The organism is Myxococcota bacterium (assembly GCA_041389495.1).
GTDB lineage: Bacteria > Myxococcota_A > UBA9160 > UBA9160 > UBA4427 > JAWKRT01.
The window spans coordinates 57,672-115,342 of record JAWKRT010000006.1 but is presented as its reverse complement, the minus strand read 5'-3'; the positions used below and the strand labels follow the sequence as shown (position 1 = coordinate 115,342).

Genomic DNA, 57,671 nt, shown 5'->3' with positions numbered 1-57,671 from the left:
GCGCGAGATGCTGAAGCTGCCGGACGACCCGCGCGGCGTCTCGCTCGACGACGTGATGAAGAGCAAGGGCCTCGAGGCGCTCGCGGCGACGATCCAGAAGCTCGCGTCCGAGGCGGGCGGGCGCTTCGAGGACGCGGAGCTGCGCGTCGGCGACGGCGCGCGGCGGCTGCGCATCACGCTCGAGACGCTCGGCCAGCGCGACGGCGAGCCGATCGGCCGCGTCATCCTGTTCAAGGAGGTGTCGCACGAGCCGCTGCGGCGGCGCTTCGACGAGATCGTGATCGACACCGGGCAGCACGAGGGCGAGCTGCGGCCGCGGCTCGACGAGGCGCTGCGCGAGCTGCGCGCGCTCGCGGACGACGTGCGCGGCTCGGGCATCGCTTCGCCCGGAATGGCCGAGCTCGGCGAGCGCGTGTCGCGCGCGCAGACGGCCATCCAGAACTGGCTCGACGTCGACGACCTGCTCGTGCGCGAGGACTATCCCGACGCGCAGCTGCTGCGCGATCGCATGAACGTCGCGGCGCAGCGCTGGCCGTCGGGCGAGGCGCTGCCCGCGCGCGTCGCCGAGCTCGCGCGGCGCGTCGAGGGCTACTACGAGTCGGGCGAGAACCCCAGGCAGCGAGTGCTCTGACGTGAGCGCGGCGGCGCGCCCCGGCGAGGCGCACGGCGGCGGTGCGCGCGGGCTCGACCGGCTCGAGCTGCGCGTCGAGCGGCTGCGCGCGGTGTTCCGCTTCACGTTCGCGTTCCACGCGCGCGAGGTGCGCTTCGAGTGCGACCAGGGCGAGGGCTTCGAGCGCGTCTTCCCCGAGACGTTCTCGTTCCGCGCCGCGCGCCACGACCCGGCCGAGCTCTTCCTGCAGCTCGACGACCTGTTGCAGAAGGCGCGGCTGCTCTCGCCGCGCGCGCACCGGCGCGACGCGCGCGAGCTCGTGATGCGCCTGCTCTCGGAGGCGCCGCGCTACCTCGACCAGATGCGCGTGCGGCTCGGCGCCGAGGGCGCCCTCGGCGGGGACGTGCGCGTGCGCATGCACCAGGACATGGCGCTGCTCGCGCAGATCCTGCTGCGCTTCCTCGAGACGCGCGACCTCGGCGACCGCCGCTCGCTGCGCGTCGCGGGCTTCGCGCTGCGCAAGCTCGCCTACGAGTGCCTGCGCGTCGTGATGGCCGAGCGCGTCGACGCCGACTACCTCGAGCGCTACGTGCGCGGCGAGGCCGACCCCGTCGACCCGGGCGACGACCCGAGCGAGAGCGGCTTCTTCTACGCGCTCGAGGGCGACGACCGCGCGCTCGTCGACCGGCTCGTCGTGCGCATGACCGAACGCGCGTTCTACATGTGGCTCGAGCAGGTGTGCCTCGACGAGACGAACCAGGCCTTCGAGAAGGAGGACTCGCCGTTCCGCGACCGCGAGGCCGAGCTGCTGGCCGCGATCGCCGCGAGCCCCGAGAGGCCCGTGATCGCGCGCGGCTGCGACCTCGTGCCCTTCCTGCGCCGCGCCGACCGCGACAGCCGCCGCGCGCACGCGAAGCTCGAGACGTGGTTCCTGCGCCGCTACGACATCCGCCACTCGGCGGCCATCATCCACCACGCGGCGCGGCTCGAGCGCGGCGAGGTGGCGGACGGCAAGCGCGCGCTCGGCTGGCACAGCCCGCGCATGCACTCGCTCGAGCTCGCCGTGCTCGTCGCGCCGTTCGCGCTCGCGGCCTTCTTCTACGAGCGCGCGCCGCGCGTGTTCGACTGGTGGTGCGCGGGCGAGGTCGCCGTCGTGAACGCGACGGCCTTCTGGTTCCTGATCTGGAAGTTCTGCGTGCGGCGCGACCTGACGTTCTTCAACTCGTCGGTGCCGCGCATCTTCGCGGGCGTGATCGTCGGCTACCTGCCCGTGTTCCTGATCGACGAGGTGTGGGACCTCGCGAGCCGCGACGTCGTCGCCGTCGGCGGGCTCACGCTGTTCCTCGCGCTCGCGACGCTCCTGTACATCTACATCGAGGTCCGCCGGCGGCTCGGGTCGACGCAGGTCGCCTTCGACCGCGCGCGCGCGATCTTCCAGCTCGGCGTGCTGCAGGCGCTCACGGCCGGGCTCGTGATGACGACGATCGTCGGGCCGTTCATGGTGTCGCGGAACTGGGCGCCCGACGGCGGCGGCGCGCTGCCGATCGCGGCGTTACGCTCCGCGCTCGATCCGATCGCCGGGCAGCTGCCGCGCATCATCGGGGTCGAGCCGTTCCTCGTCTTCCCGGCCGTGGTGCTGCTGATGACGTTCCTGTCGTTCTTCATCGGCGTCTTCCTGCAGCTCATGTGGGAGGACCTGCCGATCACGGAGCCGCTCTAGCGCATGCCGTTCGTCGAGTTCGCGGGACAGCGCGTCGAGTGTCCGCTCGGGTCGAACCTGCGGCTCGTGCTCGTGCGCGCGCGCCTTCCCCTCTACACGACCGCCGCGCGCGCGCTGCACTGCCGCGGCCGCGGCTCGTGCGGCACGTGCGCGGTGCGCATCGAGGGCCGCGCGTCCGAGATGACGCCCACCGAGCAGAAGCGCCTCGGGCGCTGGCCGCACGACCCGGCGTCGGGCGTGCGGCTCGCCTGCCAGGTGCGCGTGAACGGCGACCTCGTCGTCACGAAGCCGCCCGGCTTCTTCGGCACCGGCGAGGAGGCCGCGTCGTAGCGCGCGCGCGAGCGCTTCCGCGCGCGCGGGCCGCGCGTCGCTCGCGGCGCGCGCTCGCGGCGGCGGTGGCCCTGCTCGCAGCGGCGTGCGGGCCCGCGGAGGGCGCGGGCGACGCGCGCTCCGCGGAAGGAGCGGACGTGCTCGCCGGCTACGACCTCTCGCGCGCCGTCGCCTCCTTCGAGCTGCCCAGGGCGCTGCGCGAGGTGTCGAGCATCGCCGCCGTCGCGCCCGGGCTGCTCGCCTGCGTGCAGGACGAGAAGGGCGCGCTCTACTACTTCGACCTCGCGCTCGGCGACGTCGTGCGCCGCGACAAGTTCGCCAAGAAGGGCGACTACGAAGGCCTCGCCTTCGACGGCGAGGCCTTCTTCGCGCTGCGCAGCGACGGCCGCGTGCTGCGCATCGAGCCGAAGGACGGCGAGCTCGACGACGACGAGCCGCCCGACGACGAGAACTTCCACGTCGTCGACCGCGGCGAGCTCGACACCGAGCAGCGCGACCTCGAGGGCCTCGCCTTCGACCCGGTGACCGGCGCGCTGCTCGTCGCGCCGAAGACGCGCCCCGACGGCAAGCGCCGCAAGGATCTCCGCCCGCTCTACCGCGTGAGCCGCGCGACGCTCGAGCGCGACGCGCGGCCCTTCGTCGTGCTCGACCTCGACCGCGTGCGCGAGGCCGCCGAACGCGCGGGCGCCTCGCGCAAGCAGCTCCGCCACCGCCTGAAGCTCCGGTTCGCCGAGATCGCCGTCCACCCCGCGACGGGCGACCTCTGGCTGCTCTCGGGCGTCGACCGCCTCGTGCTCGTCGCCGCGCGCGACGGCGCGATCCGCGGACTCCACTTCTTCGACAAGGACGAGCAGCCGCAGCCCGAGGCGCTCGCCTTCCTGTCGGACGGACGCCTCGCCATCGCGAGCGAGGGCCGCGACGGGCCGGCCGTGCTGCGGCTCTACGACGCGGCCGCGCGCCCTCGTTAGGCGCTCGCCACCGCCGCGCGGCTGGCCTACCGTGCGCGCACCCCGCGTCCCGCGCCGGTGCCTCGATGGCCCCCGACGCCCCCCGGCCGCCCCCGCCGCGCCTGCTCGACCGCGTGCGCGCGACGATGCGCCTGCGCCACATGAGCCGGCGCACCGAGGACGCCTACGTCGCGTGGATCCGCCGCTTCATCTTCTTCCACGGCAAGCGCCACCCCGCCGAGATGGGCGCGCCCGAGGTCGTCGCCTTCCTGACCGATCTCGCCGTCGCGCGCAGCGTCTCGGCGTCGACGCAGAACCAGGCGCTCGCCGCACTCCTGTTCCTGTACCGCGACGTGCTCGAGATCGCCCTCGAGGGCCTCGACGCCGCCGTGCGCGCCAAGCGGCCGGTGCGGCTGCCCGTCGTGCTCTCGCGCGACGAGGTGCGCGCCATGCTCGCCGAGCTCGACGGCGTGCCGCGGCTCGTCGCCGTCCTGCTCTACGGCGGCGGCCTGCGCCTCCTCGAGGCGCTGCGCCTGCGCATCAAGGACGTCGACTTCGATCGCCAGCAGCTCGTCATCCGCGACCCCAAGGGCAAGCGCGACCGCGTCGCGCCGCTGCCGCGCTCGAGCCTGCCCGCGCTCGAGCACCACCTCGCGCACGTGCGCCGCACCTTCGAGAGCGACCGCGAGCACCGCGTCGCCGGCCCGCCGCTGCCGGACGCGCTCGCGCGCAAGGCTCCCCACGCCGCCACCGAGTGGCGCTGGCAGTGGCTCTTCCCCGCCACGCGCCTCGGCACCGACCCGCACACCCGCCGCCGCTTCCGTCACCACCTCCACGAGACCGCCGTCCAGCGCGCCGTCCGCCAGGCCGCCGAGCGCGCCGGCCTCCACAAGCGCATCACCTGCCACACCTTCCGCCACTCCTTCGCCACCCACCTCCTCGAGGACGGCGCCGACATCCGCACCGTCCAGGAGCTGCTCGGCCACCGCGAAGTGCGCACCACCATGATCTACACCCACGTCCTCCAGAACGGCCCCCTCGGCGTCCGCAGCCCCGCCGACCGCCTCTGACGCCCCGAGCCGCACCCCCGCCCCCGCCCCGCCACTACGAAGCCGCCCCGCGCCGCCCAACGCCAACCGCCCCCGCCCCCGACGCCCACGCAACACCGCGCCCCACAACCAGGATTGCGAGCCGAGCGATCCAAATAACGAGGTACTATGAGGCGACGCGGCGCCGGCCGAAGGGATTGGCCGGCGCTGGCGAATATGAGTTAGGCAGCGACCCTCCTTCTCTGATCTCCCGTCTAAGGTTCCTTTTGGATGCGGGTGCAGTTCTCGCTGCGCATCCAGGTGGGTCGCTCGCGAGTAGTGGCGTCGCGGCGCTCACTCGTCCCTGGGCGACGGCTCGAGCCTGGGCTCTCGCCCTCCAGCCACACCGAGCTCGTGGTCGGCGGCGGGTCGGGGCGTCGGTCAGGCACTGCCTTCGCTCGGGGCTCGGTGCAGAGCAGTCACGGCGTCTGGTCGTGGCGCAGCGGGCTCGCGGCGCCGTGTGTTGGGCCAGGGGTGGAGCGCGGTCCGGGGCACAGAGGGCGCGTGCCGCCGGGGCCTGGCCGGGGCGCGGCCGAGGCAGATGTCTCGGGAGGCGAGCCGGTGGCTGCACGCTCGGCCGGGGCCGGGTGCTCGCAGCGGGGCGCCCCGCCAGCCGACCGGTCCCCGCGCGGGCGTGGCCGCGCGTGATAGTCTCGGGCGGCGATGTTGGGCGCTTCGGTCGCGCAGGCGCGGGGCCGGCGGCTGAAGCACGTATCCGTTATACGGCCGCGAGCCGCTTCGCCGCACTACCGGTACTTCACGAGATTCCGGGCCGCCCCGCGCCATCAGGCAGACATCATCCGCCAACGCCACCCTTGGAGCCGATCGCGACAAGCGAGATCACCGGGCTTGCGGCGCTACCTTCAACACGTCCGCCCCCAATCCTCGAGGAAATTGCGCGCGCCGAGGCGATCGCAGCTCTTCGGGCCGCTCAGCTCTGCCGGCAAACTTTCCGCGTCAGGACCGCACCTGGCCGCCTCCAGCTTGACGTCGCGGTAGAATCGGGCCCCTCGTCGAAGGGATTGGCCGGCGAAGTGGATCGATCGGCGAAGCCGAGTCCTCTCCCCTCGCTTGAGCCCTTCGGCTCGCCACCCTGGGCCCCGCGGCGTTGGGTTGCGAGGCGGGTCGCGCGTAGTGATCGTCTCGGGCTAAGGAAACTTTTGGCGAAGTCATCTGGGCGTGGCGCTCGTGCGGCGGCATCGGCCATTCAGAGGGCGCGTGCCGCCGGGGCCTGGCCGGGGCGCGGCCGACTAGGCGAGCCAGGATCCGAGCCTGGGTTGGTCTCGTGGTGGGCAGCGGGACGACAGTGCTTGCAGCGACGGTCGAGCTGTCTCGCGTAGCGATTGGGCGCTTCGGTCCGGGCGCTGTCCGGTAGCGAAGCAATCCGTTAGGCAGCGTTCCTCCCGTCTAAGGTCCCTTCTGGATGCGGGTGCAGTTCTCGCTGCGCATCCAGGTGGGTCGCTCGCGAGTAGTGGCGTCGCGGCGCTCACTCGTCCCTGGGCGACGGCTCGCTCGCCCTCCAGCCACACCAACCGGCTCTCGGGGTTCATCAACCGCCGACTCTGGCGGGCCTCAGGGCCGGGCTCGGTGGGCCGCCTTGCGCCGCTCGACGCGAGGCATCCAGCCGCTCATCCCAGGCATCGAGTGCCGCTGCCTAACAAGCCGCTGCAGCTGACCCCCAACAGCTTGGTCGAACCGGCCGTGGTAGTCTCGGGCGTAAACAAGGTCGTCTCACCGGGCCCCGGCGGCGCTGCTTGGGGTCAGCTGAGCGGCAAGCCGTTAGGTGGCGGCGTCATGCCGGAGCTCGAAATCCGCTCTAACTCGAGCGATGCGGTGCTCCGCCTTTCGGAGTGCGAAGTCAGCCCGCGTGGCCCACACGACGATCTTGATTTTCGTGCAGAGCGTCGTTGACGGCAGTCTCCACGCGAGCGCGTACGTTCCTGACATCTACTCAACAACCTGGGTCGACTTCTTCGAAAGCCTGGCCACCATGCGCACCGGCTGGCTCGGCGTTCGCGAACTGGCGTCGGTCGCACCTCGGCCTTCGCGCGACGTGCGATCGGCTTGGGCACGTAACCTTTCGCGTGTGCCTCGAGAATCAGCCTCTTTCCGGTGGCTGGCGAGTCGAAGTGCCGCTCCATGTCTCGCTCGGTCAACTTGACCTTTTGGCAAAGCGCGCACGGAAGTTCTTCTATAAGGCCGAACACGCCACCTAACAAGCCGCTGCAGCTGACCCCCAAACAGCTGGGCGTGATCGGGTCTGGTAGTCTCGGGCGTCAACCAAGGTCGTCTCACCGGGCCCCGGCGGCGCTGTCTGGGGTCAGCTGAGCGGCAAGCCGTTATGCGGCGGAGGCCAAGCCGTGCCGGTTCGACCTGCAGGCGCGACGGTACTCGCGACACTCTTTCTCCTGTACGGCGCGCTGACCTTGCTCGCGTTTCCGATCGGGCTTCTCCGTGCGGATGCGGAGCCGCAAGTCTCGTACGCGGCCTTGGCAGCATTGGTCGGTGTGCTCGCAATCACTACCGGTGTGCAACTCTGGAAGCTCGCGCCGAATACGCGCTTGGCATTGCTTGGCTGGGCTTCGGCTCTCACGCTGTTCAACGCAAACCTATTCCTCGAATTTCAGGGCGATGCACGCCTCGGCATGGCAATCGGTATTCCAGGCGTTCTTCTCGTCGTCTTCCTGCTCTACCGGTACGTAAAGAGGGTGTGCGTTGCCGCCGCATAACAAGTCGTTGCAGCGGACCAGCAACAGCTCGGTTCAATTGACCTTGGTCGCCGACTGGCGGCATACTCTTGAGGCAGGGTCGGGGCTGGTCAGCGCTGTTGCTGGCCGCTGAACGCCGATCCGTTAGGCGGCGTGGGCGGAGCGTGCAGGTTCGACTAGCTACCCATGAGGCTCGGCATGCCCAGCCGATCTATGAAGCGGTGAGGGAGTCTATCTCCGAAGTTTCACCGTGGATGCCGTGGTGTCACGCTGAGTATGGCCTCTCGGATGCTAAAGCCTGGGTCCAGGCCGCGAGCGAGGCCTTTCAGGACAGGACGAGCTTCGAGTTTGTCATCGAGTCTTCCGATTCCCGCGTTCTTGGCTCCGGCGGGCTCTGAAACCAGATCGATTCCCTCAATCACCGCTGCAACCTCGGGTACTGGGTTCGAACCTCCGAGACCCGAAGGGGCGTGGCAACCTCCGCCGTGCGGGCTCTAGCTGCTTGGGCGTTTCGGGAGACCGAGCTCGTCCGACTCGAACTCACCATCGCCAGCGAGAACGGCGGTAGCAGGCGCGTCGCGGAGAAGGCGGGGGCTCGGCAGGAGGGGAGCCTCCGTTCCCGACTTCTCCTCCGCGGTCGGTATCATGACGCCGCCCTCTACTCGATCGTCCGGGGCGATACGCACGCCGCCTAACAAGCGCATGCAGCTGACCGCCCGTACGCCCGGCCGTGGCGCGCCGCGTGTCGCCTCCCTTCGGTCGGCCACGCGGCTTGAGTCCTGGGCGTCCACCGGGTAGGCTCGCTCCACCTCAAGCGGCGGGCGGCAGCTGATGCGCCAGTCCGTTAGGCGGCGCGATAGTTTATGGTCGCGGTTCGCGCTCAGATCGTCCGCACCTCGATTCGTCATTTCCGGGCTTCGTCGAGCTGAAGCTTGTGGATGCTCGCGGTCGTTGGACGTTCCACGAAAGGTTCCGGTTGTCTCCACTGAGCACCTCGACGAGTCAAGTCGATATCCGCGTCCTGCTGCCATCGCGCGAAATCCTCGAGCGCCTCGACGACAACATTCGTATCAGCACTGCTCGACCTTGGGGCCTCGAGTCCTTGGAGGGAGAGTGTGAATTCGAGATCCACGAAAACGATCTTCTCCCCGATTGAGACATTTGCGCGCCGCCTAACAAGCCGCTGCAGCTGACCCCCAACAGCCGGGCGTAATCGGATCTGGTAGTCTCGGGCGTCAACCAAGGTCGTCTCACCAGGCCCCGGCGGCGCTGTTTGGGGTCAGCTGAGCGGCAAGCCGTTAGGCGCCCCCGAAGCGAGTCCTCTCCTCTCGCTTGCCTTCCCGCTTTCCCCTTCGTGCTCGCCACCCTTCAGTACCGAGTCCGCGGCGTTGGGTTGCGAGGCGGGCCGCGCGTCGTGCTCGTCTCGGAGCTGAGCCCAGGGCGTGCTCGTGCTCGGCTCGTGGTCGGCGGCGGGTCGGGGCGTCGGTCAGGGCACTGCCTTCGCTCGAGGCTCGGTGCAGAGCAGTCACGGCGTCTGGTCGTGGCGCTCGTGCGGGCTCGCGGCGCCGTGTGTTGGGCCAGGGGTGGAGCGCGGCCCGGGGCACAGAGGGCGCGTGCCGCCGGGGCCTGGCCGGGGCGCGGCCGAGGCAGAGTCGAGCTCGGGAGGCGAGCCGGTGGGCTGCAGGGCTCGGCCGGGGCAGGGTGCTCGGGGTGGTGGGCAGCGGGGCGCCTAACAGGTGCTTGCAGCCGACCGGTCCCCGCGCGGGCGTGGCCGCGCGTGATAGTCTCGGGCGGCGATGTTGGGCGCTTCGGTCGGGGCTTCCGCAGGCGCGGGGCCCGGCGGCTGAAGCACGTATCCGTTAGGCCGCTGGAGCGCCACCCGGAGAAACGCGATGGGATTGTTCTCTCGCCGCAAGCCAGACAAGAACGACGGGCTGCGTACTCAGGCCGAGAATCTCGTCACGGCGGCTCAGATCCAAGCGACCGCCGCGTACACCTCGGTAGGCGACCGCTTCGACCTCGTCTACTCGATCCCAACCGACAGATGGGACTCGGTACTCACCGTCGCGGGTGTCTTCATCGCGGCAACCCGCGCCAACCAGATCGGCCTGCCGGATACGCAGATCGACTCGCTCATGGAGATCGTCGCTCGCAATCTCAACTCATGGCGTCCGGAGGGGATCGCCGCGTTTGAGGATTGCAAGGCCTTCTTTGATCGAACCTTCGATGCTCTAGAGAAGGATCCCTCCTACGGAAGCCAGCCGGAACTCATCGGCTCCGACGCGCTCGGGGGCTGGATCGTCTGGAATCTGGTCGAGCATGCACCCGAGTCCGAACAGGAGCGAGGCCTGGTCCGCGCGCTTGGAATCCTCGTCACGCACTCATTCTTCAGCTGGTGGTCCCGATGAGCCAGCGGCCTAACAAGCGGTTGCAGCTGACGCCCAACAGCTCGTTTCAATCGGTCCGTGGTCCCGTTCTGGCGGCGGGCGCCGTGCCCCAGCGTTGGCGGTCAGCGCTGTCGGGCGCAGCTGAACCGCATGTCCGTTAGGCAGCGGAGCTGTGCCCATCTCGAAGTTGCTCGGCTCGGCTCTTGTCGGCGCGCTCATTGCCGGCATGTTCTTCGGTGCCAAAGCGTTGCTTTCCCGAGACCGCGCACCGGTTCCGCCAAATCGTCTTGGCCTTGTCGGGCTTTGGCAGTCAGGCCCGAGCTGTTTCCGGCTTTCGTCGTCGGGCGAAGTCAGCTTCGTCCTGCAAAGTGACGGTGGCCTCCATGCGCTGCGCGGCGGTGTCGTTTACGGCTTTCCTCCCGGTGCGATCGAGGTCGGTCTTCCGAACGCGATCTGGCCAGACTCCCTCAAGATCTCGGACGCTCCCTATGAATCCGACTCTCGGCTCGCGCTTCGGGTCCAGGGCATCGAACTCTTCCGCGACACGAGCGGCAGGAGCTGCGATTTCTAGGTAGGCGTCCGCTGCCTAACAAGCCGTTGCAGCGGACGTGGCAACGCTGTGCCGATATCGAACGTGGTAGGATGGCGGAGTTCCAGGCGTCCAGTACCGCGGTGCAGGGTTGTGCCACGCCGCTGAACGCCGATCCGTTGGGCGGCAGGACGAACGTGAAGCTCGATCGTGAGGCCCTCCGAGCTGCTTGCTTCGCGGCAGCCCGAAACACCATGTGGGAGCGACGCCCCGTCGATGTCTCATCCATCGAGGACGTCGCCAACCGCTTCTTCTCCATCGCCGAAAACCACGAGGAGTTCGTCGCCGGCCAGGAGCGCGACCCCAACCTCATCGTGCGGGCCGTCCAGTACCTTGCCCACACCCACGCGATACCGCCGATGCGATCGGACACGTCGTGGTTCCAGGACATGCTCGCTGTCTTGGTCGAGCTGGCCTGCCCGAACTGCGGCGCTACGCCCGATCTTGAAACATTCTTCCGCGATATCGAGGAAGGAATCGCGGTATCCCGATCTGACTACGAGCAGTAGAGGCCTGCCGCCCAACAAGGCGCTGCAGCTGACGAGCCACAGTGTGCTCCAATCGACCTCTGGTAGAGTCTGGCATTAGACTTGAGCGCTTCGAGCGGGCCGCAGAGGCGCTGTGGCTCGCAGCTGAGCGCCGATCCGTTAGGCAGCGGCTCCATGCGAGATGCGCGGCGACGAAATCGCAACATTGGGACCGAGAAGTCCGGGCACGGTCAGGACAATCGAATGGTTGTTCCCGAACCGTGGGCCGATGCGCGGTGCTACTGGGAGCGTCTGCACGACCCGGTTGTGGTTCAGCGCAGCGTTGCAGGGCGGACGCTCCTTCGTCGTGGAGCCGCCGCGCTCCCCGTGTCTGCACCCGTGTACCGTCGATGACCTCTCAGAGCTATTTGACCTACTCCCCAGCGAAGACGTAGCAGGCATCGCGTTCGTCGCGCTTCGGCAGCCGACCCGGAAGCAGGCCCTTCTCTCTCTTGTCTGGGGGCGTCTCATCTACCACGCGGATGTCGCGGGCTTTTCAGGGGCCCGCCTCTTGGGATCCTGGAGGCGCAACCGTCTCCCAGCGTCGTGAAATGGCCGAAATCCCTTCAACCCTGGGCCGCGGCTGAGCTCGATCTCCTTCGGTCCGATGGCCATGAGGTTGCCGCCGAGCCTCGCTCCTATCGTGTGTCCAGTGGTCCGGAGGCAATGCGTTCAACTCAGCTCTTCCGCACCGTCCCTCACGAGGTTGGTCACTACGTCGACTATTGCCGGCGAGTCCTCACGCCCAGCTCGAACGAGGCGGAGTTCAACCTCAATCTCGATCTATTTTGGTCTCGGCGGCACGCGAGCGCGAGGAGTTTGCAGATCGCTACGGCCGCGAGTTTCGCGCTCGGATGGCATCGCGGCTTCCATTCCCGCATCGATTCGAGGTGTCATCCCTCAAGCGCGACGGCCTCGATCCAGCGTGGTTCCGAGCAGCGCGGGCCGCTGCCTAACAAGCCGCTGCAGCTGACCCCCAACAGCCGGGCGCAATCGACCTCTGGTAGTCTTGGGCGCCAACCAAGGTCGTCTCACCGGGCCCCGGCAGCGCTGTTGGGGTCAGCTGAGCGGCAAGCCGTTAGACAGCGAACGCGGTGGCTCGTGACTGACGCTCCTCGTCCCCATCGTTTGCCCGCGCTGCTCTTCTCCGCCTCGGTCTTTCTGAACGTCACTCTGTGGGCGTTCATCGCGGCCATGTCGATCTCGACCTTCGTCTATTCGAACGAAGGCGAATCTGCCGAGGGGTTCGGCCTGCTCTGGTACTTCTCGGTGCCCGTCTGGGCCGTCGCTTCATTCGTACTCATGCTTGCTTATCCTTGGTTTCGGGCCGCTGAGAGTGCCGTATCTGCCGCCTTGCGATACGCGGTGGTACTTGTCGCCGCCTTCGCAGTCGCGCCCGTTGTCTGGGTGGTTTGGGGCTGGGTGCGGTAGTTCGAGCATGTTCGCTGTCTAACAAGCCGTTGCAGCGGACGTGGCAACGCTGTGCCGATATCGAACGTGGTAAGCTGGCGAAGTCCCAGGCGTCCCGTGCCGCGGTGCAAGGTCGTGCCACGCCGCTGAACGCCGATCCGTTAGGCGGCGAGGGCCGAAGCGTCCGGTCTCGCCACGTGCGCTACCTTGACCGTATGTCCCAGCAGTGCTCTGAAATCCATGTCGATCCCGAAGTCCTAGGCGGTGTCCCGGTCTTCCGCGGTACTCGAGTGCCCGTGAAGGCCTTGCTCGATTACCTGGAAGGTGGGCATCCGCTGTCCGAGTTCATCGAGGACTTTCCCGGGGTCACGCGCGAGCAGGCAGTTGCTGTGCTCGAGCATGCGCGCTCGCTTCTGGACTCCAGTGCGTCTGCTGCTTGACGAGTGCGTTCCCAGGCGGCTGGCTCGGCTGCTCGCGTCCTATGAGGTACGCACCGTCCCCCAGGAGGGTTGGAGCAGTCTCAAGAACGGAGAGCTTCTCGCCCGAGCCGCTGCCTCCTTCGATGTCTTCATCACCGTCGACCAAGGCATTCCCCACCAGCAGAACCTCGTGACGCTCGAGATCTGTGTCGTGGCTCTCGCGGCCCGGAGCAACGACATCCGCGACCTTGAGCCGCTGGTCCCCGAGCTATTGGCCCGACTCCCCCTGGCGCGTCCGGGGTCCTACATCCGCATCGCCGCCTAACAAGCCGCTGCAGCTGACCCCCAACAGCTGGGGGCAATCGCCTCTGTTAGTCTCGGTACGGGCGTCAGCCGGTCGTCTCGCCGGGCCTCCGTGCGGCGCTGTCATCAGCGGCCTCTGGCAGCCGTTAGGCAGCGCGGCGTCCTCGCAATCATACCGAAGCTGGGCTCGCGCGCGAGCGCTTGGTTGCTGGCTGGGCTTCTCTCACGCTCTTCCTCGCAAGTGATTCCGGAATCGACCGTTCGGGCAGCAGATCAAGGTCCACGTACAGCGAGCGCTTCCATCGTCGAGGGTGAGGCGAGCCGGCGCCTACCAAGACCTCCTGACCTTGGTCGGGCGCTGGTCTTCGAGGCCATGGGACTGGCCAAGGCCGCTGGCATTCGATTTAGGCACCGGAGCGTTTCGATGAAGTTCCGTGCTCGAACGTCGCGAGTAGTGGCGGCAGCGACAATCCTCGAGATTCTGGAGGCACCTGAACCTCCGGCGATCGTTCTGGCGTCTGCGAGGGGACGAGTACGATCCTCAGACAACGTTCGGCTCACCTTCGAAGTGGGCCTTCGTTCATTCGGCCGCGCGCTGACTCTAGGACGATTGGTGTCCGTCCGCTCCTACCGATCGAGGCGCGCTGCCTAACAAGCCGCTGCAGCTGACCCCCAACAGCTTGGTCGAATCGGCCGTGGTAGTCTCGGGCGTCAACCAAGGCCGTCTCACCGGGCCCCGGCGGCGCTGCTTCGGGGTCAGCTGAGCGGCAAGCCGTTAGGCACACAGGTCGAAGGCCAGTGTGGAACCCCACTTCGTTGGAGTAGACATCGCCGGTGCCGAGAACACTTGGGCTTGCGGCCTGGCACCATCACACCGTGGCCTTCAAGTGACGTTCGGCCCCAAGCTCGTAACCCCGAGATCCTGATGAACGTTGTCACGGCTCAGGGCGCGACGGCGATCGCGATCGACGGCCAACTGTCGCTGGCTCTGAGCGATGCAAACGGGTTTCGGTCCTCAGACATGGAGCTCCGAGCTCTCCTACCTGCGGACTGCCGAACCTGGGTGGCCTCGGCGAACTCGCTGATGGCAGTGCCCCTGAGAGCCAGGCTGCTGGCGGACGCCGTAGCTCCATCAGTCGGCACGATCCTTGAAACCCACCCAAGGGCTTGCCTAGCCCTTCGCCTGGGCGCCGCGCATCTCGATGATGTCCGGCAGTACAAGCGTTCGCCGGAGGCGGTCGGGCGGCTGTTAGACCGATGGGTGGAAGAATTCAGCCTGCACGGCGGCATAGCGGCATCCACGGACGGCGCGCTGGACGCCCTAGTGTGTGCGACGGTTGCCTTCTCGTATCATGCGGCCCCAACTCGGCTCCGCCTACTACGGCATAACGCTCTAGATCGCCAGGGTCGCGGCCCCTTCGTGGTGCTCGACGGCAGATCATCTGGTGCCTAACCAGCGCATGCGAAGTTTATCATCGTGGCCGACGGCGGTTTATCATCAGGTGGCGTCATTGGGCACCGAGGCGCCGTCCGGCTCTACGAAGATGCGGCGGTCGTTGGGCGGCTTGGCTTCAGAAGCGATCTGGCGCCGCTTCCAATCGGGTCGGCGCTACAACGTGAGCATCACCTCTCGCCCTACGCTGCAGCTGTGGGCCCCGAGGCGGTGAGGTCGTCTCACCGGGCCCCGGCGGCGCTGTTTGGGGTCAGCTGAGCGGCAAGCCGTTGGGCGGCGGCATGCGAATCGAGGTCGGCGAGTATCACCTCTCGCCCTACCGCCCCGATGACGCGGGCGCGCTCGTCGCGGCGCTATCCGACGGCCTCGTCGCCCAGACGATCCCGGTGATTCCTCTCCCGTACGGTCCCAGCGAAGCCGCCGCGTATCTGAGCTTCCGGCTGCGCCAACAAGACCAGGGGTTCCGCCACGCCCTGGCGATCCGGAAACCAAACGGAACATTGTGCGGGGCCATCGATCTCGCGCCCGATGCAGCTGCTCAAAGCGCCGAGCTCGGGTACTGGCTCGCGCCCGATCTCTGGGGCCGAGGTATCACAGGTGCCGCTGTCGCTGCCTTTCTCCCCACCGCCCCTCAGCTTGGCATCGCGCTCATCACGGCTCGCGCACTCAGGTCGAACCTTGCGTCGCTCAAGATCCTGCGGCGCAACGGTTTCCGCCTTGTTGGCGTCCAGCACGTCGAGCTCCGGGCCCCTCTAGGGGCGGCAGAAGCAGAGGTGTTCGAGCGCGAAGCCCGCTTGGCCGCCGCCTAACAAGCCTCTGCAGCTGGCCCCCAAAAACAGCCGCGCGCAAACGAATCTGGTAGTCGAAGGCGTCAACCAATGCCGGCTCACCGAGCCCCGGCGGCGCCGTCTGGGGTCAGCCGAGCGCCCGATCCGTTAGGCCGCCAACGGCCTGCGCACCGTCTCCGATACCCAGGGCCTCCCATCGCCCGAGCGATCGAGGCCGACACCTCACCTCGCAGCCACCACCCCTTGGCAAGACCCCGGCGCTACCGAAAGTCGCGAGCCGACGACAGTGCGCCGGGGGCGCCGAGGCCTCGGATTCCGAGCGCTCCCTAGCGCGCGCTCGATCACCTCGTCCCGAAGCGCGCACCGCGCGGCGCGGAGACCCGATCGTCGTCGTCGTGCTCGTCGTGCCCGGGGCGTGCGTCGGAGAACGGCACGCACTGGAATCGACGACTGCGCTTCGAGGGCTCGCAGTCGCGCGGGCTCGAGCGTGTCTCCTCGTCGTTGCGCCAGTCCGCGTGCCGGCAGCTGTCCCTGCTTGTGAAGCTCGCGCAGAACTGCTCCTGCGAGCAGCCACCGTCGTCCACCGGGGCTCCGAGCGGCGTGAACGCGCAGCGGTCCGTGGCGTCGTGCTCGCCGTCGCCATCGGAGTCGACGTACCCGGGCGTCGCCAGACATTCCTCGAGCTCGCTCGTCACTTCGTCGAGATCCAGTGCGCACTGGGCGAGCTCGTTGTTCGGGTCGTCGGGGAAGAGGTCGCAGACGTCACCCTCGCCGTCGCCATCCCGATCCGACTGGTCCGGGTTCGGCGTCGAGGGGCAGTTGTCGGCGTTGTCCCCTACGCCGTCCGCGTCCTCGTCCGGCGGGTTCACGTCCACCAGCACGATGCTTCCCGCGTTGATGAAGGCGAGAGAGCCCGGCCCGTACTGGACGAGACCGCGCTCGCCGCCCGAGAGCGGAACCGTCTCGAGGAGGACGAAGGTGGTCATGTCGAAGACCAGCAGGCTGTTCGTCGTGAGGAAGTAGACGAGCCCGGCATTCGAATCGGCCACGACGCCCCGGGAGAACGACACGCCCGGGTAGGTTCCCACCGCGACCCGCGCCGCCGGATCGATGCTGCGGCCTGTCGTGGAATAGATCAGTCCGTCATGGAACTCGATGTCGACTCCGAAGCCGGTGATCAGGTCGCGGGTGACGGTGCCCTGCGTCGCACCGGCCCCGTCGACCGTGACGTCCCGGAAACCGAACTCGGTGCTCTCGTTGTTGTAGCCGTAGAGCACGCCGGGCGATTCGGAGAACTCGATCCGGTTCGAGCCGGTGTGCCGAGGCGTCGCGTTCGGGCGTTGGACGCCATCGTCGTAGATCGCAACCCCTGCGTGCCGAGGGCTGACTCCGAGGTTCTTGCGCGACACGGCGATGACTCGCGGGTTGCCGGGCTGCACCTCGATGTCCTCGGCCAGGAACGGACCGAAGAACGGATCCGAGCCGAGACCGAACTGGATGCCTGCCGCCATCGTGTGCAGGTCGACCCGGCGGATCTGGAATGCGCCGTCGAGCGAAACGTAGAGGAACGATGCGTCGTCGGAGATGGCGAGAGGCCCCGGCTCGCTGCCGACGAAGATCGGCGATCCGACCGATCCGTCGACGGGATCGATCGGAACGACACTGTTGCCCATGGCGCCGGCACTGCCCGGTACGCTCGCCCAGATCCACCCGGAAGCCGGATCGAACACGAGATCGTTCGCCGCGAGCGGCACCTCGCGCACGTCGGCGGCCTGCGCACCCGCTGCCACTACCACGAGCGCCAGCATCCCAACGATGGTCGAGCGGCCGGTCGCCCGCACGCAGCGCCGAGCCGAGCGCGCGGAAATCAAGATGGGCATCGCGCCTCCAGGATCGAGCGCGCGCATCGCGCCCGCTCGAGCCGCAATGCGTCGGCACCGGCCTATCGAAGACATCCGGTCAGCACGAGCACGAGCACGAGGACGGCGGTCGTCGCACACCACTGCGCTGCTTCCCGACGGCGATTAGGGACCAGCCGGCCCGCCCAGTCAACGTGCAAATCACGGGATCGTGCGGGGCTCGATCCCGGTGGCAGGTTCGCTCGGCCCGCGGCGACGCGCAGATCCGCCTAGCACTTCCTCGAAGATCGCGTGGCACAGCGGGCTTCGATCGACCTCGGTGGCGGGTCCGAGCGGAGTGAAGGTCGGGAAGTGGACCGGCGCTCTTCCGACGGCTCTCGCTTCCCGCGAACCTCGAGTCGGTTCGCACTGGCGCACGCGGAGTGGGGCGGTGGCGGGTGCGGTTCCAATGGGCGAGTACGTCGCTCGTACCGCCTAGCAACGAGCCGTCGAGCGGCGCGTGTGCGCGAGCAATGGTGCGTCCCGGGTCGAGCAGGTCGCATCACTCGTCCGACGAGCGTTCCCCGCGAAGTCACCCCCAGGGCCTGTCGCGTGCGGCTCCGATTCGACAATCGGGACCCCTGACGAGGACCTGCAGCGGACGGCCCGCTCGGAGTGGCATCGTCGGCTGGTAGGCTTGCGACAACGCCGACGTTCGCCGAGGTCGCGGCAGATCACCGCCATCGGCCGGCGGCCAACGGCCGAATGCCGATCCGTCGGACCGCCGGGAGCCACCGTGCAGCTTCGGTACTGGACGCGCGCGTACCGGGAGGTCGAGTTCGACGTCGCCAACGGCGAAGCGCGCGTCGTTCGCCTCTCGTCGCCTCGGCCGGACGCAGCTCCGCTGTACGGCTATGCCGCCTGCGAGCGGCGTCTGTTCGGCCGGCGAGTGTGGTTCGCCCTGTACCGCGACGGCGACGACGTCGTCTTCCAGAGCGCGGCTCGAAGGTGGCTCGCCGCCGATGCCAGCGTCCGGTTCCGCCATCGCCGTCCGCTCCCGTTCGTGTCGCACTTCGAGGTCCTGGTCGGAGGGCGCCGCGAGCTCTCGATCCGCTACTCGCACCTCGCGCGACTCGTCTGGGCCCTCATCGACACCACGTACGACGGAATCGACCGGGAGCACGACTACTTTCTCGAGTTCGTGGCCGAACAGGCGAACTCGCCCGTCTGGCGTGACCACGTCGCAGCCAGGTGGCAGAGCGCCGGAGATGCCTAACAAGCAAGTGCGAAGGACGCAGCAGCGATCGAGCGATCACGAGCGTGCTAGGCTCGCGGAGTCGCAGGTGCTGCACGTCGCGTTGCGGTGTCGTTCGGCGCCGCTGGCCGCCGCTCTTCCCATGTGCCCGGCGGCATCCGAGGAGGGCGACGCTCGCTGCCCGCCTCGGCTCCGATTCACGGAAGAGAGGTGCTCCCAGTGGACGAGATCACCCGCATCCACCACGTCGGCGTCCGGGTACGCGACCTCGCCGTCTCGCGTCGCTTCTACGAGAAGGTCGGCTTCGAGTTCATCGCGGGCCCGGTAGGCCCGGAGCCTGTGGCCATCGTGGAACACCCGTCGGGCGTGAACATCAATCTCATCCTGAACGCGTCCGAGGACGCCTCGCCCGAGAACGTGCTGATGGACCGGCCCACCAAGCACGCGGGATACACGCACATCGCGCTCGAGGTCACGGACTCCGAGAGAGTCGAGCACCGGCTCGACGAGCTCGGGATCGAGATCACGGAGCGGGTGGAGTTCGGTGGCGCCCGCTTCTTCTTCGTCCGCGATCCGGACGGGAACGTGCTCGAGTTCCACGAGCCGGCGCCCGGGATGCCGACGCGTCGCGTGCCGACGGCCGCCGACGACGAAGCCGAGCCGAGCTGAGGTGAAGCCGGTGCGCGCCGGCCCCTGCCCGATCGCTGCAGGGCCGGGGCGGTCGACGCGCGTGCTGGCTGGGAGATCCGCATCGGCGCGGACGGGCGTTCTCTCGTACGCCAGGACTCGTACGCCAGGACTCGTACGCCCGAGCGCGCCGCGCGCGGGCGTCATCGGCCGACTCCGTCCTCGCCGCGTCCGCCTAGCAAGAGGGACGACGTCGACGACTCCGCGAGCCGGGTGCAACCGCGCTCTGGTAGCGAGTCGCCGACACCCGCGCCGTCCTCGCGCCCGTCCGGGCTTCACGCGAACACGAGCCACGCCGTGTGCGCGAGCAGGCCGAGCAGCACGAACGAGCCGATCGCGAAGACGGCGAAGCGCAGCAGGATGACGTTCTTCGTCGCCTGGACGAGGGAGTGGACGACGCGCAGGCCGACGTAGGCCCAGGCGAGGCCGACGCCGATCTCGTCGGCGGCACCGGCCAGCTGCGCGGCGAGTGCGGTCGCGTAGAAGGTCGTCGGCTGCTCGTGCAGGTGGTTGTAGTTGTCGGCGACGCGCGCGACCTCGGGCGGGAGGACGAGCGGCGCGCCCGTGCGCGAGAGCTCGGCCACGTCGACCTGTGCGCGCTGCATGGCCGGGATGCGCGTCGCGTACATCCAGAACCAGAGCACGAAGCTCCAGGCCACGAGCGCGAGGACGGGCGCGATCATTCCGTGGGCGAACATGGGCGGCGGTCTCCTTCGGTGGGCCGCGCGTGCGCGCGGCGGCGTCGGGCGCGGGCGGGCGCGGCGCCCATCTTCTACCGTCCCGCCGCTCGCAACCCCAGCCTTTTTCGGAGCCGCTCCCGTGGGTCACATCCTCCAGGAACTCCCCGTCGGACAGAAGGTCGGCATCGCGTTCTCGGGCGGGCTCGACACGAGTGCGGCCCTGCACTGGATGCGCGAGCGCGGCGCCATCCCGTACGCCTACACGGCGAACCTCGGCCAGCCCGACGAGCCCGACTACGACGACATCCCGCGCCGCGCGAAGGCCTACGGCGCCGAGCAGGCGCGGCTCGTCGACTGCCGCGCGCAGCTCGTGGCCGAGGGCTTCGCGGCGCTGCAGTGCGGCGCGTTCCACGTGCGCACGGCCGGCGCGACGTACTTCAACACGACGCCGCTCGGGCGCGCCGTCACGGGCACGCTGCTCGTCATCGCGATGAAGGAGGACGACGTCCACGTCTGGGGCGACGGCTCGACCTTCAAGGGCAACGACATCGAGCGCTTCTACCGCTACGGGCTGCTCGCGAACCCGAACCTGCGCGTCTACAAGCCGTGGCTCGACGCGCGCTTCATCGACGAGCTCGGCGGGCGCAAGGAGATGTCGGAGTACATGGCGCGCTCCGGTCTCCCGTACCGGATGAGCACCGAGAAGGCGTACTCGACCGACTCGAACATCCTCGGCGCGACGCACGAAGCGAAGGACCTCGAGCACCTCGACAAGGGCATCGCGATCGTCGAGCCGATCATGGGCGTCGCGTTCTGGAAGCCCGAGGTCGCGGTGGCGGCCGAGCGCGTGACGGTGCGCTTCGAGGAGGGCTGGCCGGTCGCGCTGAACGGCAAGGACATCGCCGACCCGGTCGCGCTGATCGCCGAGGCGAACGCCATCGGCGGCCGCCACGGGCTCGGCATGAGCGACCAGATCGAGAACCGCATCATCGAGGCGAAGAGCCGCGGCATCTACGAGGCGCCCGGCCTCGCGCTGCTGCACATCGCGTACGAGCGGCTCGTCACGGGCATCCACAACGAGGACACGATCGACCAGTACCGCGAGAACGGCCGCAAGCTCGGCAAGCTGCTCTACCACGGTCGCTGGTTCGACCCGCAGGCGATCATGCTGCGCGAGGCGTCGCAGCGCTGGGTGGCGCGCGCGGTGACGGGCGAGGTCGCGCTCGAGCTGCGGCGCGGCAACGACTACTCGATCCTGAACACCGAGAGCCCGAACCTCACCTACGCGCCCGAACGCCTCACGATGGAGAAGGGCGAGGAGTTCTTCTCGGCGCAGGACCGCATCGGCCAGCTCACGATGCGCAACCTCGACATCACCGACACGCGCGCGAAGCTCGGCGTGTACGCGCGCGCCGGGCTGCTCGCGCGCGGCGCCGACGCATCGATGCCGCTGCTCTCCGAGGCCGTCGGCGGCGGCGACGAGGGGGACGAGGGCTAGCCGCGCCCGCGCCGTCCCCGCCACCCGGCCGTGCGCCGCCGCTCCGCGATCCCGCGCGGGGCGCGGCGGCGCAGCGGGCGGGCGAGGCCGCGCGTCTCGCCGCCGCGCCCTGCGCGCCCGCTGCCGGGTGGGGACGCGCAGCCGACCGCGGGATCTCCCCCGACCGATCGTTCCCGATCCCGTCCGGGCCGCTCGACGCGCCGCGTCGAGCGGGCACGGCCGTTGCACTGCGTTCACCCGTCCGCCCGGCGAAGTCGCGTTCCCGCCGGGCCGCTCGCAAGGAGAGCACCCATGGCATCCCGATCCTCGTTCCCGCTCCCGCATCCGCTCCCGCGGCCCGCCGCGCGGCGCTTCCGGCTCGCCGCGCCGCTCGCGCTGCTCGCCATCCTCCTCGCGGCCCCCGCCGCGCTCGCCGCCCGCGACCAGTCGAAGGCCTCGGGGAGCTTCGAGAACACGGGCGCGCTGCCGGCCGCGTCGGGCAAGCTCAACCTGCGCTTCGCGGAGAACCGCTCGCAGCTCCAGCTGCAGCTGCGCGGGCTCACCGACGACGTGACCTACGAGGTGCGCGTCGACGGCGTCGCCGTCGACACGTTCGACCCCGACCGCTCGGGCCGCGTCACGCTCCGGTACGAGTCGCCGAAGCGCAACCGCCGCGCGAGCTCGCTCGACTTCGACCCGCGCGGTGCCGTGCTCTCGATCCACGACGGCGTGAACGACGTGCTCGTCGCCGACCTCTCGAACGGCTCGGCGTCGACGGGCCTCGTGGTGTCCGACCAGACGCTCGTGCAGTCGATGGCCGTCTCGGGCGGCGGGTCGGCGCGCGCGCGCACGAAGATCTACAAGGACGGGCGGCAGTCGTTCGACGTCGAGCTGCAGGGCGTCGTGCCCGGCACGTACGACCTCTACGTCGACGGCGTGCTGCGCGGCCAGATCGTCACCACGCCGGCCGGCCGCGGGAAGATCGAGTTCGACACGAAGCCGCACCCGAAGAAGGGGCTCCTCGACTTCGATCCGCGCGGCGCGGTGATCGACGTCGTGCAGGGGACGACGTCGGTCTTCGCCGGGCCGCTGCTCCCGCGCGCCGGCGGCGTGAGCGCGTGCAATCCCGCCGAGAACGAGATCTTCCTCGGCGCGATCGTGTCGCCCGGCAAGGCGAAGGTGCGCCTGCGCACGCGCGACGACTGCGACCGCGACCTGCGCATCGAGGTCGAGGAGATCGCGGTCGGCACGTACGACGTCGTGGTCGACGGCATCGTGCGCGGCCAGATCGCGGTCGCGTTCGACGCGATGTCGGGCGAGAACGAGGGCGAGATCGAGTTCGACACCGATCCCGACGATCCGCACGAGGTGCTGCTCGACTTCGAGCCCGACGGCGCGCTGATCGAGATCGCGCAGGGCGCGAGCGTCCTCTTCTCGGGCTCGCTCGCGACCGGCGGCACGACGCCGCCGACCGCGTGCGCGGCGATCGACCTCCTGACGCCGCTCGTGCCGACGAGCGCCGCCCCGGGTGCGAGCGGCGACGCCCGCTTCCGCGAGAAGGACGACTGCGACCGCGACTTCAGCGTCGAGGCCGAGGACGTGCCGGTCGGCGACTACGACCTGTTCGTCGGCGGCGTGCTGCGCGGCACGGTGGCCGTGCGGCTCGACCCGAAGAAGGGCGACGTCCAGGGCGAGCTCGAGTTCGAGAGCCATCCGAAGGCGGGCAAGGAGCTGCTCGACTTCGACCCGCGCGGCGCGCTCGTCGAGGTGAAGCAGGGCGCGACGCTCTACCTGAGCGCGACGCTCGGCGGCACGCCGAGCGGTGGTGGTGGTGGCGGCGGTGGCGGCGGCTCGAGCTGCGTCGAGTCGAGCACCGAGCTGCCGCTGCTCAACGAGGGCGTGATCGGCTCGGCCAAGGGCAAGGTGCGCGTGCGCACGCAGGACGACTGCGACGACGACCTGCGCATCGAGATCGAGAAGGTGCCGGTCGGGAGCTACGGCGTGCGCATCGGCGGCGTCGTGCGCGCGAGCCTCGTGGTCGCGTTCAACCCGTCGACCGGCGAGAACGAGGGCGAGGTCGAGTTCGACACCACGCCCGACGACCCGAACGAGATCCTGATGGACTTCGACCCGACCGGCGCGCTCGTCGAGATCGAGCAGGGAGCGACCGTGATCCTGGCGCGCCAGCTCCCGTAGCGACGTCCGACGACGACGGCGGCCCGTCGAGAGCCCCGGCAGCGCGCGCGCTGCCGGGGCTCGCTCGTCTCCGCCCGCGGCTCGCTGGCATCGGACCCGGGTCGGTCTACCATCGGCGGCCGCCCGGCGCGGCGCGCGGCGCGGAGGAAGTGCATGGACGTCGAGCACGCGAAGGTGCTCATCATCGGGAGCGGCCCGGCCGGCTACACCGCCGCCATCTACGCCGCCCGCGCCGAGCTCGCACCCATCGTGCTGGCGGGTCTGCAGTTCGGCGGCCAGCTCATGATCACGACCGAGGTCGAGAACTACCCGGGCTTCCCGGACGGCGTCTCGGGCCCCGCGATGATGGAGAAGCTGCAAGCCCAGGCCGAGCGGTTCGGCACGCGCATCCTGTTCGAGGACGCGACGCGCATCGACCTCTCGCAGCGCCCCTTCCGCATCGAGACGGACGAGCGGCGCTTCACGGCCGACGCGGTCGTCGTCGCGACGGGCGCCTCGGCGCGCTGGCTCGGCATCGAGAGCGAGCAGCGCCTCGTGAACAACGGCGTGAGCGCGTGCGCGACGTGCGACGGCGCGCTCTTCCGCGGCAAGGCGATGGCCGTCGTCGGCGGCGGCGACACGGCGATGGAGGAGGCGCTCTTCCTCACGCGCTTCGCCACGAAGGTGACGCTCGTGCACCGGCGCGACGAGCTGCGCGCGTCGAAGATCATGCAGGAGCGCGCGCGCAAGAACGAGAAGATCGAGTTCGCGTGGAACGCCGAGGTGGCCGAGGTGCTCGGGAGCGAGCAGGACGGCGTCACGGGCGTGCGTCTGCGCGACGTGCGCGACGGCAGCCTGCGCCAGCTCGACGTGCAGGCGCTCTTCGTCGCGATCGGCCACAAGCCGAACACGGATCTCTTCCGCGGCGTGCTCGACCTCGACGCGACGGGCTACGTGCGCGTGCAGCCCGGCACGACGCGCACGTCGATCGACGGCGTCTTCGCGTGTGGCGACGTCGCCGACCCGACCTATCGCCAGGCGGTGACGGCGGCCGGCACGGGCTGCATGGCCGCGATCGACGCCGAGCGCTGGCTGGCCGAGCACGGCATCGAGTAGCGCCCGCGCGGCGCAGCAGGCCCCATCGATGGCACTCTCGCGCGAGCGCTTGCAGAGCCTGGTCGACCACTCGACGGACGTCGTGATCGCGACGGACCGCAAGGGTACGATCCACTACTACAACGACGGCGCGTCGCGCACGCTCGGGTACCGGTCGGAGGAGATCCTCGGCGCCTTCGTCGGCCGGCTCTACCCGAGCGTCGACGAGGCGAAGCGCGTGATGGCCGCGATGCGCGACGCCGAGCGCGGCGGAGCGGGCTTCGTCGACACCATCCGCACGGCGCTCGTCGCGAAGAGCGGCGAGCACATCCCCGTCGCGATCTCCGGCGCGGTCTTCAAGGAGGAGGACGGCGAGGAGGCCGGCACGATCGGCTTCGCGAAGGACCTGCGCGACATCCTGCACAACGAGGGGCTCGCGCGCCTCGGCGAGGCGGCGATCGGGCTCTCGCACGAGATCAACAACCCGCTCGCGGTGATCGTGAACCAGGTGGAGCTGCTCGAGCGCGACGTCGAGCGGCTCGCGAAGGAGATCGACACCTCGGTCGAGTGCGAGCGGCTCGACGCGGTGCGCCGCGAGGTGGCGCGCATCGCCGAGATCCTCGAGCGCTTCAACCAGATGGTGCGCGACGACGAGGTCGAGACGGTCCAGTACATGGGCCCGGCGAAGATGGTCGACCTGCGGCGCAAGGATCGTCAGAAGGCGGACGCGCGCCTCGCCGGCCTTCGCATCCTGGTCGTCGACGACGACGGCGGCATCTGCCGCACGCTGAAGGAGATCCTCGAGGCGAGCGGCTGCGAGGTCGCGACGGCGGGCGACGGTGCCGAGGCCCTCATCGTCCTCCAACAACGCGCCTTCGACCTCGTGCTCTCCGACGTCGTGATGCCGAACATGGACGGCCACGAGCTCTACCAGGCGGTCAAGCGCGACCACCCGAGCCTTCCCATCCTGATGATGACCGCCTTCCACTACGACAAGGACCACATCATCAAGCGCAGCCGCATGCGCGGCCTCGAGGGCGTCATCTTCAAGAAGCCCGTCGACCCGGCGAAGCTCCGCGAGGCGATCGCCGAGGCGACGGGGCGCGCCTAGCATGCGGACGCCGCGCGGCGTGCTCCGCGTCGACGCGTCCGAGGCCGCGGCCTTCCGGGTCGCCGACGCGCCGACCGCGCCGCCCGACGACGCACCCGGCGAGAAGCACTGCGAGGACGCGCTCGAGGACGTCGCGAAGCGCATCGACGCGCTGCAGCAGGCGCTCTACGCCGAGGATCGCGACAGCGTGCTGTGCATCTTCCAGGCGATGGACGCCGCGGGGAAGGACTCGACGATCCGCGCCGTCACGAAGCGGCTCAACCCGGCCGGCTTCCAGGTGCACTCCTTCAAGGCGCCGTCGTCGCTCGAGCTCGAGCACGACTTCCTGTGGCGCACGACGCTCGCCCTTCCGCAGCGCGGGCGCATCGGCGTCTTCAACCGCAGCTACTACGAGGAGGTGCTCGTCGTGCGCGTGCACCCCGGGTACCTGGCGGCGCAGCGCATCGACGGCGACCCGGCCGACCCCGCGTTCTGGGAACAGCGCTACCGCTCCATCCGCGAGCACGAGGCGCACCTGCACCGCAACGGCACGCGCGTCCTGAAGCTCTTCCTGCACGTCTCGAAGGAGGAGCAGCGGCGCAGGCTGCTCGCGCGCCTCGACGAGCCCGACAAGAACTGGAAGTTCAACCCGGGCGACCTCGACGAGCGCGACCTCTGGACGAGCTACATGGACGCGTGGCAGGCGTGCATCCGCGGCACGTCGACCGACGTCGCGCCGTGGTGGGTCGTGCCCGCGGACGACAAGCCGTACATGCGCCTGTGCGTGGCGGAGCTGCTCGCCGAGACGCTCGAAGCGCTCGACCCGCAGTACCCCGAGCTCGACGCGGAGACGCGCGAGCGCATCCCCGAGTTCCGGCGGCGCCTCGGCGACGAGCGCTGACTGCGCGCGGCGCGCGGCCGCGCGGCGGGTGGCCGCGTGGCGGGTGGCCGCGTGGCGGGGTTGCGCGGTGGCCGCGTGGCGGGGTTGCGCGGTGGCCGCGTAGCGGCGTGCGCGCGATCGCGACGGCGCCGACCGACCGCGCCCCGGCGCGCCGCAGCACGCGCGCGCAGGCTTCGAGCGTCGCGCCGGTCGTGACGACGTCGTCGGCGAGCCAGACGCGCGCGCCGGCGAGCGGCGCCGTGCGCGCCGCGATCGCGAACGCGCCGCGCACGTTCGCGCGCCGCGCGCGGCGATCGAGCCCGGTCTGGCTCGGGGTGTCGCGCGTGCGGGCGAGCAGGCGCGGCGCGCAGCGCACGCCGAGCGCGCGCGCCGCGTGGCGGGCGACGACGAGGGCCGGGTCGAAGCCGCGCTCGCGCGTGCGCGCCGAGTGCGCGGGCACGGGCGCGACGAGCACCGGGGCGGGGCCCGGCGCGCGCCGTGCGGCCTCGCGCGCGAGTCGCACGGCGACGGCGAGAGGTGCCGCCTCGAGCCCGCGGAGCCCGCGCTCCGGATACTTGAAGCGCGCGATCCACGTCTCGACCTCGCCCTCGTAGCGGACGGCCGCCGTCACGTGGTCGAGCGGGCCGCGCGCGCTCGCTATGCACGCGGCGCACCACGGCGTGCCGCGCGCGCGCGGCGACTCCTGACAGCGCGTGCACGCGTCGCGGGCGAGCCAGGGGAGCGCGCGCGCACGCCGCGCAGAGGGCGGCGTCGCGCTCGTCGGGAATCGCGAGCCAGGCCGCGCACGCCGCGCACTCGGGCGGGAGCACGAGGTCGACCCACGCCTCGCCGAGCCCGCGGGCGAGCGCGCCGAACGCACGGGCGCCTCGGGCGAGCGAGCGCGCTCCGCGCCCGGCGAGCCACGCGCCGCGCGCGCCGGCTCCTCCGCTCGCTCGCGCGCTCGCGCTCGCGCCGCTCGTCCGCTCGCGCTCGCGCCGGCTCGTCCGCTCGCGCTCGCGCGCTCGTGCGAGTCCGTGTCGCTCTCGATCGGTCGCGCGGCCGCGCCGCCGCCCTTCGCGTCCTCGACGGCCATCCCGTCCCTCCGCCTCCCCGACCTGCCGCGCGCTCGCGTCCGCCGCGCGCTCGCATCCGCCGCCCTCATCCGTCCGCCGCGCGCTCGCGTTGGCCTCGCTCCCCTCGCGCAGCGCGCGTGGAACGGAAGCGCGTACGCCGAGCGGGCGCCGTGCTCGATCGCGCGCGCTCGCGCACGCGTGCGTGCGGCGGCCGTCCGCGGACGCTGCAGGCCGGCCGCGAACGCGCGACGTCGCGCGGATTCCCGCCCCGCGCTGCGGCGCGTTGGGGCACGATCGCGCGGCGCGCGGTGCAGGCTGCGCCGCGCCGCGCCGAGGGAGGCCGTTCATGTCGGAGCGTGCGCGCGCGGGGCGCGTCGGAATCGTCGGGTGCGGGATCCTCGGAGGTGGCGTCGCGCTGCGCCTCCTCGAGCGCGGCTTCGACGTCGCCGTCTTCGACCCGCGCGCCGAGGCGCTCGCCGCCGCCGCGGCGCGCGGCGCGCTCGTGTGCGCGAGCAACCGCGAGCTCGCGGCGGCGTGCGATCGCATCGGCATCTGGGTGCAGAACGACGCCCAGTGCGAGCGCGCGCTGCTCGCGGACGACGGCGTGCTCGCGGGGGCGCGCGCCGGCGCGGTCGTCGCCATCCACAGCACCGTCCACCCGCGCACGGTCGCGAGGCTCGGCGAGCGCTGCGCGGCGGCGGGCGTCGGGATGATCGACGCGCCCGTCGCGGGCCGCGGCGTGCGCAGCCTCGAGGATGCGGACTTCTGGATGATGGTGGGGGGCGACGCGGCCGTCGTCGATCGCTTCCGCGACGTCGCGGCGACGTTCTGCAGCCGCGTGCTCGAGTGCGGTGCGCTCGGCAGCGGGGCCGTGCTGAAGCTCGCGCACAACGTCGCCACCTACATCGGGTACGTGGCGATCGTCGAGGCGCAGGCGCTCGCGCGCGCGGCCGGCGTGCGCGAGGGCGCGCTCGAGGAGGTGACGGAGGCGAGCGGAGTGCTGTCGCGCGCGATGAAGCTCATGCTCGAGGTGCGCGACGCGCGCGTCGCCGGCGCGCCCGGCGCGCAGGGCGACGAGCTCATGCGCACCTACGCCGACATCCTCGAGAAGGACCTGCGCGTCGCGATCGAGGTCGCGAACGAGCACCGCGTGCCGCTGCCCGGCGCGGCCGTGGCCTCGCAGCTCGCCGAGGTCGTCTACGCGCTGCCGCGGAGCTGAACGCGCGCCGCGTCAGCCCGCGACGACGAGCGACGTGCCGGTCATCTCCGCGGGCTTCGCGAGGCCCATCAGGTCGAGCACGGTCGGCGCGAGGTCGGCGAGGCCGCCGTCGCGCAGCCGCCGTGGGCCGGCGTCGCGCGTCACCCAGTAGACGGGCACCGGGTTCGTCGTGTGCGCGGTGTGCGGCTCGCCCGTCGCCGGGTCGACCATCTGCTCGCAGTTGCCGTGGTCGGCGGTGATGAGGAGCTGGCCGCCGCGCTCGAGCACGGCCGCGCACAGGCGCTCGAGGCAGCGGTCGATCGTCTCGACGGCCTTCACCGCCGCTCCCATGACGCCCGTGTGGCCGACCATGTCGGGGTTCGCGTAGTTCACGAGCACGAAGTCGTAGCCGCCCTCCGCGATGCGTCCGAGCAGCGTCTCGGTCACCTGGAGCGCGCTCATCTCGGGCTTCTGGTCGTAGGTCGCGACGTCGCGCGGCGACGGGATGAGCACGCGGTCCTCGCCGGGGAACGGCTCCTCGACGCCCGCGTTGAAGAAGAACGTGACGTGCGCGTACTTCTCCGTCTCGGCGGTGCGGAGCTGCTCCTTGCCCGCCTGCGCGAGCACCTCGCCGAGGATGTGGCGCGGCGTTTCCGGCGGAAACGCGACGGGGAGGCCGAACTCGGCGTCGTACTCGGTGAGGCAGACATAGCGAGCGAGCTTCGGCGCGACGCCGCGGTCGAGCTCGCCCGCGTACTTCGCCGGCCGCACGCCGGTGAGCGCGTTCGTGATCTCGCGCGCGCGATCGGCGCGGAAGTTGAAGAAGAGCACGGCGTCGCCGTCGGCGATCGCGGCGCCGCCGTCGACGCAGGTCGGCGCCACGAACTCGTCGGTCTCGTCGCGCGCGTAGGCGCGCTCGACGGCGGCCATCGCGTCGGGCGCCGTCTCGCCCCTGCGATGCACCATCGCGTCGTAGGCGAGCTGGATGCGACCCCAGCGGTCGTCGCGGTCCATCGCGTAGAAGCGGCCGATGACGGTCGCTATGTGCGCGCCGTTCGCCGCGCACACGGGGAGGAGGTGCTCGACATAGCGTCGGGCGGAGCGCGGAGGCGTGTCGCGGCCGTCGAGGAGCGCGTGCACGGCGGCGCGCACGCCGCGGCGCCCGCACGCCTCGAGCATGCGGAACAGGTGCTCCTCGTGGCTGTGCACGCCGCCGTCCGAGAGCAGGCCGACGAGGTGGAGCACGCCGCCCGTTCCGCCGGCCTCCGGGTCGACCGCGTCGAGCGCGGAGCGGAGCACGGCGTTCGAGCTCATCGCGCCTTCGGCGAGCTCGCGCGAGATGCGCGTCATGTCCTGCTCGAGGATGCGGCCGGCGCCCATCGTCATGTGGCCGACTTCGGAGTTGCCCATCTGGCCGGGCGGCAGGCCGACGGCCTCGCCCGACGTCTCGAGCTTCGCGGTCGGGTAGCGCTCGCGCAGCTCGGCGAAGAAGGGGCCGTGCGCGGCGGCGGTGGCGTCGGCCTCGCCGCCGTCGCCGAGGCCGAAGCCGTCGAGCACGACGAGCACCACGGGCCCCTGCGCAGCGGAGGTCATCGCACGACCTTCGCGCCGCGCGCCTCGCTCGCGGGCAGGTCGAGCGCGATTTCCCGCGCGTCGGCCCACAAGCGCTCGAGGTCGTAGAGCGCGCGCGCGTCGGCGTCGAACACGTGGCACACGACGTCGTTCGCGTCGATCAGCACCCAGCGCCCCTCCTCGGTGCCCTCGACGCCGATCGGCGCGTCGCCCGCGCGCTTGAGCGCCTGCACGATGCCGTCGGCGATCGCGCGCACCTGCCGGTCCGAGCGGCCGGTCGCGATCACGAACGCGTCGCAGAACGAGGTGAGACCGCGGACGTCGAGCGCCACGGGGTCCTCGGCCTTGCGCTCGAGCGCCGCGTCGACGATCGCGCGCGCCTTCTCTTCCGCCGTCCAGCCGTTCATCGCCTCACTCTTCCGTTCGTCCGTGCGTTCGTGCGTCGCTCATCGCCGCGCCTCCTCGGCGGAGGCGTTGCGCGAGCGGGGTGCCGGCGCATAGGCGCCGCTCGCTTCGATCGCCTCGCGCACCGGTTCCGGTACCAGGTAGCGGATCGATCGGCCCGCGCGGACGCGGGCGCGAATGTCCGTGGCCGAGACGTCGACCGCCGTGATCGGAACGAGCCGCAGCCGCGTTCCCGCCTCGCGGTGGACGGCGCTCCGTCCGTCGGCGTCGACGTCGACGTCGTCGCGCGCGCACGCGGGAAGCCACAGGTCGAGGCGGTCCGTCGCGGGCTCGAGCGGCGGCCGGGTGGTCACCGCGAAGTCCGCGAGGGTAAGCAGGCGCCGGGGCTCGCGCCAGCCGCCCATCTCCTGGAACGCATCGCGCCCGAGGATGAAGACGCCGCGCGCGGGGGCGAGCGCCCCGCGCAGATGCGACAGGGTCTCCACGAGATAGGAAGGGCCGTCGCGCTCGACCTCGAGGGTGGCGACCTCGAAGCGCGGGTTGCCCGCGACCGCGAGGCGCACCCACTCGAGGCGCAGCGCGGCGGGCGCGATGGGGTCGACCGCGCCGCCCTCGCCCGGCGCCGGCACGGCGCGCTTGTGCGGTGGCTCGCCGCTCGGCACGAACAGCACGCGCTCGAGCCCGAGCGCTTCGGCGACCTCCTCGGCCGCGCGCAGGTGTCCGAGATGGACGGGGTTGAACGTGCCGCCGTAGATGCCGACGGACGCGGCCGCCCGCGTCACTCGCGCAGCTGGCCGTCGCCGAAGAGCACGAACTTGCGCGTCGTGAGCCCTTCGAGACCCATCGGGCCGTAGGCGTGGATGCGGGAGTTGCTGATGCCGATCTCCGCGCCGAGCCCGAGCCGGAAGCCGTCGGAGAACGCCGTCGAGCAGTTGATGCCGACCGTCGACGAGTTCACCTTGCGCAGCCACTGCTGGCTCGCCGCGTAGTCGCTCGTCACGATGACGTCGGTGTGGTCGGAGCCGTAGCGGCGGACGTGCGCGACCGCGTCGTCGAGCGAGTCGACGACCTTCACGGCGAGGATCGGCGCGAGGAACTCGGCGGGCCAGTCGGCCTCGCTCGCCGGCCGCGCCTCGGCGAAGAGCGCGCACGTGCGCGGGCAACCGCGGATCTCGACGCCCTCCTCGTGCAGCGGCTTGAGCACGTGCGGCAGGAGGCGCGCCGCGGCATCGGCGTGCACGAGCAGCGTCTCGAGCCCGTTGCACACCGCCATCTGCCGCACCTTCGAGTCGCGCACGATGTCGCGCGCCATGTCGGGGTCGGCGCTCGCGTCGAGGAAGACGTGGCAGACGCCCGCGTCGTGCTTGATGACGGGGATGCGCGACTCGGCGGTGACGTGCTGGATGAGCCCGGGCCCGCCGCGCGGGATCACGAGGTCGATGAAGCGATCCTGGTGGAGCAGCACGTCGATCGCGGCGCGATCGGTCGTCGGCACGATCGAGACGGCGTCCTCGGGAAGGCCGGTGTCGCGCGCGGCCGCGCGCAGCTCCTCGCCGAGCGCGACGTTGCTGTGGAACGCCTCGGAGCCGCCGCGCAGGACGACGGCGTTGCCGGCCTTCACGCACAGCACGGCCGCGTCGACCGTCACGTTGGGGCGCGACTCGTAGACGATCGCGATGACGCCGAGCGGGATGCGCATGCGCCCGACGCGCAGGCCGTTCGGGCGCACCTTCACGTCGCTGATCTCGCCGATCGGGTCCTCGAGCGCCGCGACGTCGCGCACGCCCTGGAGCATGTCGGCCCACTTCGCGTCGGAGATCGCGAGCCGGTTCACGAGCGGCTCGGCGACGCCCTTCTCGCGCGCGAGCGCGAGATCGCGCGCGTTGGCCTCGAGGATGCGCGCGCGCGCGGCCTCGAGGCGCTCGCCGACGCGCGCGAGCCACGCGTTCTTCGCGCGCGTGCCGAGCTCGGCGAGCGTGTCGCTCGCGGCCTTCGCGCGGCGCGCGATGTCGACGATCTGGGCTTCGAGCTCGCTGCTCTTCTCGGTCATGCTCGGTGGGCTCGGCGGCGGGCGTCTCGCGTGGACGTGCGTGCGTGCTTCAGCGGTCGAGGACGACGAGATCGTCGCGATGGATGACCTCGCCGCCGTTCGAATAGCCTAGCACCCGCTCGATCTCGCGCGTCGCGCGGCCGGCGATGGCGGCGACGGCGTCCGACGGGTAGGCGGCGAGCCCGCGCGCGAGCTCGCGGCCCGTCTCGTCGACGCACGAGACCGCGTCGCCCATCTGGAAGCGGCCGCGCACGGCGACGACGCCGGCCGGAAGGAGGCTGCGGCCGCGTTCGGTGAGCGCCTGCGCGGCGCCCGCGTCGACGACGATCTCGCCGCGCGTGCGCGTCGTGAACGCGAGCCAGTGCTTGCGGCTCGCGAGACGCCGGCCGCCGTCGCCCGCCAGGAAGATCGTGCCGATCTCGTCGCCGGCCGCGACGCGCAGGAGGGCGTCGCGCGCGCCGCCGCGACACAGCACGGTGGCGGCGCCCGAGTGCGCGGCCGTGCGCGCGGCCTCGAGCTTGGTCGCCATGCCGCCGCTCCCGAACGCACTGCCGGCGCCGGACGCGATCGCCTCGATCGCGGGCGTGATCTCGGGCACGGTCGCGATCAGCGGCGGGCTCGGGTCCGCGGGCGTGGGGCGCCGCTCGAGCAGGCCCTCGACGTCGGTCAGGATCACGAGCAGGTCGGCGCCGATCAGGTTCACGATCGTCGCCGACAGGTTGTCGTTGTCGCCGAAGCGGATCTCCTCGGTCGCGACCGTGTCGTTCTCGTTCACGATCGGGACGACGCCGAGCTCGAGCAGCTTCAGGAGCGTGCGGCGCGCGTTCAGATAGCGTTCGCGATGCTCGAGCCCCGTTCGCGTGAGCAGCACCTGCGCGACCTTGCGCTCGTGGCGCGCGAAGCGGCGCTGCCAGAGCTCGACGAGGCCGATCTGCCCGACGGCGGCGGCGGCCTGCTTCTCGGGGATGGAGCGGCCGGGGTGCGACCAGCCGAGCACGTGCGAGCCCACGGCGATCGCGCCCGACGACACGAGCACCACCTCGCGCCCCTGCGCGGCGATCGCGCTCACCTGGCGAGCCAGGTTCGTGAAGGCCTTCGGGCGGATCGCGCCGTGCGAGGTGAGCGTGCTGCTCCCGACCTTCACGACGATGCGCCGCGCGGAGCGCGCGGCGGCGCGGTGGGCGCGCGCGGTCACGTCGCGGCTCCGAGGTGCGCGAGGTCGTCGTCGGCGTCGCGCGCGAGCGCGGCGTCCTCCTCGTCGAGCGCGCGCAGCATCGCGGCGACGAGCGCGCGCACGCCGTCGCCCGTCGCGCACGAGATGCGGTGGACCTCGACGCCCTCGCCGCGCAGCGCGCGCTCGGCGTCGTCGACGCTGCGCGCCGCGTCCGCGTCGCCCGCGAGCAGCTCGACCTTGTTGATCGCGACGATCTCGCGGCGCGCGGCGAGCTCGGGGCGGAAGCGCTCGAGCTCGCGGCGGATCGCCGCGCGCCCCGCGAGCAGGTCGCGGCCCTCGACGAGCATGGCCGCGACGTCGAGGACGTGGACGAGCACGCGCGTGCGCTCGACGTGGCGCAGGAAGCGGTCGCCGAGGCCGGCGCCCTCGCTCGCGCCTTCGATCAGGCCGGGCACGTCGGCGGCGACGAAGCGCCGGTCGTCGACCTCGACGACGCCGAGCGACGGGACGAGCGTCGTGAACGGGTAGCTCGCGACCTTCGGACGCGCGGCCGAGATGCGCGAGAGCAGCGTCGACTTGCCCGCGTTCGGGAAGCCGATGATGCCGACGTCGGCGAGGAGCTTGAGCGAGAGCCGCAGCTCGGCCGTGACGCTCGGCTGGCCGGGGTTCGCGAAGTCGGGCGCCTGGCGCGTCGGCGTCTTGAAGTGGTCGTTGCCGAAGCCGCCGTTGCCGCCGCGCGCGGCGACGTAGCGGTCGCCGTCGCGGGCGAGGTCGGCGAGCGGCGCGGCGTCGGCGGCCTCGTTCGTCGCGTCGAACACGAGCGTGCCGACGGGCACGCGCACGACGGCGTCGGCGCCGTCGGCGCCGTGGCGCCGGTTGCCCGTGCCGTGCGCGCCGCGCTCGGCGCGCACCTCGCGCCGGTACCGGAACTCCTGGAGGGTCGACAGCGAGCGGTCGGCCGCGATCACGACGTCGCCGCCATGCCCGCCGTCGCCGCCGTCGGGGCCGCCGCGCGGGATGTACTTCTCGCGCCGGAACGAGACGCTGCCGTCGCCACCCGCACCGGAGTGCACGGTGATCACGACCTCGTCGACGAAGGTGTGCGCGCTCTTCGCCATGCGCTCCTCCGCGCCGTGCGAGGAGGCGCGTCGCCTCCGCCGCGCGGTGCGCGGCGCAAGGATGGCGCGCGGCGCGCGTATCCGGGAGGGATCAGGCCTCGACGCTGGCGACGGTGCGGTTGCGCGACCTGCCGTAGCGGACGACGCCGTCCTGCAGCGCGAAGAGCGTGTAGTCCCGGCCGCAGCCGACGCCGCGGCCCGGGTGGATCTTCGTGCCGCACTGGCGGACGAGGATCATGCCGGCCTTCACCTGCTGGCCGCCGAACACCTTCACGCCGCGCCGCTGCGAGTTGCTGTCGCGGCCGTTGCGGGAGCTTCCCTGGCCCTTCTTGTGCGCCATGCCTACACGCCCTCGATCTTGTCGACGCGGATCTCGGTGTAGCTCTGCCGATGACCCTGCTTGCGGCGGTAGTTCTTGCGCCGCTTGAGCTTGAACACGGTGATCTTCGGGCCGCGGCCCTGGTCCACGATCGTGCCGACGACCTTCGCACCCGCGACGAGCGGGCGACCGACCTGGACGGCGTCGCCGCCGGTCATCAGCACCTCGTCGAGCGTCACCTGCTCGCCGACCTCGCCGGGGAGCTTCTCGACGCGCACCGTCTGCTCGGGCGCGACCTTGTACTGCTTGCCACCGGTGCGGACCACGGCGTACATCACGATTCCTCGGTGCCGAACGGGGAGGGAGGTGCGGTCGGCGGGGGCGGCAGTATCCGTGAATCCGTTGCGCCGTCAACTGGCGGCGCCTCTCCGTCCGCGGCGGCGTCGGCGCCGCCGACCGGGTCGCCGCCGGCCGGGGCGGCTCCCCCGGCGCGGGATGCGGGCTCGGGCAGGAGCGCGGGGGCTGCCTCGACGCCCGTCGCGAGCGCCGCGGAAGCGGGCGGCTCGGCGACGACCGTCTCCTCCGCGCGCGTCGCCGCGTCTGCCGCGCCCGCCGCGCCGACGTCGCCGGCCGCCCCGTCGGCTACCGCGTCCGCGGCCCCGGTGTCGTCGTTCTCGTCCGCCTCGTCCGCGGCCGGCTCGAGCACGACCTCCTCGTCGTCGTCGGGCTTGGGCAGCGCGAGCCAGCCGAGGGCGATCTCGACGGGCGGCCCCTGGTCGAGCGCCGTCACCTCGAACTGCTCCTGGTGGAGCCCCGGGCGCGCGCGCACCTCGACCTTCCGGCCGAGCTCCTCGGAGAGCGCTTCGAGCGCCGGCGCCTCCGCGCCGAGCAGCTGCGACGCCACCTGCGGCGCGACCGTGATCGCGATCTCGCGCCCGCAGAAGGCGGGCAGATCCTTGCGGATCTCGCGCAGCACCTTGAACGCGACGCTCTCCGCCGAGAGCACGTAGCCGCGGCCCTCGCAGTGCGTGCACGGCTCGCACAGCGCCTGCACGAGGTTCTCGCGCGTGCGCTTGCGCGTCATCTCGACGAGGCCGAGCTCGCTGATCTTGAGGATGTTGGTCTTCGCCTTGTCGCCGCGGACGGCCTCCTGCAGCGCGCGGTAGACCTTGTCGCGGTTGTCGTGCGACTCCATGTCGATCAGATCGATGATGATCAGACCGCCGATGTTGCGGAAGCGGAGCTGGTGCACGACCTCCTTCACGGCCTCGAGGTTCGTGCGGAAGACCGTCTCCTCGAGGTCGCTCTTGCCGACATAACGACCCGAGTTGACGTCGATCGCGGTCAGCGCCTCGCTCTGGTCGATGACGAGCGAGCCGCCGCTCTTGAGCCGCACCTTGCGCTCGAGGTTCGCGTGGATCTGGTTCTCGAGGTCGAAGTGGTCGAAGACGGGCTCGCGGCCCTGGTAGAGCTCGATGCGCGGCTGCGGATCGGACACGAACCGCTGCGAGAACGCGACCAGCTCGTCGTAGACGCGGCGGTCGTCGATCACGATGCGCTTCGTGTCGCTGTTCGCGAAGTCGCGCAGGACGCGCATCGGGAGCTCGGGCTCGGTGTAGAGCACCGACGGCGCGGGCGCGCTCGCCTTGCGGTCCTGGATCTCCTGCCAGACCGTCGTCAGGTAGCGGATGTCCGCCTCGAGATCGCTCTCCTTCAGGCCGTCGCCCGCGGTGCGGATGATGAAGCCGAGGTTCTTGGGGCGGTGGCGATCGACGATCTCGCGCAGGCGCCGGCGCTCGCGATCGGAGTCGATGCGGCGCGAGACGCCGACGCGCGGCGACCACGGCGTGAGCACGAGGTGGCGGCCCGCGATCGAGACGTGCGACGTGATGCGCGCGCCCTTCGAGCCGATCGGCTCCTTCGCGATCTGGACCACGATCTCCTGCCCTTCGGAGAGGACGGTGTCGATCGGCGGGGGCGTGCGGCTGCCGCGGCGTCCGCCGCGCGGCCCGCCGCGATTGCCGCCGCGCCGGCCGCCCGCGCGGCCGTTCCCGCCGTTGCCGTTCGCGCCGTCGCCGCCGTCGGTGTCCGGGTCCGCGAAGTAGTCGCCGACGTAGAGGAAGCCGGCCTTGTCGAGGCCGATGTCGACGAAGGCGGCCTGCATGCCGGGGAGCACCCGCATGACGCGCGCCTTCACGACGTTGCCGACCACGCCGCGCGTGGCCTTGCGCTCGAGATGGAACTCGGTGAACTGCGACCGCTCGAGAAGCGCGACGCGGGTTTCTCCCGCCTCGGCGTTCACGATGATCTCGTTGTGCATTCCTGCCTCCCAGCGGGAGCCGGCGCACGCGCGAGCGCGCGACGACTTCTGCCGCCGGTTGGCGAGCCGCTTCGGGCCAGGAGATGTCGGACGCCGCAGCGGTCGCGGCGTGGCGGGGTGCTATCGCAGGGCTAGTGGATGGCGCCGGGCCCTCCGGGCCCGCGCGCCGGGACGGTGACGCTCTCGCATGTCCCGAATCGATAACGGTGAACGTTGACTCGCCCAGTCATTGGATATCCGACGGGCCTGCCGGGAGCGGCGATGCTCGCGAGCCTCCGTGCAGCACCCCGCCGCTCGTCCAGGCTCGCTTCCCCGGACCGCTCGATCTGCGAGCGATCCGGGCGGAGAGGCCTTCGAAGCCGCCGTGCGGCTCCTCCCGGGTGACCGGAACGCGCGCAGCCTGCGCTCCTCGCGCTCGGCTGCGGGCTAGCTTCTCCGCGCCGCGGCCCGACCGGGCCGCATGAAAAAGTCTCGGGGGAAGCTCGTGAATCCGCGTCGCGGCGTCAACCCGCCCCAGGACCTCGCTGTGGACCCCGCCGACGGGGACCCGGATCCCCGGGCCACCGACGGGGACCCGGATCCCCGGCGAGGGCTGCCCTCGGTCGACCGGTTGGCGCAGCGGGTCGAGGGCGCGGCGCGAGCCGGCGGCGCGACGGGCGCGATGCCCGGGTGGGCGTCGCGCGCCGGCGCGCGGAGCGCGCTCGACGCGGCGCGCGCGGCGGCTGCGCGCGACGGGCCGCGCGCCGACCTCGACGCCGCGGCTCTCGAGCGCGCCGCCCTCGCCGCGGCCGAGCGGCTCGTCGCGCCGCGCCCGCAGCGCGTCATCAACGCGACCGGCGTCGTCCTCCACACGAACCTCGGCCGGGCGCCGCTCGGCCAGGGGGCGGCGCGCGCGGTCGCCGAGGCCGCCCGCGGGTACGCCGACCTCGAGATCGACCTCGAGACCGGCCGGCGCGGGAGCCGGCTCGGCTCGGTCGCCGGGAAGCTCGCCCTCCTGGCGGGCGCCGAGGCCGCCACCGCCTGCAACAACAACGCGGCCGCGCTCGTGCTCGCGCTCGCCGCCCTCGCGCGCGGCCGCGAGGTCGTCGTGTCGCGCGGCGAGCTGGTCGAGATCGGCGGCTCCTTCCGCGTCTTCGAGATCGCGGCCGAGGCGGGCGTGCGGCTCGTCGAGGTCGGGAGCACGAACCGCACGCACCTGCGCGACTACGAGCGCGCCATCGGCCCCGACACGGCGCTCCTCCTCAAGGTGCATCGCTCCAACTTCGAGCTGCGCGGGTACGCCTGCGAGGCGAGCCTCGGCGAGCTGGTCGCGCTCGGGCGCGCGCGGGGCGTCGCGGTCGTGGAGGACCTCGGGAGCGGCGCGCTCGTCGACCTGCGCGCGCGCGGCCTGGCCGGCCTCCCGCCCGAGGCGTTCGTGCCGGCGCGCGTCGCGAGCGGCGCCGACGTCGTCTGCTTCTCGGGCGACAAGCTCCTCGGCGGGCCCCAGGCCGGCCTCGCCGTCGGGCGCGCGGCCGCGATCGAGGCGATGCGGGCGAGCCCGCTCGCGCGCGCGCTGCGCCTCGACAAGCTCGCGATCGCGGCGCTCGACTGGGTGCTCACGGCGCTGCTGGACGAGCGGCTCGACGAGATCCCCGTGCTCGCGCGGCTGCTCGAGCCCGCGGGAAGCGTCGAGGCGAGGGCGCGCGCGCTCGTCGAAGCCGCGTCCCGCGCGGGCGTCGGCGCCGCGCTCGCCCTGCGCGTCCTGCCCGACCGCGCGCCGGTCGGAGGAGGCTCGCTGCCGGGCTTCGAGCTCGACACCTGGGTCGTCGAGGTCGACGCCGCAGGGGGCGCCGGCGCGCCGAACGCCGACGCGCTCGCACGCTCGCTGCGCGGCGCCCGACCGCCCGTCGTCGGGCGCATCCGCGCCGACCGGCTGTGCCTCGACATGCGGACGGTCGACCCGTCCGAGCTCTCGGCGCTCGCCGATGCGCTCGCGCTGCTCGCGCGCGACGCGACGGCTGCGTCGCGCGACGGGGTTCGTTGAACGTTGCGGGGCCGTCCGTTAGGCTCGGAGCCCCGAAAACCATGTTGAACTCGAGTGTTCTGGTACTGAATCGCTCGTTCATCCCGGTTCACGTCACCACGGTGAAGCGTGCCTTCTCGCTCGTCTTCTCCGGAACCGCGGACGTCGTCGATCACGAGTACCGGACCTTCGACTTCGAGAGCTGGCTGTCGGCGCCGTCGAGCCCCGGTGACGAGGTCATCGGGTCGACGAGCGGGCCGGTGCGGGTGCCGCGCGTGATCGTCCTGACGTGGTTCGACCGATTGCCGCGGCGGCATGTCCGCTACAGCCGCACCAACGTGTTCACGCGCGACGAGTACACGTGCCAGTACTGCGGCGAGCGCCCTCCGCGCTCGCAGCTCAATCTCGATCACGTGATCCCGCGCGCGCAGGGCGGCCGCACGACGTGGGAGAACGTCGTGGCGAGCTGCGTCAGCTGCAATCGTCGCAAGGGCGGCCGCACGCCCGAGCAGGCGAAGCTTCGGCTGCGCCAGCCGCCGGTGCGGCCGCGCTGGACGCCGGCGCTCAACGTCGCGCCGGGCGGTGCGTCGCGCTACCGGGAGTGGCTGCCGTATCTCGGAGCGGGGGGAGGGCGCGCACGCACGGTGCGTCGCCCGACGAGCGCGAGGAGCGAAGCCGACCTCGCGCACTAGCACGAAGACGTGCAGCGCGGGCCGGGGCGAAGGGGGGTGCGCCACGGAACCGAACAATCGAGCGGAGACGCGACCGGAGCGCGCGGACGGGCCGTCCGCCGCCGAGCGTGCGCCTGCGCGCATCGTCGCCGTCGGCGGCGGCAAGGGCGGCGTCGGCAAGACGTTCGTCTCGGCGAACCTCGCCGCCGCGCTCGCGCGGTCGGGCATGCGCGTCGTCGCCGTCGACGTCGACCTCGAGGGTGCGAACCTGCACACGTGCCTCGGCGTGCCGACGCCGCGCGCGAGCCTCGCCGACTTCGTCGCGCAGCGCGAGGACGACCTCGCGAAGCTGATCGTGCCGACGTCGGTCCCGGGCCTCGAGATCATCGCGGGCACGCAGGCGAACCTCGCCGGCGCGCAGCCGTCGCACCTGCGGCGCGTGCAGCTCGTGCGCGCGCTCCGCAAGCTCGACGCCGACTACGTGATCATCGACCTCGGCGCGGGCACGCACCTGTCGGTGCTCGACTACTTCCTCGTCGGCGACGACGGGCTCGTCGTGCTGCGGCCCGAGCCGACGTCGATCGAGAACGCCTACACGTTCCTGCGCGCCGCGTTCTACCGGCGGCTGCGCCTGGCGATGGTCGGCCACGGCGTGCGCCAGCTCGTCACCGAGGCGATGGACCAGCGCAACGAGCGCGGCATCCGCACCCCGATCGACCTGCTGCGCGAGATCGAGGCGCTCGACCCGGTCGAGGGCAAGCGCTTCGTCGCCACGATGCGCGAGTTCCGCCCCCGGCTCATCGTGAACGAGGTGCGCACCGCCGAGGACGTGAAGCTCGGCTTCTCGGTCGGCTCGGTGTGCAAGAAGTACTTCGGCTTCGAGCCCGAGTACATCGGCTACGTGAACCACGACGAGATGGCGCGCCGCTCCGTCGCCGCGCGGCGCCCCGTCGTCGACCTCCGCGAGGACGCGGACGCCTCCATCTACCTCCAGCGCATCGCGCGCAAGCTGATCGCGATCCGCGATCGGGACACGCAGACGGCTGCCCCCACCGGCCGGGGAAGGGCAACCGAATGAAGACGATCGAAGACCAGGACCACTACCAGGTGCTCGAGGTGCCGTACTCGGCGCGCACCGAGGACATCCGACGCGCCTATCCGATGATCCGCGCGGCCTACGAGGACGGCTCGCTCGCGACGTACTCGGTGTTCGACGCGGGCGAGTCGGCGTCGATCCGCGACCGGATCGACCTCGCCTACCGCGTGCTCACCGACGCCGAGGCGCGGCGCGCCTACGACGCCGAGCTCGGCCTCGACGCGCTCGTCGTCGGCGGCGAAGCGGCGATCGCGGCCGACGTCGAGCCCACGGCGCCCGGCGCGTCGAGCCTCGCGGGCGTCGAGGTCGTGCCGGCGATCGACGCGCTCGGCGAGCTCGGCGACCTCGACGGCGAGGACGGCGAGGACTGGGACGGCGCGCGGCTGCGCCGCGCGCGCATGCGCCGCGGCATCGAGCTCGACCACGTCTCCGAGGTCACCAAGGTGAACGCGCGCTACCTGCGGGCGATCGAGGAGGACGCGTTCGGCGACCTCCCCGCCGCCGTGTACACGCGCGGCTTCGTCACGGCCTATGCGCGCACGATCGGCCTCGACACGCAGCAGGTCGCTCGGAGCTTCATGGCGCGCTTCGACGACGCGCACGGCCAGCAGCGCCGCGGGCGGCTGTTCGGCCGTCGTTAGGCGGGCCGCCGGCCGTGCGCGGCCCGACGCCCGCTCCCGCCCGCGCGCGATGACGCGCGGCGACGCTCCGGCGGCGGCGGGCCCGGACGACGCGGCGCTTCGCTTCGTCGCGAGCGAGGAGGAGGCGGGCGAGCGCATCGACGTCGTGCTCGCGGCGATCGCGCGCGTGTCGCGGTCGCAGGCGAAGCGCTGGGTCGAGGCGGGCCGCGTGTGGGTCGGCGACGCGCCCGTCGCGCGCGCGAGCCTCGTGCTCGCGATCGGCGACCGCGTCGCGGCCGCGCCGCCCGAGCCGGTGCGCGCGGAGGCGCTCCCCGAGCCGATCCCGCTCGACGTCGTCTTCGAGGACGAGCACCTGATCGTCGTCGACAAGCCGGCCGGCCTCGTCGTGCACCCGGCGCCCGGCCACGCGCGCGGGACGCTCGTGAACGCGCTGCTCCATCACGCGCGCGAGCTCGCGGGCATCGGTGGCGTGCTGCGGCCGGGCATCGTCCACCGGCTCGACCAGGGGACGAGCGGCATCCTCGTCGCCGCGAAGACGGACGCCGCGCACCAGGCGCTCGCCGTGCAGTTCCACGACCACACGATCGAGCGGCGCTACCAGGCGATCGTGCGCGCGACGCCGTCGGCCGACGAAGGGCGCGTCGACGCGCCGATCGGCCGCCACCCGCGCGACCGCAAGCGCATGAGCGTCGCGGCGAAGTCGGGACGCGAGGCGCACACGCGCTGGTGCGTCGCCGCGCGCTTCGCGCGCAGCGAGCGCGCGCTGCTCGACGTCCGGCCCGAGACGGGGCGCACGCACCAGATCCGCGTGCACCTGTCGAGCGTCGGGATGCCGCTCGTCGGCGACCCGGTCTACGGCGGAGGACGCGGAACGGGGCGCGAGAAGCAGCTCGGCCGTCCGGCGCTCCACGCCGCCGAGCTCGGCTTCGCACACCCGGCGACGAGCGTGCGCATGCGCTTCACCGCTCCGCTCCCCGCCGATCTCGAGGCGCTGCTCGCCCACTACCGAGAGCGCGAGGGGCTCGCGTGAGCGGCGGCGCCGCCGACGCGCGCGGCTTCCTCGCGCACCCGTTGTTAGGCGACCTCGGGGTCGGGCACGGCTTCGGCACGCGCGAGGCGACGCCGCCGACCGACCTGGTGGGGCCGCGACAGGTGCACGGCGCGCGCGTCGCGCGCGCCGTGGCGACGACGGGCGCCGGAAGGGCGCCGTTCCGCGCGGAGCCCGAGGAGGCGGATGCGATCGTCGCCGACGGCGCGGGCGCGTGCGTCGGCGTCGTGACGGCGGACTGCGTTCCCGTGCTCGTGGCCGCGGAGGACGGCGCGTCCGTCGGCGCCATCCACGCGGGTTGGCGCGGCCTCGCGGCGGGCGTCGTCGAGGCGGGCGTCGCCGCGCTGCGCGCGATCGCGCGCGCGCCGCTTCGCGCGGTCGTGGGGCCGTGCATCGGCCCGTGCTGCTACGAGGTCGATGCACCCGTGCTCGACGCGCTCGCGCGGCGCTTCGGCGACACCGCGGTCGCGTCGGCGTCGCGGCCTTCGCGGCCCGGCCACGCACGGGTCGACCTCGGCGCGCTCGTGCGAGTCGACCTCCTCCGCGCGGGAATCGCGACGACCGCACTCGGAACGCTCTCGCTCGGGGGCGAGCGCGCCTGTACGCGGTGCGCGCCCGCGCTCTTCCACTCCTACCGGCGGGACGGCGCCGCGGCCGGTCGCCTCGTCCACTTCGTCCGCGCATCGCCCGGCCGAGGATGAGTAGGCGCGCCGTGTCGGACGGGCCCGCGGTGGGTGCTTGACAGCCCGAAACCCCGCCCCTAGTGTGTTCCTCACCGTTTGAAGAACGGTTCCCGTCCGCACCCGATCCTCCCCGCGTCGCTGCAGCGCGCCGATCGCGCGCCGAGACCGAGCGACGAAGAGGGCCTCACGATCGAGGCGCCGCGTGAGCCGCCCCTTCCGGCACCGGCGCGACGTGCGCGCGAAGACGCAACGCACACGTGCCCCAACTGCGACAAACCGGTCAACTTTCCGAGCGAGAGTTCCGAACCAGGAAGAAGCCGAGCCAGAAGCCCAAGCTGAACTCGGAAGCAAGCCAACCGAAGACATCGACGATCCCGAGACTGGCCGGACCCGCGGCGACCGCCGCGCATCCCTCCCGGCGAAAGCGCGTCCCTCTCGCGCCCGAGCCCGGCCAGACCAGGACCTCCGACGCGCCGCGCGCGTTGCACCTCCCCCGGATCCTCATCCCAACACCCCTTCTTCCCCTTCCCCACCTGACGAACGTCCCCGCCAAGGCGACGAACCAACCAACGAAGGTCATCCAGTGAGCACAGCACGAAGCGAGACGAGCAGCACCGGCAACGGCGGTGGACGCAACCGACGCGGGCGTGGGCGGCGCTCGCGGGGCGGCGGCGGTGGCGGCGGCGGCGGGAACCGGCCGAGCGGCGCCGCGAAGCGCGACTACCTCCCGAGCGACGACGAGCTCGAGGAGGAGGCGGCGGCCGAGGCGGAGGAGGACGGCGAACGCCTCGACGTCACCGAGCTCAAGGCGAAGTCGGTGCAGGATCTCACGGAGCTCGCGGAGGACCTCGAGGTCGAGAACGCCGCGGGCATGCGCAAGCAGGACCTGCTCTTCGCGATCCTCAAGGCCCACACCGAGCAGCGCGGCAAGATCTTCGCCGACGGCGTGCTCGAGATCCTGCAGGACGGCTTCGGCTTCCTGCGCGCGCCCGACCAGAACTACCTCGCCGGCCCCGACGACATCTACGTCTCCCCGTCGCAGATCCGCCGCTTCAACCTGCGGACGGGCGACACGGTGCGCGGGCAGATCCGATCGCCGAAGGAGGGCGAACGTTATTTCGCGCTGCTGCGGGTCGACACGATCAACTTCGAGGAGCCCGCGAAGGCGCGCCACAAGATCCTGTTCGACAACCTGACGCCGCTGTATCCGCAGGAGAAGTTCAACCTGCAGGCGAAGTCGGGCGGCCTCACGACGCGCATCATCGACCTCGTCGCGCCGATCGGGAAGGGCCAGCGCGCGCTGATCACGTCGCCGCCGAAGGCGGGCAAGACGATGATCCTGAAGGACATCGCCAACGCGATCGCCGAGGGCAACCCCGAGGTCTACCTCATCGTGCTGCTGATCGACGAGCGGCCGGAAGAGGTCACCGACATGCAGCGCACGGTGAAGGCGGAGGTCATCTCGTCGACCTTCGACGAGCCGGCGACGCGGCACGTCCAGGTGGCGGACATGGTGATCGAGAAGGCGAAGCGGCTCGTCGAGCACGGCCGCGACGTCGTCATCCTGCTCGACTCGATCACGCGCCTCGCGCGCGCCCACAACACGGTGGTGCCGCACTCGGGCAAGATCCTGTCGGGCGGCGTCGACTCGAACGCGATGCACAAGCCGAAGCGTTTCTTCGGTGCCGCGCGCAACGTCGAGGAGGGCGGGAGCCTCACGATCATCGGCACCGCGCTGATCGACACCGGCTCGCGCATGGACGAGGTCATCTTCGAGGAGTTCAAGGGCACGGGCAACTCGGAGATCGTGCTCGACCGCAAGCTCGCCGACCGCCGCACCTACCCGGCCATCGACATCAACAAGTCGGCGACGCGGCGCGAAGAGCTGCTCATGGACGAGAACACGCTCAACCGCATGTACATCCTGCGCAAGGTGCTCGCCCCGCTCTCGCCGGTGGACTCGATGGAGTTCCTGCTCGGCAAGATCAAGGGCACGGACAGCAACGAGGAGTTCCTCGCCTCGATGAACTCCTGACGCGGCGCGTCGCGCGAGCGGCGCGCGCCGATCCGCACGCACGGGCCCGCGGCGCGAACGCGCCGCGGGCCCGTCTCGTTCCGGGCACCGCGCCGTCGCGCGTCACTGACTCGCGTCACCTAACAATCGCATCGCTTCCCCCGTCTGCGGGATGCTCGCGGCCATTGGCGCGCGCGATGTTCGCCGTGCTTCGTTCGGCGGCGGGGCGCTGCGTTGGCGAGCTTCCGAGGGGTCACCCCGCCGCCGTCACGACGGGACCCGGAGCGGGAGGCAACGACCGCTCCGGAGGGCCCGCCGCGTCAACAGGGGGCGTGGCGGGCCCGCACCGGGGTCGCCTGCGGCGAGGGTCGCCGCGGCACGGGCCTCCGCGGACATGCCGACCGCGGGGGCCCATTCCCCTTCGGCCTCGCCGGCGCGACCGCGCCGCGGCCGGCGCGAACTAACGAAACAGCCTGCCGACGTGGACGAACGTCACGCTGCGGCCGCTGTCGGGGCACGTCGCGCTGCCCTCGCCGATGCGATCCCAGCCGACCTTGTCGCACATGACGTGGAGCATGCGCTCGTTCGCGGCCGACACTTCGCCGACGATGCGCGCGAAGCCGCCGCGGCGCGCCTCCTCCGTCACGTAGTCCATGAGCGCGGGCCCGGCGCCCGTACCGCGCGCGCGCTCGGTGACCGCGAGCTTCGACGAGTAGAAGTCGTCGTCGCGCGCCGCGACGAGCGCGTCGGCCGCGAGCTTGATGCGGCGCTGCGTCGGCGGGTCCGGGCGGAGCGCGGGCTCCTTCGCGAGCGCGAACGCGGCGCGCATGCGCAGCTTGCGGAGCTCGGCGCCGGGGATGCCGCTCACCGCTCCGATCGCGTGGCCCTCGTGCATCATCACGCGCCCCCACGGCGCGGACGACTCGAGGAGCCCCTTCTCGCCGAGGAACCGCTGGATGCGGCGGGCGTGCTCCCAGTCGTCGTAGACGAAGCGCAGGTAGGCCTCGGCCGCGGCGATCTCCATCTCGACGAGGAGATCGAGGTGTCCGTCGAGGTCGTGCGAGATCTCCATGGCGCGCCTCCCGCGCGGGCTAGGCGCCCGCGCCCGGATCGAGCCGCGCGACGAGCGCGGCGCGGTCGATCTTGCCGTTCGCGTTGAGGGGCATCGCGTCGACGGCGACGACGCGCCCGGGAACCATGTACTCGGGCAGCGCCGTGCGCGCGTGTGCGACGAGGGCGTCCGCGTCGACGCCGCGCTCGGAAGCGGTGACGAAGGCGACGATGCCGTCGGCGCTGCCGTGAGCGACCGGCCAGCCGACGGCCACGGCGTCGACGACGCCCGCTGCGCTCCGGAGCACGGCCTCGATCTCGCCGAGCTCGACGCGGTGCCCGAGCACCTTCACCTGGTGGTCGACGCGCCCGAGGTGCACGTACTCGCCGTTCGCGAGCCGTCGCACGCGGTCGCCCGTGCGATAGAAGCGCACGCCCGGTGCGAAGGGGAGCTCGACGAAGCGCTCGGCGGTCTTCGCGGCGTCGCGCCAGTAGCCGGGCACCGTCTGCGGGCCGCACACGCACAGCTCGCCGTCCTCGCCGTCGGCGACGGGCGCGTCGCCCTCGCCGAGCACGACGGCGCCGAGCCCGGGATAGGGACGCCCGATCGGAACGACGCCGTTCGCGCACAGCGCGGGCGACGCGCCCGCGTCCCAGCGGTGCACGAAGCACGCGATCGTGAGCTCGGTCGGGCCGTACAGGTTCTCGAGCGTCGACGCGGGCGCCGCCGCCTGCCAGGCCTCGGCCGTCTCGCGCGGGAGCGGCTCGCCGCAGAAGAGGCTCCAGCGGAGGGTCGGGAAGGCGTCGGGAGCGAGCAGCCCCTTGCGCCGCATCAGCGCGGGCACGGACGGGACGGAGAACCAGACCGTCAGCTCGTGCTTGCGCGCGAAGCGCGACGGGGCGAGCAGGTCGAGCGACTGCATCGCGCACAGCCGCGCGCCGGCCTCCCAGGCCATGAACTGGTCGAACACCGAGAGGTCGAACGTGGCGTCGAACGTCTGCGAGAGGCGATCGTCGGGGCCGAGCGCGTAGCGCGCCGACATCACGTCGAGGAAGTGGAGCGCGTTCGCGTGCGTCACGGGCACGCCCTTCGGCGTTCCCGTCGTTCCCGACGTGAACAGCAGGTACGCGACGTCGGTCGGCACGACGGGCGGGAGGTCGCGGAGCTCGCCCGCCCGCGCGAGCTCGTCCGCGGCGACGCGCGGTGCGCCTTCGGGCGCGGCGAGGTCGCTCCCGGCATCGGGGAAGACGAGGAGCGGCGCGCGCCCCGCGACGCCCGCGAGCACGTCGCCGAGCTGCGGCGCCGAGGCCGCGTCGACGACGATCGCATCGAGCTCGGCGAGCGCGGCCATGCGGCGCGTGCGTTCGACCGGGAACGTGCGGTTGAGCGGCACGAACGCGGCGCCCGCGAAGAGCGCGGCGAGCGTGCCCGTGTAGCCGGTGCGCGAGCGGTGCGCGAAGACGCCGACGCGCGCGGGTGCCCGCCCGAGCCGGTCGACGATGGCGTGCGCGATCCGGCGCGCATCGCTCGCGAGCTCGCCGTACGAGACGGCGTCGTCCCTCGCGACGAGCGCGACGCGGCTCGCGTGGCGCTCGGCCGCGCGCAGGAAGCCCGAGCGCAGCGAGCGCGCGTCCGCGCGATCGATGCGCGATGCGCCGTCGCGGTGGGCGGCGCGGTCGCTGCGCGGGTCGACGTCGTCCGGAGCCACGGAGCGCCGCCGGCCTAACGAGCCACGAACTCGCGGATCGCCGCGACGGTCGTGAGCTCCACCATCGTGTCCTCGTCGATCGAGCGGCCGGTGCGCTGCTCGAGCGCGAGCATGAGGTTCACGTGGTTGAGCGAGTCCCACTCGGGGATCGATTCGTAGGCGAGCTCGTCGCGCACGCGGTCGGGCGCGATGCCGAACGTCTCGGCGACGAGCTGGGTGAGCGCTTCGTGGTCCAACGCGAGGATCCTCCGCGGCGGCAGCTAGAACAGGTACTGGAGGTCCGCATCGAGGTAGCTGAGACGCCCGAGCTCGTCGACGTCCGGGCTCCGCGAGACGAGCACGTAGAGCGGCTGCGGCTCGCGCTCGAACGCGCGCAGGCCGCCGCGCACGGCCGAGGCGAGATCGTCGTCGAGGCGGGACAGCAGGAGCGAGAGCAGGCTCCCGCCGCGGCGGCGCGCCTCGCGCGCGGCGCGCGCGAGGACGGCCCGCGCGAGCCCGTCCGGGCCGCACTCGTCGGGCGCGGCGAAGAGCGCGAGGCGCCAGCGCGCCGCGGACTCGCGCCGTCGCCAGAGGAGCGCGGCGGCGCGCGGCGCGCCGTCGTCGGGCGCGAGGATGCTCGCGCACTCGAGCACGGGGCAGCGTCCCACGACCCAGTCGAGGTACGACGTGTCGTAGGCGGGGAACCAGCCGGGGCCGCGCGGCGCCGCGAGCAGCGCGTCGAGCGCGTGCGCGACGCCCGCCTCGACGCGCGTCCGCCGCGCGCTCGTTCGCGCGGCGGGCAGGGGCGCCCGGCCGACGAGCGGCGCGCGCGCGAGCGCGCTCGCCGGGCCCGGCAGCCGCTCGAGCAGGCTCGCGGCGCGCAGCGGGACGACGAACGTGCGCGCCGCGTCCTCGATCGTGTGGTGACCGACGCGCGGCGCGATGCTCGCGGTGAAGTCGCTCCCGCGCGTCACGGAGAGCACGGGCTCGTCGGCGGCGAGCGCGCGCTGCAGCATGCGCACGCCGACGCCGGGCGCGTTCGCCCGCTCCGCGAGCGACCAGTCGCACGTCCACGTCATGTCGAACCGCTCGTCGCCGCGTCCGAGCCGGCACGGCACGAGGCCGAGGAAGCCCTGCACGCGGTCGTCGCGGATCCACGCGATGCCGCGCTCGCGTCCGCGCGACGGCGGGCCCGGCGCGAGGAACTTCCAGCGCACGAGCGCCTCGGGCACCTGCTGGCGGCGGAAGTAGTCGACGACCCAGTCGGCGGGAACCTGGCTCAGCGGCTCGATCCGGGAGGGCATGGCGGGGCCTCGCTCGTCGGAGCCGCCGCGCGGCCGGAACGCACCGGGACGGATGCTAGTTCGTCGCGGGAATCGGCGCGCGGGCGCGGCGCATCACCGCCGGCCAGGCGGCGGCGCGCGTGCGGAAGGCGCCGAGGCCCTCGCCGCCGAGCACCGCCACGCGCCCGATGCGGAACGGGTCGGAGCGCTCGGAGGCGAGCCCCGCCGAGGCGGTGAAGGCGTGGCGATAGCCGGCCTTCAGCAGCCCCTCCGCGTCGAGCTCGCGGGCGGGCGGAAGGGCGCCGCCCGGATAGAAGAGGAGATCGCACGCGCCGAAGGTGCGCGCGATGCGCTCGCGCGACGTCTCGATCTCCCAGCGCAGCCAGTCGCCGCCGATCAGCGAGAGCACCGGGTGCGTCATCGTGTGCGACCCGATCTCGACGAGCCCGTGGCTCTCCTCGACGATCTGCCGGAGCGCGTCGAAGCGCGCGACGGGCAGCCGCAACCCACCCGGGAGATCGCGCGGCTCGCGCATCGGGTGCGGGACGCGCATCGCCGCGGCGATGTCGGCGAGCTCGGTCGTCGAGCGGTGGAAGAGCGCGTCGAAGCAGTCGGCGTAGGCGAGGCCGTCGCGGCCGAGGAGCGCGGCGAGCGCGCTCGCGAACCCCGGCGCAATCCGCACGTGCGCGTGCAGCGCGCCGAACAGCATCGCGTGCTCGTCGTCCTCGGCGAAGCCCGGGCAGACGGCCAGCGTGACGGGAACGCCGAGGTCGCGGAAGACGGGCCACGCGACGCGGACGAAGTCGTCGCCCACGTCGTCGATCGAGATCGCCACGCAGCGGCGGCGCGACAGGTCGTCGCCGCGGAAGAGGGCGTCCATCGCGCTCGTGAGGCCGACCAGGCGATAGCGCGCGCGCAGCTCGCGCAGCTGCGCGCGCAGCGCGGTGGGCGGGACGACGAGCTCGTCGTCGGCCGAACCTTCGAAGTAGTGGTACATGAGGACGTTGACCGAGCGCCCCCAGATGGGGTGCGCGGCTCGAGCGAGCCCGAGTCCTCCGGCGGTCCGCAGCAGAGCGCGTTTCCAGCGCTGCGACATGAGGGAGCCTCTCGATCGCGGCGAGGGTCCGGCGGCGCCGCGCTCCTCCCAGACCGCGGAATGATCGATCGGTCTGCAGGAAAACGCAAGCGTTCCAGCGAGATGCGGCGATCGCGGCGAGCGACGTCCCGCTGCTGCACGCGCGCTGCGCACGGCCCGGCTCGCGTCGCGTCGGCGCCGCGGATCCGATAGCTTCCCGCGCCGTCATGCCCCGGACGGTCCTCGAGAGGCAGCTCCCGCCCGCGACGTCGCACGCGCACGGCCATACGGCCGGCGAGTCGTAGCGCCGCGGGTCCGCCCGCGGCGCGCTCGCCCGGCGCGCCGCGCCCGATTCGCCCGAGCCCTTCCCCCCGCTCCCCCAGAGCCACCGTCCCCGCCCGGGACGTCCGCGCGCCCGACCGGCGCGGACGCGCGAGGACCGAGAGCCGAGACCCGAGATGGCCGCCGACTACAAGGCCCGCATCGACGAAGCCCTGGCTCGAGCGCGCGCGCTCGAGGCGCAGATGTCCGACCCCGAGGTCGTGAAGCAGCCGGGGCAGGTCCAGAAGCTCGCGAAGGAGCTCGGCGCGCTGCGTCCGCTCGCCGAAGCGGGCGCGCGCTACACGGAGCTGCTCGCGCAGATCGCCGGCGCGACGGAGATGGCCGCGGACGACGACGCCGAGATGGCGGCGATGGCGGAGGCGGAGCTCGAGAGCCTCACCGAGCGCCGCGCGCTGCTCGAGCAGGAGCTCGGCGAGCTGCTGCTCCCGAAGGATCCGAACGACGAGAAGAACGCGCTGCTCGAGATCCGCGCCGGCACGGGCGGCGACGAGGCGTCCCTCTTCGCCGGCGATCTCTTCCGCATGTACGCGCGTTATGCGGAGGAGAAGCGCTGGAAGCTCGAGATCCTGTCCGCTTCGGAGAGCGGCGCCGGCGGGTTCAAGGAGGTGATCGCGCTCCTCTCGGGCGATCGCGTCTTCAGCCAGCTCAAGTTCGAGCGCGGCGTCCACCGCGTGCAGCGCGTGCCGGCGACCGAGTCGCAGGGCCGCATCCACACCTCGACCGTGACCGTCGCGGTGATGCCCGAGGCCGAGGAGGTCGACATCGAGATCGACCCGAACGAGCTGCGCATCGACGTGATGCGCGCCGGCGGGCCGGGTGGCCAGAGCGTCAACACGACGGATTCCGCGGTGCGCATCACGCACCTGCCGACCGGGCTCGTCGTCCAGTGCCAGGACGAGAAGAGCCAGCACAAGAACAAGGCGAAGGCGCTCAAGGTGCTGCGCGCGCGCCTGCTCGAGATGGAGCAGGAGCGCGCCGAGCAGGAGCGCGCGAGCGAGCGCCGCAGCCAGGTCGGCACGGGCGAGCGCAGCGAGAAGATCCGCACGTACAACTTCCCGCAGTCGCGCGTCACCGATCACCGCGCGGGCGTCACGCTCCACAAGCTCGACCAGGTGATGGAGGGCGATCTCGGCGAGCTGCTCGCGGAGGTGCGCAAGGTGATGACCGCGCGCGCGGAGGCCGACGCCGCGAAGACGACGGCGACTCCGTGAGCGCGCCGCCCCCGGCCGCGCCGCCCGAGGTCCGCGCCGCCGCCGCCGCGGCCGGCGAGCGCCGCTGGACGGTGCTCGAGCTGCTGCGCTGGACGACCGCGCACTTCGCCGAGAAGGGCATCGAGTCGGCCCGGCTCGACGCCGAGCTCCTGCTCGCGCACGCGCTCGGAACGACGCGCATGCAGCTCTACGTCGACTTCGAGAAGCCCGTGCTCGCGGACGAGCGCGGCGCCTTTCGCGAGCTCGTTCGCAAACGCGCCGCGGAGCGCATTCCCGTCTCTCAGCTGCTCGGCGCGAAGGAGTTCTGGTCGCTCTCGCTCGCCGTGAACGGCGACGTCCTCACGCCGCGGCCCGACACCGAGACGCTCGTGCAGGCCGCGCTCGACCGGCTCCCCGAGCGCGAGCGGGCCTTTCGGATCGCGGACATCGGGACCGGCTCGGGCGCGATCGCGCTCGCCCTCGCGGCGGAGAGGCCGAACGCCCACGTCGTAGCCACCGACATTTCCGAGGCTGCGCTCAAGGTTGCGCGCTCAAATGCCGAATCCCTGCGACTGAATGAGCGGGTTCGGCTCGCGCAGGGGAGCCTGTTCGAGCCGCTCGCGGGGCCGGGCGCCGAGCCGTTCGACCTCGTGGTCTCGAACCCGCCCTATCTCGCGCGGGCGGAGGCGGCGACGCTGCCGCCCGAGCTTCGGCACGAGCCCGCCGAGGCGCTCTTCGGAGGCGAGGACGGGCTCGAGGTGCTGCGGCCGCTCGTGGCCGGAGCGACGGGGGTGATGGCGGCGGGCGGCCACCTGCTGGTCGAGATCGACCCGAGGCAGGCGGACGCGGTCGTCGCGATGTGCGAGGACGCCGGGCTGTGCGAGATCGCCGTGATCCGCGATCTCGCCGGGAGCGCCCGGGTCGTCGCCGGACGCGCGGCGCCGCCGCGCTAGCGGACGCAGTCCGCGGGAGGGCCGAGATGGCCGCGAAGAGCTCGAGCAAGGCCGGCAAGACGCCGGAGGCGAAGTCGGCGAGTGGCAAGGCGCCGGCCGCGAAGACGGCGAAGGCGCCGCGCGCGCGCAAGTCGGACGCGCTGCTGCGCACGCTGTCTCCGAAGGATCGCGACTTCGCCGCGCAGTGGGCGAAGCTGTGCAATCGCCGCGACACGATCGGCGACGACGTCGAGCGCGAGGTCCGTCGCATCATCGCCGCGGTGCGCGAGAACGGCGACGCCGAGGTGCTCGCGGGCATCGCGAAGTACGACAAGGCCGAGCTCGCGAAGCTCGAGGTGACGCGCGCCGAGTGGGACGCCGGCTGCGAGGCCGTCGACCCGGCCGACCGCGCCGCGATCGGCAAGATGGCCATGCGCGTGCGCGACTTCCACAAGAAGCGCATCCCGTCGAGCTGGGAGATGAAGGAGGAGGGCGGCGCGCTGATGGGCGCGCGCGTCCGCGCGCTCGAGCGCGTCGGCATCTACGTCCCGGGCGGCAAGGCCGTCTACCCGTCGAGCGTCGTGATGAACACGATCCCGGCGTCGGTGGTCGAGGTGCCGGAGATCCTCATGGCGACGCCGCCCCAGCCCGACGGGCGCGTGCTGCCCGAGGTGCTGATGGCGGCGCGCGTGTCCGGCGTGCACCGCATCTTCAAGATGGGCGGCGCGCACGCGATCGCGGCGCTCGCCTACGGGACGGAGACGGTTCCGCGCGTCGACAAGATCACGGGCCCGGGCAACATCTGGGTCGCCACCGCGAAGCGCAACGTGTTCGGCCAGGTCGACATCGACAGCGAGGCCGGCCCGACCGAGGTCGTGATCGTCGCCGACGCGAGCGCGACGCCCGCCTGGCTCGCCGCCGACCTGATCTCGCAGGCCGAGCACGACGAGCTCGCGCAGGCCATCCTGATCACGCACGTCAAGAGCGTGGCCGCGCGCGTGGCCGAGCTCGTCGAGAAGCAGATCCAGGACCTCGACCGCGCCGACATCGCGCGCGCGTCGCTGTCGCAGCGCGGCGCCATCGTCGTCACCCGGAGTCTCGACGAGTCGATGGAGCTCGCGAACGAGTACGCCGCCGAGCACCTCGTGCTCGCGACGGACTCGCCCGACGTCGTGATGAAGAAGGTGAAGAACGCGGGCGCCGTGTTCCTCGGCCACTACACGCCCGTGGCGGTCGGCGACTACCTCGCCGGCCCGAACCACGTGCTGCCGACCGGCGGGACGGCGCGCTTCTTCTCGCCGCTCGGCGTCGACGACTTCCTCAAGCGCACGAGCTTCGTGCGCTTCGAGCCCCCGAAGCTGCGCGAGCTCGGGCTCGATATCATGCGGCTCGCCGAGGTCGAGGGGCTCACCGGGCACGGGCGCTCGATCGACATGCGGCTGCAGAAGATCCGCCGCGCCCGGCGCGAGCGCGAAGCCATGAGAGAACGGGAGGCCGAAGCGGAGCTATGAGCCAGGTTCCCCCCCCGCCGAGCTCGCCCACCGCAGGGCGCCGCAGGCGCGCGACCGTCGCGCGCAAGACGAAGGAGACCGACATCCAGGTCGAGCTCGACCTCGACGGCTCCGGCCAGTACGAGGTCGCGACCGGGATCGCCTTCTTCGACCACATGCTCGAGAGCTTCGCGAAGCACGGCCTGTTCGACCTGCGCCTGCGCGCGGAGGGCGACGTCGAGGTCGACCTGCACCACACGGTCGAGGACGTCGGCATCGCGCTCGGCGAGGCGTTCCGCGAGGCGCTCGGCACGGCCGAGGGCATCCGGCGCTTCGGCTCGTTCGTGCTGCCGATGGCGGAGAGCAAGGTCGAGGTGGCGGTCGACGTCAGCAACCGCCCCTATCTGGTCTACCTGCTCCCGCTCGAGAACGACCGCATCGGCGCGTTCGACGCCTCGCTCACCGAGGACTTCCTCTACGCGTTCTCGCAGAGCGCGGGGCTCGACCTGCACGTCGAGAAGCGGTACGGGCGGAGCCCGCACCACGTCGTCGAGGCCACCTTCAAGGGGCTCGCGCGCGCGCTGCGGATCGCCGTCGAGATCGACCCGCGCGTCGAGGGGCTGCCCACCGTCAAGGGCGCCCTCTAGCCGCATGTCGCTCGCGTTCCCCTCGCTCGGGCGGCGCCGATGAGCGCGCCGCGCGCCGCCCTCCTCGACTACGGCGCCGGCAACCTGCGCAGCGTCGCGAAGGCGCTCGAGCGCTCGGGCTTCGCCGTCGACGTCACCGACGACCCCGCGGTCGTCGCGCGCGCGGACGGCGTCGTGCTGCCCGGCGTCGGCGCGTTCCGCGACGCGGCGGAGCGGCTGCGCGCGAGCGGGCTCGAGGACGCGTGCAAGCGCGCGATCGACGGCGGCCGCCCGTACCTCGGGCTGTGCTTCGGGCTGCAGCTGCTGTTCGACGAAGGCACCGAGCACGGCGTGACGAAGGGCTTCGGCGTGCTGCGCGGCCGCGTCGAGCGCTTCCCCGACGAGGACGTCGACGGCAGCCGGCTCGTCGTCCCGCACATCGGCTGGAACGAGGTGCGCTTCGAGCGACGCGCGGGCCACCCGATGCTCGAGCGCCTCCCCGAGCGCGACTGGTTCTACTTCGTGCACTCGTACCGCCCCGTGCCGGTGGACGAGCGCATCGTCGTCGGACGCACGGACTACGGCGGCACCTTCGCGTCGGCGGTCGCGACCGAGCGGCTCTTCGCCGCGCAGTTCCATCCCGAGAAGAGCCAGAAGGCCGGCAAGCGGGTGCTCGACGCGTTCTTCGCGTGGGTCGGGGCGAGCCGATGAACGCGCGCGCGACGGAGTTCGAGGTGATCCCGGCGATCGACCTGCTCGACGGGCGCGCCGTGCGCCTCGCGCAGGGGCGCTACGAGGACGCGACCGTCTACGACGACCGCCCGGCGCTCGTCGCCGGCCGCTTCGTGGCGGCGGGCGCGACGCGCATCCACGTCGTCGACCTCGACGGTGCGAAGGCGGGGCGGCCCGTGAACGGCGTCGCCATCCGCAAGGTCGTGTCGGCGGCGGGCCGCGTGCCCGTGCAGCTCGGCGGCGGCCTGCGCACGCTCGCCGCCGTCGAGAGCGCGCTCGAGCTCGACGTCGACCGCGTCATCCTCGGCACCGCCGCGCTGCGCGATCCGGACCTCGTGCGCGATGCCGCGCGCCGCTTCCCGGGCCGCATCGTCGTCGGCATCGACGCGAAGGACGGGCGCGTCGCGGTCGAGGGCTGGCTCGAGGCGAGCGACGTCGCGGCCGTCGACCTCGCGCGCGCGTTCGAGGACGCGGGCGTCGCGGCGATCGTCTACACCGACATCGCGCGCGACGGCATGCTCGGCGGGCCGAACCTCGACGCGACCGTCGCGCTCGCGCGCGCGGTCGCGATCCCGGTCGTCGTCTCGGGCGGCGTCGCCACGGTCGACGACCTCGTCGCGGCGGCGCGTCGCGCGGGCGACGGGATCGCGGGCGCGATCGTCGGCCGCGCGCTCTACACCGGTGCGATCGATCTCGAGGCCGCGCTCGAACGCGTCGGCGCCGAGCGCGCGCGCGGCGCGGGAGAGGGCTAGCGCGTGCTCGCGAAGCGCATCATCCCGTGCCTCGACGTCGACAAGGGCCGCGTGGTCAAGGGCGTCCAGTACGTCGACCACGTCGACGCCGGCGACCCCGTCGAGGTGGCGAAGCTCTACGACGCGCAGGAGGCCGACGAGCTCACGTTCCTCGACATCACCGCGAGCCACGAGGAGCGGCGCACGCTCTTCGACGTCGTGTCGCGCACGGCCGAGAGCGTGTTCCTGCCGCTCACGGTCGGCGGCGGCGTGCGCTCGCTCGCCGACGTGCGCGACCTGCTGAACGCGGGCGCGGACAAGGTCTCCGTCATGACGGCGGCCGTGCACGACCCGGACCTGATCGCCGAGGCGTCGGCCAGGATCGGGAGCGCGAACCTCGTGATCGCGATCGACGCGCGCGCCGTCGCGCGCAGCGACGAGCGGGGCGTGCTCGTGCCGAGCGAGCGCGCGGCCGCGGGCGGCGCGCCGCCGCGCGGGGCTGCGCTCGCGCCCGTCGTGCCCGGCGAGACGCGCTGGGAAGTCTGCACGCACGGCGGCCGCACGCCGACCGGCATCGACGCCGTCGGCTGGGCGCGGGCGATGGCCGAGGCCGGGGCCGGCGAGGTGCTGCTCACGAGCATGGACCGCGACGGCACGAAGAGCGGCTACGACCTCGCGCTGCTGCGGGCCGT

At 72.1% G+C, this 57,671-nt stretch carries 50 protein-coding genes (2 of these 50 cut by a window edge); 34 read left to right on the top strand and 16 right to left on the bottom strand.

The window, feature by feature from the left end:
- The 12 genes from R3E88_21595 to R3E88_21540 form a co-directional block, all read left to right on the top strand.
- Positions 1-631: the 3' portion of a response regulator gene (locus R3E88_21595; GenBank protein MEZ4219074.1), read on the top strand. Its footprint begins 530 nt before the window's first position; the window shows 631 of its 1,161 coding nt (coding positions 531-1,161); its start codon lies off the left edge, out of view; it ends in the stop codon at positions 629-631.
- A 1-nt stretch (position 632) separates the two neighbouring features.
- The gene (locus R3E88_21590) at positions 633-2,330 is read left to right on the top strand and encodes a hypothetical protein (GenBank protein ID MEZ4219073.1); all 1,698 of its coding nucleotides are present in this window, start codon (positions 633-635) and stop codon (positions 2,328-2,330) included.
- A gap of 3 nt (positions 2,331-2,333) precedes the next feature.
- Positions 2,334-2,660: a 2Fe-2S iron-sulfur cluster-binding protein gene (locus tag R3E88_21585; protein ID MEZ4219072.1), complete on the top strand. Its 327-nt coding sequence runs from the start codon at positions 2,334-2,336 to the stop codon at positions 2,658-2,660.
- Positions 2,661-2,725: 65 nt separating this feature from the next.
- Complete coding sequence (locus R3E88_21580) at positions 2,726-3,628, top strand: hypothetical protein (GenBank protein ID MEZ4219071.1); 903 nt, start codon at positions 2,726-2,728, stop codon at positions 3,626-3,628.
- A gap of 65 nt (positions 3,629-3,693) precedes the next feature.
- Positions 3,694-4,677: an integron integrase gene (locus R3E88_21575; GenBank protein ID MEZ4219070.1), complete on the top strand. Its 984-nt coding sequence runs from the start codon at positions 3,694-3,696 to the stop codon at positions 4,675-4,677.
- Positions 4,678-7,055: 2,378 nt separating this feature from the next.
- Positions 7,056-7,424 (top strand): hypothetical protein, encoded by a 369-nt coding sequence (locus R3E88_21570; protein ID MEZ4219069.1) that lies wholly within the window; start codon positions 7,056-7,058, stop codon positions 7,422-7,424.
- A gap of 1,871 nt (positions 7,425-9,295) precedes the next feature.
- Positions 9,296-9,811, top strand: coding sequence for a hypothetical protein (locus R3E88_21565; protein MEZ4219068.1), 516 nt, complete (start codon positions 9,296-9,298; stop codon positions 9,809-9,811).
- A gap of 151 nt (positions 9,812-9,962) precedes the next feature.
- Positions 9,963-10,361, top strand: coding sequence for a hypothetical protein (locus R3E88_21560; GenBank protein MEZ4219067.1), 399 nt, complete (start codon positions 9,963-9,965; stop codon positions 10,359-10,361).
- Positions 10,362-10,432: 71 nt separating this feature from the next.
- A complete protein-coding gene (locus R3E88_21555) occupies positions 10,433-10,888 on the top strand; it encodes a hypothetical protein (protein MEZ4219066.1) in 456 nt (151 codons plus the stop codon).
- Between the two features lie 1,119 nt (positions 10,889-12,007).
- The gene (locus tag R3E88_21550) at positions 12,008-12,337 is read left to right on the top strand and encodes a hypothetical protein (GenBank protein ID MEZ4219065.1); all 330 of its coding nucleotides are present in this window, start codon (positions 12,008-12,010) and stop codon (positions 12,335-12,337) included.
- 194 nt (positions 12,338-12,531) lie between these two features.
- On the top strand, positions 12,532-12,756 hold the full coding sequence (locus R3E88_21545) for a DUF433 domain-containing protein (GenBank protein MEZ4219064.1): 225 nt from the start codon (positions 12,532-12,534) through the stop codon (positions 12,754-12,756).
- A 2,016-nt stretch (positions 12,757-14,772) separates the two neighbouring features.
- Complete coding sequence (locus R3E88_21540; GenBank protein ID MEZ4219063.1) at positions 14,773-15,300, top strand: GNAT family N-acetyltransferase; 528 nt, start codon at positions 14,773-14,775, stop codon at positions 15,298-15,300.
- Positions 15,301-15,620: 320 nt separating this feature from the next.
- On the opposite strand, the gene R3E88_21535 is transcribed toward R3E88_21540, so the two are convergent.
- Complete coding sequence (locus R3E88_21535) at positions 15,621-17,159, bottom strand: thrombospondin type 3 repeat-containing protein (GenBank protein MEZ4219062.1); 1,539 nt, start codon at positions 17,157-17,159, stop codon at positions 15,621-15,623.
- Positions 17,160-17,913: 754 nt separating this feature from the next.
- Here R3E88_21535 and R3E88_21530 point away from each other — a divergent pair.
- Together R3E88_21530 and R3E88_21525 are read left to right on the top strand one after the other, a co-directional pair.
- Entirely contained in the window at positions 17,914-18,393 is a 480-nt protein-coding gene (locus R3E88_21530) for a hypothetical protein (protein MEZ4219061.1), read from the top strand.
- A gap of 198 nt (positions 18,394-18,591) precedes the next feature.
- Positions 18,592-19,041, top strand: coding sequence for a VOC family protein (locus tag R3E88_21525; GenBank protein ID MEZ4219060.1), 450 nt, complete (start codon positions 18,592-18,594; stop codon positions 19,039-19,041).
- Between the two features lie 293 nt (positions 19,042-19,334).
- On the opposite strand, the gene R3E88_21520 is transcribed toward R3E88_21525, so the two are convergent.
- Entirely contained in the window at positions 19,335-19,757 is a 423-nt protein-coding gene (locus tag R3E88_21520; protein MEZ4219059.1) for an MAPEG family protein, read from the bottom strand.
- Positions 19,758-19,878: 121 nt separating this feature from the next.
- Here R3E88_21520 and argG point away from each other — a divergent pair, with 121 nt between their 5' ends.
- The 6 genes from argG (at position 19,879) to R3E88_21490 (ending at position 28,748) form a co-directional block, all read left to right on the top strand.
- Complete coding sequence (argG, locus tag R3E88_21515) at positions 19,879-21,237, top strand: argininosuccinate synthase (GenBank protein MEZ4219058.1); 1,359 nt, start codon at positions 19,879-19,881, stop codon at positions 21,235-21,237.
- A 291-nt stretch (positions 21,238-21,528) separates the two neighbouring features.
- On the top strand, positions 21,529-23,412 hold the full coding sequence (locus R3E88_21510) for a hypothetical protein (protein MEZ4219057.1): 1,884 nt from the start codon (positions 21,529-21,531) through the stop codon (positions 23,410-23,412).
- Between the two features lie 153 nt (positions 23,413-23,565).
- Positions 23,566-24,507 (top strand): thioredoxin-disulfide reductase, encoded by a 942-nt coding sequence (gene trxB / locus R3E88_21505; protein MEZ4219056.1) that lies wholly within the window; start codon positions 23,566-23,568, stop codon positions 24,505-24,507.
- Between the two features lie 28 nt (positions 24,508-24,535).
- Positions 24,536-25,597 (top strand): response regulator, encoded by a 1,062-nt coding sequence (locus R3E88_21500; GenBank protein ID MEZ4219055.1) that lies wholly within the window; start codon positions 24,536-24,538, stop codon positions 25,595-25,597.
- A 1-nt stretch (position 25,598) separates the two neighbouring features.
- Positions 25,599-26,477: a polyphosphate kinase 2 family protein gene (locus R3E88_21495; GenBank protein MEZ4219054.1), complete on the top strand. Its 879-nt coding sequence runs from the start codon at positions 25,599-25,601 to the stop codon at positions 26,475-26,477.
- Between the two features lie 1,398 nt (positions 26,478-27,875).
- Positions 27,876-28,748 carry an NAD(P)-binding domain-containing protein gene (locus tag R3E88_21490; protein ID MEZ4219053.1) on the top strand — a complete coding sequence of 291 codons (873 nt, stop codon included), beginning with the start codon at positions 27,876-27,878 and terminating at the stop codon, positions 28,746-28,748.
- Between the two features lie 12 nt (positions 28,749-28,760).
- Here the strand turns inward: R3E88_21490 and gpmI are convergent, their stop codons facing one another.
- From gpmI to R3E88_21445, 9 genes are all read right to left on the bottom strand, one after another.
- Entirely contained in the window at positions 28,761-30,320 is a 1,560-nt protein-coding gene (gene gpmI / locus R3E88_21485; GenBank protein ID MEZ4219052.1) for a 2,3-bisphosphoglycerate-independent phosphoglycerate mutase, read from the bottom strand.
- A complete protein-coding gene (rsfS, locus tag R3E88_21480) occupies positions 30,317-30,706 on the bottom strand; it encodes a ribosome silencing factor (protein ID MEZ4219051.1) in 390 nt (129 codons plus the stop codon). The genes gpmI and rsfS overlap by 4 nt, the downstream gene beginning before the upstream one ends.
- A gap of 39 nt (positions 30,707-30,745) precedes the next feature.
- Positions 30,746-31,486 carry a nicotinate-nucleotide adenylyltransferase gene (nadD, locus tag R3E88_21475; GenBank protein ID MEZ4219050.1) on the bottom strand — a complete coding sequence of 247 codons (741 nt, stop codon included), beginning with the start codon at positions 31,484-31,486 and terminating at the stop codon, positions 30,746-30,748.
- The gene (locus R3E88_21470) at positions 31,483-32,754 is read right to left on the bottom strand and encodes a glutamate-5-semialdehyde dehydrogenase (protein MEZ4219049.1); all 1,272 of its coding nucleotides are present in this window, start codon (positions 32,752-32,754) and stop codon (positions 31,483-31,485) included. The genes nadD and R3E88_21470 overlap by 4 nt, the downstream gene beginning before the upstream one ends.
- A 49-nt stretch (positions 32,755-32,803) precedes the next feature.
- Positions 32,804-33,949 (bottom strand): glutamate 5-kinase, encoded by a 1,146-nt coding sequence (gene proB / locus R3E88_21465; GenBank protein MEZ4219048.1) that lies wholly within the window; start codon positions 33,947-33,949, stop codon positions 32,804-32,806.
- Entirely contained in the window at positions 33,946-35,046 is a 1,101-nt protein-coding gene (gene obgE, locus R3E88_21460; protein MEZ4219047.1) for a GTPase ObgE, read from the bottom strand. The genes proB and obgE overlap by 4 nt, the downstream gene beginning before the upstream one ends.
- A 91-nt stretch (positions 35,047-35,137) precedes the next feature.
- On the bottom strand, positions 35,138-35,386 hold the full coding sequence (rpmA, locus tag R3E88_21455; GenBank protein MEZ4219046.1) for a 50S ribosomal protein L27: 249 nt from the start codon (positions 35,384-35,386) through the stop codon (positions 35,138-35,140).
- 2 nt (positions 35,387-35,388) lie between these two features.
- Complete coding sequence (gene rplU / locus R3E88_21450; protein ID MEZ4219045.1) at positions 35,389-35,700, bottom strand: 50S ribosomal protein L21; 312 nt, start codon at positions 35,698-35,700, stop codon at positions 35,389-35,391.
- Positions 35,700-37,685, bottom strand: coding sequence for an Rne/Rng family ribonuclease (locus R3E88_21445; GenBank protein MEZ4219044.1), 1,986 nt, complete (start codon positions 37,683-37,685; stop codon positions 35,700-35,702). The genes rplU and R3E88_21445 overlap by 1 nt, the downstream gene beginning before the upstream one ends.
- 460 nt (positions 37,686-38,145) lie before the next feature.
- Here R3E88_21445 and selA point away from each other — a divergent pair, with 460 nt between their 5' ends.
- The 7 genes from selA to rho all read left to right on the top strand — a co-directional run bounded on the left by selA (position 38,146) and on the right by rho (position 45,861).
- Positions 38,146-39,708, top strand: a complete 1,563-nt coding sequence (selA, locus tag R3E88_21440; protein ID MEZ4219043.1) for an L-seryl-tRNA(Sec) selenium transferase — start codon at positions 38,146-38,148, stop codon at positions 39,706-39,708.
- Positions 39,709-39,809: 101 nt separating this feature from the next.
- A complete protein-coding gene (locus R3E88_21435; protein MEZ4219042.1) occupies positions 39,810-40,379 on the top strand; it encodes an HNH endonuclease in 570 nt (189 codons plus the stop codon).
- Positions 40,270-41,436, top strand: coding sequence for an AAA family ATPase (locus tag R3E88_21430; protein MEZ4219041.1), 1,167 nt, complete (start codon positions 40,270-40,272; stop codon positions 41,434-41,436). Before R3E88_21435 ends, R3E88_21430 begins: the two co-directional genes overlap by 110 nt.
- On the top strand, positions 41,433-42,095 hold the full coding sequence (locus tag R3E88_21425; protein ID MEZ4219040.1) for a helix-turn-helix domain-containing protein: 663 nt from the start codon (positions 41,433-41,435) through the stop codon (positions 42,093-42,095). The genes R3E88_21430 and R3E88_21425 overlap by 4 nt, the downstream gene beginning before the upstream one ends.
- A gap of 49 nt (positions 42,096-42,144) precedes the next feature.
- Positions 42,145-43,125: an RluA family pseudouridine synthase gene (locus tag R3E88_21420; GenBank protein MEZ4219039.1), complete on the top strand. Its 981-nt coding sequence runs from the start codon at positions 42,145-42,147 to the stop codon at positions 43,123-43,125.
- Complete coding sequence (locus tag R3E88_21415) at positions 43,122-43,844, top strand: polyphenol oxidase family protein (protein MEZ4219038.1); 723 nt, start codon at positions 43,122-43,124, stop codon at positions 43,842-43,844. The genes R3E88_21420 and R3E88_21415 overlap by 4 nt, the downstream gene beginning before the upstream one ends.
- Positions 43,845-44,643: 799 nt before the next feature.
- Complete coding sequence (gene rho, locus R3E88_21410) at positions 44,644-45,861, top strand: transcription termination factor Rho (protein ID MEZ4219037.1); 1,218 nt, start codon at positions 44,644-44,646, stop codon at positions 45,859-45,861.
- Between the two features lie 439 nt (positions 45,862-46,300).
- On the opposite strand, the gene R3E88_21405 is transcribed toward rho, so the two are convergent.
- The 5 genes from R3E88_21405 to R3E88_21385 are packed head-to-tail and all read right to left on the bottom strand — an operon-like array spanning position 46,301 to position 50,957.
- On the bottom strand, positions 46,301-46,912 hold the full coding sequence (locus tag R3E88_21405; protein ID MEZ4219036.1) for a GNAT family N-acetyltransferase: 612 nt from the start codon (positions 46,910-46,912) through the stop codon (positions 46,301-46,303).
- Between the two features lie 19 nt (positions 46,913-46,931).
- Complete coding sequence (locus R3E88_21400) at positions 46,932-48,599, bottom strand: amino acid adenylation domain-containing protein (protein ID MEZ4219035.1); 1,668 nt, start codon at positions 48,597-48,599, stop codon at positions 46,932-46,934.
- A 14-nt stretch (positions 48,600-48,613) separates the two neighbouring features.
- Positions 48,614-48,835 (bottom strand): acyl carrier protein, encoded by a 222-nt coding sequence (locus tag R3E88_21395; protein MEZ4219034.1) that lies wholly within the window; start codon positions 48,833-48,835, stop codon positions 48,614-48,616.
- Positions 48,836-48,859: 24 nt separating this feature from the next.
- Positions 48,860-49,882, bottom strand: a complete 1,023-nt coding sequence (locus R3E88_21390) for a hypothetical protein (protein MEZ4219033.1) — start codon at positions 49,880-49,882, stop codon at positions 48,860-48,862.
- Positions 49,883-49,937: 55 nt separating this feature from the next.
- Entirely contained in the window at positions 49,938-50,957 is a 1,020-nt protein-coding gene (locus tag R3E88_21385) for a polysaccharide deacetylase family protein (protein MEZ4219032.1), read from the bottom strand.
- 437 nt (positions 50,958-51,394) lie between these two features.
- Here R3E88_21385 and prfA point away from each other — a divergent pair, with 437 nt between their 5' ends.
- The 7 genes from prfA to hisF all read left to right on the top strand — a co-directional run.
- Positions 51,395-52,489 (top strand): peptide chain release factor 1, encoded by a 1,095-nt coding sequence (gene prfA, locus R3E88_21380; GenBank protein ID MEZ4219031.1) that lies wholly within the window; start codon positions 51,395-51,397, stop codon positions 52,487-52,489.
- Positions 52,486-53,421, top strand: coding sequence for a peptide chain release factor N(5)-glutamine methyltransferase (prmC, locus tag R3E88_21375; GenBank protein MEZ4219030.1), 936 nt, complete (start codon positions 52,486-52,488; stop codon positions 53,419-53,421). The genes prfA and prmC overlap by 4 nt, the downstream gene beginning before the upstream one ends.
- Positions 53,422-53,564: 143 nt before the next feature.
- Positions 53,565-54,911 carry a histidinol dehydrogenase gene (hisD, locus tag R3E88_21370; protein ID MEZ4219029.1) on the top strand — a complete coding sequence of 449 codons (1,347 nt, stop codon included), beginning with the start codon at positions 53,565-53,567 and terminating at the stop codon, positions 54,909-54,911.
- Positions 54,908-55,537 carry an imidazoleglycerol-phosphate dehydratase HisB gene (gene hisB / locus R3E88_21365; GenBank protein ID MEZ4219028.1) on the top strand — a complete coding sequence of 210 codons (630 nt, stop codon included), beginning with the start codon at positions 54,908-54,910 and terminating at the stop codon, positions 55,535-55,537. The genes hisD and hisB overlap by 4 nt, the downstream gene beginning before the upstream one ends.
- A gap of 39 nt (positions 55,538-55,576) precedes the next feature.
- Entirely contained in the window at positions 55,577-56,227 is a 651-nt protein-coding gene (gene hisH / locus R3E88_21360) for an imidazole glycerol phosphate synthase subunit HisH (protein MEZ4219027.1), read from the top strand.
- Positions 56,206-57,000 (top strand): 1-(5-phosphoribosyl)-5-[(5-phosphoribosylamino)methylideneamino]imidazole-4-carboxamide isomerase, encoded by a 795-nt coding sequence (gene hisA / locus R3E88_21355; GenBank protein MEZ4219026.1) that lies wholly within the window; start codon positions 56,206-56,208, stop codon positions 56,998-57,000. The genes hisH and hisA overlap by 22 nt, the downstream gene beginning before the upstream one ends.
- A 3-nt stretch (positions 57,001-57,003) precedes the next feature.
- Positions 57,004-57,671, top strand: the 5' portion of a protein-coding gene (hisF, locus tag R3E88_21350) for an imidazole glycerol phosphate synthase subunit HisF (protein ID MEZ4219025.1). The gene runs 211 nt beyond the window's last position; only the first 668 of its 879 coding nucleotides appear in the window; the start codon lies at positions 57,004-57,006; its stop codon lies off the right edge, out of view.

Coding starts and splice junctions, on each gene's coding strand:
- R3E88_21585 (MEZ4219072.1), top strand. CDS start 2,334: ATGCCGTTCGTCGAGTTCGCGGGACAGCGCGTCGAGTGTCCGCTCGGG.
- R3E88_21575 (MEZ4219070.1), top strand. CDS start 3,694: ATGGCCCCCGACGCCCCCCGGCCGCCCCCGCCGCGCCTGCTCGACCGC.
- R3E88_21565 (MEZ4219068.1), top strand. CDS start 9,296: ATGGGATTGTTCTCTCGCCGCAAGCCAGACAAGAACGACGGGCTGCGT.
- R3E88_21555 (MEZ4219066.1), top strand. CDS start 10,433: ATGGCGGAGTTCCAGGCGTCCAGTACCGCGGTGCAGGGTTGTGCCACG.
- R3E88_21545 (MEZ4219064.1), top strand. CDS start 12,532: ATGTCCCAGCAGTGCTCTGAAATCCATGTCGATCCCGAAGTCCTAGGC.
- R3E88_21540 (MEZ4219063.1), top strand. CDS start 14,773: ATGCGAATCGAGGTCGGCGAGTATCACCTCTCGCCCTACCGCCCCGAT.
- R3E88_21535 (MEZ4219062.1), bottom strand. CDS start 17,159: ATGCCCATCTTGATTTCCGCGCGCTCGGCTCGGCGCTGCGTGCGGGCG.
- R3E88_21520 (MEZ4219059.1), bottom strand. CDS start 19,757: ATGTTCGCCCACGGAATGATCGCGCCCGTCCTCGCGCTCGTGGCCTGG.
- R3E88_21510 (MEZ4219057.1), top strand. CDS start 21,529: ATGGCATCCCGATCCTCGTTCCCGCTCCCGCATCCGCTCCCGCGGCCC.
- trxB (MEZ4219056.1), top strand. CDS start 23,566: ATGGACGTCGAGCACGCGAAGGTGCTCATCATCGGGAGCGGCCCGGCC.
- R3E88_21500 (MEZ4219055.1), top strand. CDS start 24,536: ATGGCACTCTCGCGCGAGCGCTTGCAGAGCCTGGTCGACCACTCGACG.
- R3E88_21495 (MEZ4219054.1), top strand. CDS start 25,599: ATGCGGACGCCGCGCGGCGTGCTCCGCGTCGACGCGTCCGAGGCCGCG.
- R3E88_21490 (MEZ4219053.1), top strand. CDS start 27,876: ATGTCGGAGCGTGCGCGCGCGGGGCGCGTCGGAATCGTCGGGTGCGGG.
- gpmI (MEZ4219052.1), bottom strand. CDS start 30,320: ATGACCTCCGCTGCGCAGGGGCCCGTGGTGCTCGTCGTGCTCGACGGC.
- rsfS (MEZ4219051.1), bottom strand. CDS start 30,706: ATGAACGGCTGGACGGCGGAAGAGAAGGCGCGCGCGATCGTCGACGCG.
- R3E88_21470 (MEZ4219049.1), bottom strand. CDS start 32,754: ATGACCGAGAAGAGCAGCGAGCTCGAAGCCCAGATCGTCGACATCGCG.
- obgE (MEZ4219047.1), bottom strand. CDS start 35,046: ATGGCGAAGAGCGCGCACACCTTCGTCGACGAGGTCGTGATCACCGTG.
- rpmA (MEZ4219046.1), bottom strand. CDS start 35,386: ATGGCGCACAAGAAGGGCCAGGGAAGCTCCCGCAACGGCCGCGACAGC.
- rplU (MEZ4219045.1), bottom strand. CDS start 35,700: ATGTACGCCGTGGTCCGCACCGGTGGCAAGCAGTACAAGGTCGCGCCC.
- R3E88_21445 (MEZ4219044.1), bottom strand. CDS start 37,685: ATGCACAACGAGATCATCGTGAACGCCGAGGCGGGAGAAACCCGCGTC.
- selA (MEZ4219043.1), top strand. CDS start 38,146: ATGAAAAAGTCTCGGGGGAAGCTCGTGAATCCGCGTCGCGGCGTCAAC.
- R3E88_21425 (MEZ4219040.1), top strand. CDS start 41,433: ATGAAGACGATCGAAGACCAGGACCACTACCAGGTGCTCGAGGTGCCG.
- R3E88_21420 (MEZ4219039.1), top strand. CDS start 42,145: ATGACGCGCGGCGACGCTCCGGCGGCGGCGGGCCCGGACGACGCGGCG.
- R3E88_21405 (MEZ4219036.1), bottom strand. CDS start 46,912: ATGGAGATCTCGCACGACCTCGACGGACACCTCGATCTCCTCGTCGAG.
- R3E88_21390 (MEZ4219033.1), bottom strand. CDS start 49,882: ATGCCCTCCCGGATCGAGCCGCTGAGCCAGGTTCCCGCCGACTGGGTC.
- R3E88_21385 (MEZ4219032.1), bottom strand. CDS start 50,957: ATGTCGCAGCGCTGGAAACGCGCTCTGCTGCGGACCGCCGGAGGACTC.
- prfA (MEZ4219031.1), top strand. CDS start 51,395: ATGGCCGCCGACTACAAGGCCCGCATCGACGAAGCCCTGGCTCGAGCG.
- hisB (MEZ4219028.1), top strand. CDS start 54,908: ATGAGCCAGGTTCCCCCCCCGCCGAGCTCGCCCACCGCAGGGCGCCGC.
- hisH (MEZ4219027.1), top strand. CDS start 55,577: ATGAGCGCGCCGCGCGCCGCCCTCCTCGACTACGGCGCCGGCAACCTG.